The sequence below is a fragment of the Pseudomonas sp. DWP2-2 genome, from assembly GCF_049897065.1.
In the GTDB taxonomy this organism is placed as follows: domain Bacteria; phylum Pseudomonadota; class Gammaproteobacteria; order Pseudomonadales; family Pseudomonadaceae; genus Aquipseudomonas; species Aquipseudomonas paracarnis.
Genome location: NZ_JAFCVN010000001.1, coordinates 708,552 through 762,808, shown reverse-complemented (window position 1 = coordinate 762,808; position 54,257 = coordinate 708,552). Strand labels below are relative to the sequence as shown.

The window sequence follows — 54,257 nt, the reverse complement described above, 5'->3', positions numbered from 1 at the left end:
GATGCCCCAGGTGAACATGATGCGGGTCAGCCAGATGCGGGCGCCGACTTTTTGCAGCAGCATATTGGAGGGCACTTCGAACAGTGCATAGCCAATGAAGAACAGCCCGGCGCCGAAGCCGTAGGCCGCTGCGCCGATTCCCAGGTCATGCTCCATGTGCGTGCGCACGAAGCCGATATTGACCCGGTCGATGTAGTTGAGGATGAACATGACCACGAACAGTGGGAGCACATGGCCCTTCACTTTGCTCACGGCGCGGGCGAGCGCTGAATCACTTTCGGGTACGGCAGATGCTGGGCTTGAATGCTTCACGAATGAAAACTCCCCCTGATTATTTTTATGCGGGTTTGGTGTTTTGTTGACAGACATCATACAAGTTGTTTTTTAAAGGCCGCAATCCTGTCAGGGCTGTTTTTGTTCTTATAAGCCGGTATTGAGGTTGGCTATTTTGGTTATTTGCCAGATTTTATTGGGTTTTGCCCCGCTAGTGACGGCTCGGGGTGTGCGCTTCTCTCGAAGCGAAGACAGGGTCGGGTGAGGTGGGATGAGTATGTTGTCATACAAGTTGGGTGTTTTTCGCCGCCACCCGTCGCCCCGTGCGTTCAGGGTGATAAGCTCCCCCCAGCCCAACCCCGTGGACCCGTCTCGATGCCGATTAAAAGCACACCGCCTGTGCGCAAACGTTCCGCCAACCTGGCCCAAGGTGTGGTCGAGGCACTGACCCAGCGCATCCAGTTGGGGCAACTCAAGCCGGGTGAAAAACTGCCGTCCGAATCCACCATCGTGCTTGAGCATGGGGTGAGCCGTACCGTGGTGCGTGAAGCCTTGTCCAAGCTGCAGGCGTCGGGGCTGGTGGAGACGCGTCACGGCATCGGCACCTTTGTGCTGGAGCAGCACACGCAGCCGGGCCTGCGCCTGCATGTGGACACGGTCGCCAGCGTGCGCAACATGCTCGAATTACGCCTGGGCCTGGAAGTGCAAGCGGTGGCCCTGGCCGCGCTGCGCAGAAGTGACGCGCAATTGGCCCACATGCGCCAGGCACTGGACGACTACCAAGCCTCCCTGGCCAACAACGACAGCTGTGTGGAGGAGGACAAGCGCTTTCACCAACTGATCGCCGAAGCCACCGGCAATACGTTTTTCACCGACATCATGCAGCACCTGGGCACGGCGATGATTCCGCGCACCCAGGTGAATGCCGTCGAGCGCGGCGGCGCGGACTTTGCCCAACTGGGGCAGTTGGCGAACCTGGAACACGAGGCCATCTACAACGCTATCAAGCGCCAGGACCCGGACGCCGCACGGGCGGCCATGGTGCTGCACTTGACCAACAGCCGGGATCGATTTTCCGGGCACTCTTAAGGAATCACCGTTGAACGAACACACTTTGTCGCAGCGCCTGGAGCGCGTGGCCGCGCACATACCCGCGGGTGCCCGCCTGGCCGATATCGGCTCAGACCACGCCTACCTGCCGGTGGCGTTGATGCGCCGTGGCGCTATTGCGGCGGCCGTGGCGGGGGAAGTGGCCGCTACGCCGTTTCAGGCGGCCAACCGTACCGTGGCCGACAATGGCCTGACGCAGCACATCACCGTGCGCCTGGCCGATGGTTTGGCGGCGATTGAAGCGGGCGATGACATTACCGCTGTCAGCCTGTGCGGCATGGGTGGCGAGACGATCCGCGACATTCTCGACAGCGGCAGGGCGCGGTTGAACGGGCGGGAACGCCTGATCCTGCAACCCAATGGCGGTGAGCAGCCGCTGCGTCAATGGTTGATGGAGAACGGCTACCAGATCCTCCATGAAGAGTTGCTGCGGGAAAACCGCTTCTACTACGAAATCATTGTCGCCGAACGCGCCGAGGCGATGACCTATACCGCCGAGCAGCTGTACTTCGGTCCGTTGCAAATGCAGGCGCGTAGCCCGGAATTCCTGGCGAAGTGGCAACGTATATTGCGCGAGAAACGCAAGACATTGGCCAGCCTCGAACATGCGCGGCAGGCGGTGCCCAAGCAGAAAGTGCAGGAGATCGTGCAGCAGGTGAAGTGGATCGATCAGTTGCTCGCCTGAACCACATTCACGGCACTTCACCGCTACGCTGTAGTCTTCTCTTAAATCCCCCCAAGGTGTTGCCTCGATGATCACTGTTCACCACCTCAACAACTCCCGCTCGCAACGTATCCTGTGGGCGCTTGAAGAACTGGGCCTGCCCTACGACATCAAGCGCTACCAGCGCGACGCCAAGACCAACCTGGCTCCGCCTGAACTCAAGGCCATTCACCCGCTGGGCAAATCCCCGGTGATCGAAGACGGTTCCCGCGTGCTGATCGAATCTGCTGCGATCATCGACTACCTCATCCGCCGCCACGGCAACGGCCAACTGCAACCCGACCCGGCCACCGACGCCTACGACAGCTATGTGCAATGGCTGCATTTTGCCGAAGGCTCGGCGATGTTGCCGTTGATGCTCAACCTTTATGTGGGACGGCTGGGTGAAGCAGGCGCACCGCTGCATCCGCGGATTGAATCGGAGCTGGCCAACTACCTGGGCTACCTGAATGACGTGCTGGGCCACACGCCGTACCTGGTGGGCGACGCACTCAGCGGCGCGGATATTCAGATGAGCTTTATCGGCGAAGTCGCCCAGGCCCAGGGCAAATTGCAGGCCTACCCGAACTTGGCCGCGTGGCTGCAAAAGCTCCAGGCGCGCCCGGCATACCGCAAGGCGGTGGAGCGGGGCGGGGAATACGCGTTCGCCAAATAGCGGGCCCACCGACACCGCCTCCTGTAGGAGCGAGCGTGCTCGCGAAAAACGTCAACGATAACGCGTGTTTCCTGGATAAACGCGGCGCCTTTGGGTTTTTCGCGAGCAAGCTCGCTCCTACAGAACCCGTTTCGGCAGGTGAACCTTCGAGTCTCCCAGCGCTCACTTAAAGGTGGCACTGGCTTTTCTCGAAAGGAATCTGCATGCACTCCACCTCGTCAATCGCGCCCGTAGAGCGCGAACTGAGCCTGCGGGCAGTCATCACCGGGATCGTGCTGGGCATCCTGCTGACCCCTTCCAATGTCTACGCAGGCTTGAAGATCGGCTGGTCGTTCAATATGTCGATCATCGCCTTGCTGATCGGTTATGGCCTCTGGCAAGGCCTGGCCCGGCGTTCCGCTGAACACCTGCCGTGGACCCTGCACGAGAGTAATATCAACCAGACCGTGGCCTCTGCCGCGGCGTCGATCATTTCCGGCGGGCTGGTCGCGCCCATCCCGGCTTATACCTTGCTCACCGGCAACCAACTGGCAGCGCTGCCGATGATCGCCTGGGTGTTCTCGGTAAGTTTCCTGGGGATCTGGATCGCGTGGTACCTGCGGCCTTCATTGCTCAATGACAAGGCACTGAAGTTTCCCGAAGGCATGGCCACCCTGGAGACCCTGCTGCACATCTACAACCATGGTCGCGAAGCCGCCACGCGCTTGAAAGTGCTGCTCGGCGCAGCGTTGTTGTCCGGGTTGGTCAAGTGGGTGGATACCTTTATGTGGGCCTTCCCGCGCTGGTCGCCGAACGCCCAGTTGGAGCGCCTGACCTTCACCGCCGACCCCTCTCTGCTGTTGCTGGGGTTCGGCGGCATCATCGGCATTCGCGTGGGCCTGACCCTGCTGCTCGGCGCCTTGCTGGCATGGGGCGGGCTGGGGCCGTGGCTGTTGGCCAACGGCCTGGTGAGCCTGCCCGCCGACAGCAGCGGCCCGCAATTTGCCGCGCTGGTGGAGTGGCTGCTGTGGCCCGGCGTGAGCCTGATGGTGTGTTCCACCCTGGCGTCCCTGGCGATTCGCCTGTGGGCGTTGCATCGCTCAACCCGAGCGGCTGGCGGCACGCCTTGGGCGGTTCCCAAGCCTGGGCCTGCCGTGGGGTTTGCCTTGGCGATTGCGTTGGTGGTGAGCCTGCAAGCGCTGTTGTTCGGTATCAACCTTGGGATGGCGCTGCTAACCATTCCCCTGGCGATCTGCCTGGCCGCCGTGGCGGCGCGGGTGGTGGGGGCGACCGGTATTCCGCCGATTGGCGCCATCGGGCAACTGTCTCAGCTGAGTTTTGGCATCGTTGCGCCGGGCCAGGTGCCGATCAACCTGATGAGCGCCAACACCGCCGGCGGTTCGGCGGGGCAGTGCACAGACCTGATGAATGACTTCAAGGTGGGCAAAGCGATTGGCGCGACGCCGCACAAACAGGTTATCGCCCAGATTCTCGGGATTTTTGTCGGCAGCGTCGTCGGCGTATTCGCGTACCTGGCGTTGATCCCCGACCCGCAAACCATGCTGCTCACCGAACAATGGCCAGCCCCGGCCGTCGCCACTTGGAAAGCCGTGGCCCAAACCCTGACCCACGGGCTGGATTCGTTGTCACCCAGCATCCGCTGGGCCATTGCTATTGCAAGCCTGTGCGGCATACTGCTGGGCATACTCGACAGCACATTACCCACCCATCGCGCCCGCTACTTGCCCAGTGCGGCAGCCTTGGGACTGGCGTTTGTCTTGCCTGCGTCGGTGTCGCTGATGATGGCCCTTGGCGCGATCATGACCTGGGCCGTGAGCTGTCGCTGGCCAAGTGTGACGCAGCGCTTTGCGATCACGGCAGCGGCGGGGCTGATCGCCGGTGAGAGCATTACCGGCGTAGGCGCGTCGTTATGGCAAATGCTGGCAAGTGGATAAATGGCCGACCTGGATTTACAACTCTTCACGAATTCAAAAGGCTCACCGTTATAGGCTTGGCGCTGCGACCACTGGATCAAACCCATTCAACTGACCGTTGAGCCGAGCCCATGAAACTGCCTGCCCTCGCTGCCACGTTTCTCGCCGTTGCTACGCTGCATCCTTTACCCGTACACGGCGCAGGCCCCATCACCCATGTCGCCATCTACCGTGGCCCGGCAGGTTGCCCTGATTGCTCGGAAAACGTGAAAACCGCCCTGCAGCGCCTGAACCCCACTTACCAGATCGACTTCGTCGGTGCCGACGAACCCATCGACATCACTCCACAAAACCTGGCGCGCTATGACCTCTACGTGCAGCCCGGTGGCGGCCAGGACATCCCGGCCGCCCTCGACAGCCTGGGCGATGCGCGTGCCGAAGCCATCCGCGATTACGTCGCCAAAGGCGGCCGCTACCTGGGCCTGTGCATGGGCGCCTACCTGGCCGACGACAACAACCTCGGCCTGATCCCCCAGGCGCTTGATACCGAAGCTGGCCGTCCCGGTTTTGAAGTGTCCGGTATTGAGGACGCCGCCGTGCGGGTGACGTGGGACGGGCAACCCGACTCTGTGTTCTATCAGGACGGTCCGTATTTTCCCAAAGCCAATGCCACTGCGCCCTACAAGGTCATCGCCACCTACCACAATGGTGACGTGGCGGCGGCGCGCTATACCTACGAACGTGGCGTGGTGGTGCTGAGCGGGCCGCACCCGGAAGCCGGGCGGGAATGGTTTGAAAATGCCGATATCGAGCTGAGCAAGATGCCGCGTGGCGAGCTGTTCGGGTCGTTGATACGCAGCGCGCAAGAGTAGAGCACACCGCGCGTTGCCTCACGGTACCACTATCCCCATGTCGATATCAGGCACGATGGTGGCGTAACCAGGCTACTTGTGCCTGGCCTCGGGCACTTAAGGTGAAGGTCATTGGCCGCCCGAGAACAACAAAAACAATGACTAGCCTCAACTGCAACGATTCCAACGGTCAGCTTGCGCAGGGCTTCAAGCCGCGCCATGTGACCATGTTGTCCATCGCCGGCATCATCGGCGCGGGGTTGTTTGTCGGCTCCGGACACGCGATCGCCGCCGCCGGGCCAGCGGTGTTGCTGGCTTATCTGTTTTCCGGCCTGTTGGTGGTGCTGGTCATGCGCATGCTGGGGGAAATGGCGGTGGCACGCCCGGACACTGGCTCGTTTTCCACCTACGCCGACCAGGCCATCGGCCCTTGGGCGGGGTTCACCATCGGCTGGTTGTATTGGTGGTTCTGGGTGCTGGTCATTCCCATCGAAGCCTTGGCCGCCGGGCACGTGCTCAACCAGTGGTTCCCTCAGGTTGATGCGTGGCTGTTTGCGTTGATCTCAATCGTTTTGCTGGTGATCACCAATCTGTTCAGCGTGGCCAAATACGGCGAATTCGAATTCTGGTTCGCCATGGCCAAGGTGATTGCCATCGTCGGCTTTATCGGCCTGGGCTTCAGCGTCCTCATGGGCTGGATCCCGGATCGCGAAGCCAGCGGCTTGAGCCGCTTGATGGAGGAACACGGCGGGTTTGCTCCCAACGGCCTGTCGGCGGTGGTGGGCGCGTTCATTACCATCATGTTCAGCTTCATCGGCACTGAGGCGGTGACCATCGCCGCAGCCGAGTCGAGCAACCCGGCGCAGAACATCGCCAAGGCCACCCGTTCGGTGATCTGGCGCATTGGCGTGTTCTACCTGTTGTCGATCTCCGTCGTGATTTCCGTGGTGCCCTGGAACGATCCGCTGTTGGCCTCCGTGGGTTCCTATCAGCGCGCACTGGAAATTATGAACATCCCCAACGCCAAATTCATGGTCGATGTGGTGGTGTTGATCGCGGTAGCCAGTTGCATGAACTCCTCGATCTACATTTCTTCGCGCATGCTGTTTTCCCTGGGCAAACGCGGCGATGCGCCGCCGGCGCTTAAAATCACCTCGAAGGCGGGCGTGCCCAGGGCGGCGGTGATCGCCAGCACCATCATCGGTGCGGGCGTTACGTTGCTGAGCTACTTCATGCCGGCCGGTCTGTTCCAGTTCCTGCTCGCCAGCTCCGGGGCCATCGCGTTGTTGGTGTACCTGGTCATCGCTATCTCGCAACTGCGTATGCGTCGCTTGCTGCTTCGGCAGAACGTCGAACTGACCTTTCGCATGTGGCTGTTTCCGTGGCTGACTTACCTGGTGATCGTATTCATCTGCCTGGCCCTGGGGGTGATGATGGTGACGCCGGAACACCGCACCGAAGTGTCCTCGACCATTGGCCTGGCGTTGGTAATTTCCTTCATCGGCCTGGTCACGTCGCGCCAGCACAACCGGGCACCCAAGCCGGTGGCGCTGGAACATTCCTGATCACGCCTGTGGGGTAGCGGTGATGGAAACCGAGGCACCTGTTTGCCAGACCATCGGCTTTTTGCTGCTGGACCAATTCACCCTGATCTCGCTGTCGTGTGCGGTCGAGCCGCTGCGCATGGCCAACCAATTGGCGGGCGAAGAACTCTACCGTTGGCAAACCCTAAGTCTGGACGGCCAGCCGGTGTGGGCCAGCGATGGCGTGTCGGTGACCCCGGACGCGTGCGCGCAGGACCAGCGCGGCTTCGATGCGGTGATCGTGTGCGGCGGCGTGGGCATTCAACAGGCTATCAGCCCTGCGCTCATCGCCTGGTTGCGCAGCCAGGCGCGCCTGTACTGTAAACGTCTCGGCGCGGTGTGCACCGGCAGTTGGGCACTGGCCCAGGCGGGGTTGCTCGATGGCTTCCAGTGCAGCGTGCATTGGGAGCTGATGGCGTCGATGCAGGAGGCGTTTACCCGCGTCAAAGTCAGCTCCAGCGTATTCACGCTCGATGGCAACCGCTTTACCAGCTCTGGCGGCACTGCGCCGCTGGACATGATGCTGCACCTGATCGGCCGCGATCACGGGCACACGCTGTCGGCGGCGATTTCCCAGATGTTCGTGTACGAGCGCATTCGCAACGAGCGCGACCACCAACGCGTGCCGCTCAAACACCTGCTCGGCACGCAACAGCCCAAGCTGCAAGAAGTGGTCGCCCTGATGGAGTCCAACCTGGAAGAACCCATCGACCTCGACGAACTGGCCGCCTACGTGCACGTGTCCCGCCGCCAGTTGGAGCGCATGTTCCAGAAGCACCTGTACTGCACGCCATCGCGCTATTACCTCAAGCTGCGCCTGACCCGTGCGCGCCAGTTGCTGATGCAGACGCCCATTTCGATTGTCGAGCTGGCGGTGATTTGCGGCTTTGTGTCCACGCCGCATTTTTCCAAGTGCTACCGGGATTTCTTCGGCGTTGCGCCCAGCGATGAGCGCTCGGACATGCGCCTGCATCCGCCGCCTGCGTTACGGCCAGAGGGGCAATCCCGGGCCCCGCAACAGCCCAGGAATACACTGGAGCAGGCGCGCGACGAGCCGACGTTTGCTACGGTGCAGATTCAAAGGCGATAGGGCTTGGGGTTTTCCCGAATGCCAGTAGGAGCGAGCTCGCTCGCGAAAAACTCACAGGCGCCGCGCTCATTCAGGAAGCACGCGTTATCGTTGGCGTTTTTCGCGAGCAAGCTCGCTCCTACAGAAGGCAATAAGCCTCGGCGCTCAAATCCACTGGTCATTCAACGCGGTGCGCTCACCGCCTTCATGCCCGGTATTCAGAATGCCCCTAGGCTCGATCATCATCAGCCTGGCTTCACCTTCGGCCGCCGTCCTGTGCTCAATGCCACGCGGCACCACATACAACTCACCCGGCTTCACATACACCGGGCCCTCCGGCAGGTCGATACGCAGCGTGCCTTCAAGCACCAGGAACGCTTCATCGGTTTCGGGGTGCGAATGCCAAATGAATTCACCCTCGATACGCACCACCTTGAACTGGTAGTCGTTCATTTCGGCAACCACTCTTGGGCTCCATTGTTGGTCGATGAGCGAGGCTTTTTGCGCGAGGTTTATCGGTTGGGCGGGTTGCTGTAGGTGAGTCATGCTGAGCCTTCCTGTCGGTGAGAAGGCCAGATTATCCGGGCCGACAGGTCATAGGCTTGTACGATCCTGCAACCCCCTCCACTCCTACGCCCCCGCATTCCCCACGGGAATGCAGGGCATAAAATTAATGCATTTTTCTTACTGCCACGGTTAACGTAATTTCCTTCAAGGCCACGGAGAACCGCATTGAACTCATCCTCATCCAACCCTGCTGACAAATTCGATACCTCAAGAGCCAACGAGTACACGCGACAAAGCCGTATCGCGTTGGCGGGCTATGACGCGTGCCAGGATCTGGCAGCCTGCATGCTCGCGGCGAGCCTTGGCGATGCCCCTTCGGCCAAGATACTGGTGGTCGGCGCCGGCGGTACGGCGCAGGAGATCATCGCCATGGCCAACCTTGAACCGGGCTGGTGCTTCATGGCGGTTGATCCCTCGCAGCCGATGCTGGACGCGGCAAGGCAGCAGTTGGAAGCCAACCACCTGCTTGATAGAACAACCCTGCATCTCGGGACGCTTGAAGACCTGGCAGCAGACGCGTCATACGACGCCGCCACCTTGATCGGTGTGCTCCACCATCTGGGGGGGGATGACGCCAAGGACCGGATGCTGCGATCGATTCGGGCGCACCTGAAACCGGGGGCACCGCTGATCGTCGCGGGCAATCATTACGCGTATGCCAGCCAGCCGTTGCTGCTGGCGGCATGGGGCCAACGCTGGCGTCAGCATGGCGCCACCCCGGACGAAGTGAAGGCCAAGCTCGGCAAAATCCTTCAAGGCGCTGACCCGCCCCATTCCGAGGCCGCGGTTCAGAAGCTGTTGCATGACGCTGGCTTCGGCGACGCGACGCGTTTCTTCAGCAGCCTTTTCTGGGGGGCTTGGTTGACGTGCAAGGTGGGGTAGCGAGGTCTCCCGTTGCTCAGTGAGCCGTGGCGCGATTCAGATCCCCCGGAGAGTAGCCAGCCGCCGACGCCAATCGCCGCCATGCCGAAGGTGGCATTCCTCTTCGGAGTCGAAACTGACGCAGCGGGCGATGTTCGGGACGTGCACGTCGGCGTCATCCAGCGCGGCGGTAGTCAGCTCGCGCATACGGGCGTCCCCGCCGGTCGCAAGGGCGCGAGCCTTGCTCGCAACGCTGTCGAACACCCAGATCACCCGCAGGCTTTGGGGAAACGCGTGGTAGTCGACGGTGTGGGTCAACCAGTCGAAGCCCGGAATTTCGACCTTTGCGATCTCGCAGGCGTCGGTCAGCGCCGCGATGAGACGGCGTTCGATACGGGCGTGGTCGCGTGAGGCAGGCGGCATAAAGGAAATCCGTGAATCCTGGGAGTGGGTTGGGGCATCAGGCGATAGGCTGATCAGAGCGGGCGTTATTGAAGCGCGGGGCGCAAGCGTTGCCACTCATTCAAGCAATCCTCGGCAACGATATCCGGGTATCCCCGTTTGTGTTCCATCGCCAACGCGGTGGAGAGGGTACCGCAATGCAAGTGGCCTGGTCATTGCAGCGAAGTGTCATCGACCATCGGCCTGGTCACGGCGCGCCAGCATGGGCGGGCGATCAAGCCGGTGGTGTTGGAGCAATCCTGACAGCGCGGCCCTACCTGTGGGCCGCGTCACTTCAGTGCTGGCGCACCCCTCTTGTCATACGCCGCAGTACCTGCTTATCGCCCTGCCTATAGTGCATGACCACCGCCCCGACATGCCCGAGGATAAGCACCAGCATTGTCCAACCCAGCAAGCTATGAAAGTTGCTGCCCAGATCAACCATCCACTGGATTTTTTCCCCCTCGAACCCCTCCATGACCTGCACGCCAAACGCAGAAAAAGCCCGGCCGGAGCCGTACTGGCGGATCATCCCGATCAGCGGGATCAGGAACATCAGTGCATACAGCATGCCGTGCCCGGCGGCGGCGAAACGGCTGATGCTGAGTGGGCGCCGGTGTTGGTTCAGCAGACTCCAGCTGGCACGTAGGATCAGCAACACCAGTAATAACAACCCTACGGGTTTGTGAAAGGGCCACAGCCATTTATCCAGCGCTGAGTCTGACGCCAGGTAATGGGTTATGGCTGAGCAATAGATCCACGCAAACAACAGGAACATCAGCCAATGCACTGCTCGGCTTACCGAGTCGTAGTGTTCACGTGACCCAGCAGGGGGTGCGCAAGTCGTCATTGTCGTATCCTTCTGGCGAGTCGCCTTGCGTTCTTTTTCAAGCGCATTGAGGCGACAGATGATAAGCGGCCAGAATGAATCTGGCGGTGACCAGATCATATACAAGGAGACACAGGCAGCGGTCGTGTCGAAACATCAAGAAAACATGCATCCCTCAGGGTGTGATCTGGATGCCTAACGGCATGGGCGTAGCCTGTTCAAATCCACCGAGCATTTTCAGCCGTACGCTCCCCACCTTCATGCCCGGTATTCAAAATGCCCCGTGGCGAGCCTTCGAGCATCAGGAATGCTTCGGGCGCGTGTTCGTTCTTGCGCAGGGCGTGGAACGATCAAAAGCTGTGGCGAGGGAGCTTGCTCCCGTGACGGTCTAAAGCTGACGCGTTTATGGTCGATAACCCGTATGAACCCGCTAATCAAGGACCGATTAAATGGCACTTTCCGTTAGCCCTGCCTATATTCCACCGGCCAATCTCAACCTCACGCCTTCTGAGCAGAAGCTCGTACCCCAGGCGTCGACGGACCCCGCCAAGCAAGCCCTGGCAAACGCCGGCCCCGCGGCCATTTACCATCCCAGTGAAGCGGCGACAACCACGGCACAAGCCCCGGAGGCCGTTGATACCTGGGTCGGTCGCTCCGAATCGCCGCACTTTCCTCGTTTCGTCGACCTGTTCAATGGCGCGCAAAGTGCGCTGAAAGCTTCCTTCCAGACATTCGAAGCGAACCTGGCAGCCACTGCGCCCGACCTGGCCAGCACCGGGTACGGTTTTACCGTTGAGGCTGACGGCCGGCTGAAAGTGCTCGATACGGCTGGCCAACTCAGCCGTGAGGCGACCGAGAGGCTGACGGTTCTGCTCAATCAATCCGTTGAGCTGAAAGCCACAGCCGTGGCCTACCGCAACGCCGCCATCGACATGGTAGACGCAGGTTCACCCTGGTCTGGAAGCACCCTGGGCTACTACAGCCTGACCAATGAAAACTTCGCCAGCACTATTGATCTGGCGCCCTTGTTCAGAACGCATGACCCGTCGGATATTAAAGCGGGCAGAAACCAGTTTTTCATAAACCAATTGTCTTCCAACGGCGAGCGCGCGACGCAAGAGACTGAGCGGGCGATGTTGGAGCGGCGTGCCGCCCAGGGGTTCAGCACCCAGGCTTGATCGGCGCAGCCTGCGGCTGTCGTCGAGGACCGGTCGGCGGCAGTGGCCGCGCTTATTGTTCAGGGTTGATCAACGATCTCAACGTATGGTCCTCCCAGATGCCAGCGATTTTCAGATAGGCTCGCGCATGTCCTTCATTCTCAAACCCCAGCGACTCCAGAAGGCGTTCACTTCGCACATTGCGGGGTAAATGATTGGCCATGATCCGATGAAGACCCAACTGCTCAAAGCAGTGTTGGTTAGTGATCTGAAGCGTTCTTTTCATCAGGCCACGGCCTTGGGCTGATTCCGCCAGCGAGAAGCCAAGATGACAGGCCTGAAAAACGTCTCTCACAATGTTCGTGTAGTTACACCGCGCTAGGACCTCTCCGCTCTCGGGTTCAAGCAAGAGGAAACACAGAGCGTTGCCAGCGTGCATATTGTTGACCTGCTGCTCGACCCTGGCCTTTGCGTTGCCCGTGGTGAAATATTCCTCGTCCCTGAGCGGCTCCCAGGGTTGCAGATGCCTGCGGTTGATGCGCTCGTAACGGCTGACCCTCTCGAAATCGTCACATGCCAATGGCCGAAGGCAGTAGCCCTCAACGCAATACTCCATAAGCCCCTCCAGATTGATCAATGGCCCCATCTGACTGCGTAACCGCAAAGAATAGCGCCGCTGCGCGTAAAGCGACCCCTTTCATGGCAAACAGGTCTACCATGCCAGCCCCGGCAGTGGTTCCACTCGCTCCCGAACTCAATTTTTCAAGGTAGCGATAATGTCCATCGACCAGATCTCCCTCCCCAAAGGCGTCGGCCCCCACGCCGCCAAGCTGCTTGACGCTATTACTGGCGCCTCCACCCATGAAGAACTCAACCGTGCTGGCGGTAAAGCCGAGGGTTTTGTGCTGGGTTTGGAGGCCACCAAGGCGATCAAAAGCCAAATTGCAGAGTCGCTGTATGTGGCGTATGACGACGCGGCGAGCAATCGGGCGGGTGAACTGAAGGGCTAGTGCTCGTCAGCCCATGGTTCCGGAATGAGCGCCAATCGCCGGAATAGGCTGACGAACATAATAATTGTCGAATTCACTGCTTTCGATGAACTGGAAGCCATGGCGGGTATAAAAGCGATTCGAAGCGCTTTCTTTGAGAGCCCCCACTTTGATAGGCAGCGCAGCCGCATCCGCCTCTTTGAAAATCTGAGAGAGAACAGCAGACCCTACCCCTGAACCTTGCGCGCCCGGCCTGACATACAAGTGGTCGAGCAAGAGTTCATTGGGGTGATGTTTGACCACTACGAAACCCACCCTCTCTCCAGACGCCTCGATATAGCGTGTGTCGCGAGCTTCAAAGCCGCCAAGAAACCGCTCCCGCGCACGCACTGGGTCAAATCGCCCAACACGCTCCAGGCTTTCGCGCATGGCCTCGATTCGAATGGCTACCAGATTATCCAAGTCGCTTTGTTGAACCGGGACCAAAATGATGGGGGAATTTTGATTGGGTGCGACGGGCATATTGGGTGCTCTAGCTACCATCCTGGGGGCTCAGTATAGAGAGCCTGATACTGATGAAGCGACCCGCATGGTATGTTCACGGCATACATGGAGTAACGGCCCCAGGAAGGAAAGTGCAATGCCAGTGGACACCCACCCAATCCGCATTCTCTCGCAACGCCTGAGCATCGAGCCCTTCTGCGAGCAGGACGCTGTTGAGTCTTTCTCTTGTATCTCACTGTCTCTGACTCGCTACATGTCCTGGGAACCGCCTGCCTCGCTGGAAGAGTACGCGCAAGTCTGGGGACGGTGGCTGCCTGCGATAGCGGATGGCAGCGACATCGTGTTCACGGTCAGGGAGCGGGTAGGTGCTCGTTTTACCGGCTTGGTCGGGCTGCACCATACTGGCAGTGAAACACCGGAGTTGGGTATCTGGATCCGTGAAGATAAACATGGGCTGGGGTTTGGTGGTGAAGCGGTGCGGGCGGTTGTTCAGTGGGCTAGCCAGTGGGTGGTGGCGAAGCACTTTATCTATCCTGTTGCGACGCAGAATGGTGCGAGTCGGCGTATTGCCGAAGCTTTGGGGGGAGTGGTCATTGAGAGGCGGATGGCGGAGAAATATGATTCGGTTGTGTACCGGATACCGGTGGTTTAACTCTGGCTTAGGTTGGCCGATTGCTGTCCTTCACGAACGGCAGAAATCGGCCATTAGAGGGCGTTCAATCATAGTTCTTCTACCCCCCTTCGATCCTACTAGCTATCAGCCATTAATTTGCTACTATGAACCCACTTCGTCTGCTTGCTGGTCGAGCCGCCACGCGGCGTTGAACCAAGTTTGCCAGACGGCAGCGTTATCTCTTCGGAGGGCGCTGTGCGGGTCGCGACCAAGATAGCCGTTCAGGTATCTGGGTCTCCCGAAGGTAGTGAGTGTTGCCCGACTGCTGCGTCAACAACCGTAACTCTGTCCTTTTATTGGGCACGCCAGACGGTTGGCAGCTTTATTTTCAGTGCGGCGCTCGACGTCAAATTGCGTGAGGCGCAGTTGACCGAGAGGACGAAAAAGGTACGATTCTTCGTACCCCATGCGCCCAGGAGGCCAATATGTGTCCATGCAAAAACGTGCCAATGTGGCGCGTGCGGCAGTTAGGCTCTTTGTAGCTGCCCTCTGCTTCGTCTGCTTGCTGGTCGAGCCGCCACGCGGCGTTGAACCAAGTTTGCCAGACGGCAGCGTTATCTCTTCGGAGGGCGCTGTGCGGGTCGCGACCAAGATAGCCGTTCAGGTATCTGGGTCTCCCGAAGGTAGTTAGTCCCTGTAGCAGTTGGGTGAGAGCGAACTGGTGATGCCCAACAACACAAGGATCGTCTGAGTGAGCAGACTGTATAAGGACATCTATAGTCAACGAACCCTTTACGGTGCGTGGAGGAAGGTGCGCAGTAGCGCGTTTTTTTCTTCCTCCGACGAAATAAGGCGAGACGCTGAAGAATTTGAGAGTCGACTGCCTGACTCATTGATTGAAATTCAGCGGTCCCTGTCAAAGCAGACATTTGCTTTTCTCCAACAGACCGGAGTTGCACAAAAAAAAACGGGCGGGAAATCTCGTCCGTTGGTGCTATCTCCTATCCCCAATCGCGTTGTTCAGCGTGCCTTGCTCGACGTTCTACAACGTCGTGTGCCGTTTGTTAGGAAAGTGCTCGACACTGCAACGAGCTATGGGGGAATACCCACGAAACGCGTTGCTATGGCCATATCTGACGCTAGGGATGCTATGCGAAATGGTGCCCGTTTCCATATTCGCTCGGACATTCCGGCCTTTTTTACCAAGATAAATAAAGACCGTATCCAGAATCTATTACGTTCCCACATAAAATGTGACGCAACGCTCAAGCTCCTAGACTTGGCGATCACGACCGACCTCGTTAACATCGACGACTTGAGAAGGCAGGGTCTCGACGAGATATTTCCGATAGGAATCGAAGGTGTAGCGCAAGGCTCACCCTTATCCCCGTTGTTAGCCAATATCTACCTAGCCGATTTCGACGTGACCATGAACGCCGATGGCATCACGTGCCTTCGCTACATCGATGACTTCCTGCTGCTTGGAGAGAGTCTTAGCGATGTGGATCGAGCCTTCAACAGGGCTTTAAAGGAGCTAGGCAAAATAGGCTTGAGCGCCTATGACCCACGTGTAGACAAAGTAAAAGCGTCTCGGGGATCCGTAGATAAAGGCTTCGACTTCCTAGGCTGCAACGTATCTCCAGGGCTAGTCCAGCCCAGCGAAGCAACTCGTAAGCGCTTCAAAGTGAAGCTAAGGGCCGAATTTGACACAGCAGCTCATGCCCTTCGCTACAATGCGGAATATAAAGACGGTAACGGTAAATACTCGTATTCATCAGCCCTCTACCGAATCGACAAGATCATCTTGGGGTGGGGAAAGGCATTTACGTTTTGCAATGGCTCTCAGTCCATGAAAACCCTAGACGATTTCGTCTCAGAACGGCTCATGTCTCTTGAAGCAACAAAAACAATGGTACTAGCGATGGCGGATGACGGGGCGCGAAGAAGAGTGTTAGGGATCCGATTACTGAGCAGTACCCAGGTCGCAATTGATCAATAATATTTTGGATGCGCAAAGCGTTCTTGCCACTGCATTTTTAGACATCACAGTGCATATCCACCGTGATGGCGACATTCCGAGTTCAAACTAACCACGGCTTCATTTGCTATGAAGATGCGATGTACGCGGTAGTGTAAAAAACTTGGAAATCGACGGCCCTGAGTTTGAGTTGCAGCAATTGATTTCTGATTTGAGTTTCGTCGCTGATTAGGCCTTGTGAGCACACTGACTTGATGAAATCTCGAACACTTTTTTTGAGAGCTTCCAGTTTTTCACTAGTCATGATTCTTGTAGTTGCTTTTGGAGATGCTGCATGCTCGAACTTTTTCGCTGGATGAATCATTATGGGAAAGTATGACATCCCTGCCCCATACTTATTTTCAAACCACTCTCCCGATCCGTTTAATTGGTTGCAATCATGTTTATTGATAGTATCGGTTGTCGCACCATTTTTACATTCTATGACGATATATTGGTTGGGGCCGGTACGCCACAAGACATCGGGACCTCTGCCAGAGTCTGTTTCTGGGCGTTGCGAAGTAAAGCCTATAAATCTTGCCAACTGAGCAAGCGCAAGTTCAAAGCGAGCCGCTGTCTCCGGCTCAAATTTTAGGTCCTCTAAAACGCCGTCAAGCTCAATTATTGGGATATTTGGATTAGCAAAGCTCTGAAGGTAATTTTTACATTCTCTTGCCTGCTCAAGAAGTTCGCCCTCCAACTTGTGATAGCCAATGCCATCAATAGGCTTCAAAGTTCTCGGGTTATCATTCGCCGCAGAAAGCACCAGCTTTTGACTTTCGACTTGATCATACAAATTTACGTATTCCGCGGCTCTCAGCTTTAAATAGGATCTCATCACCTTGGTAGCTGACGGCATAGAATTTATTATCCCATCCCCAATATTCTTTGAATTATTGGCTAATGCTTGATCGTAGGCTTTACGGAGTGCCATTGTTACAGGGTCGGCATTGCTAGTAGGGGTTGCCGTGAGACTAGTTAGTGCACCTTTGCTTGCGGAAACCCAATTGGGATCTTGGTTTAAACAATAGATCAGTGTATCCCAAATGGCTTGCAAATCAGCTTTGGCAATCTGGCTGGCGACTTTTTCTGATAGGTCGAGCTGAGCCTTGGTTCCAACCGAGAATTTTTGAACGCCGGAACTCGCATATAGTTTTCGAGTTAGCGTTTTTCCTATTAAGAGTACAGCACAATAATCATCGTTAGAACGTACTCCTCGGCCCATACCTTGCTCCACTCGTTGAGTGATTTGAGTGGCAGAACGGTCAGTGCCTAGCAGAATTCCTTCTTCGATTTTGTCGATCATGCGCCTTACGTCTGGAAGGCCATCAATAACCAGTAACCGACAAGCATCATTGGGCAAGTCTATGCCGTCGTAGCGATTGACTAGCACCGTTAGACCCGCTGTCGTTTTTTTAAGCGCTTTAATTCCATCGTGGATATTTCCTTTCTTCAATACCGAGTCTGCAATATCTTTCCAGTAGTTGGCGCGATGATCTGACGGTACAATAATTACTACATTTATATGTTGTTTTGCATGAATGCAAAGCTGTTTTATGTCGTCATCTGACAACTCCGGATTGATAACTTGCGGCATTAAAATCAATCGATCACCAATGTCGCCAAAGGAATCAGGACATATCGCTTGATACGCCCGCTCATCAGTAATTCCGAAGTGACTTGCCAGCACGCTATCATCAGCAAGAGTTGCAGTCATGAATATTTTTCGTTCTGCATATTCAATGCTTGGGATTGAGTTGATAGGTATGCAGTGAGGGGATATTTCAATTTTTGAGCTACTAACGACACAGCGCGATAGCTTAAGGCTATCTTTTATTAGTGGCCACTTAAACCTAAGGTAATCTTCGTTCCTTTCTTGGATAAGAAGCTTACTTAACTCGCTTATATTACTCTGCCAAGCCCAGAATGGCGCAAGCATCTGAATTGAAGGGTCATAATTCTCCAGCTCTAAAACGCGGGGCTCACTCTGTTGCAGTAGAGAGTTTCTCAGCAGCTTATAAATTCCCTTGTATGATGCACTAGAGTTTGGCAGGGATATTGTGTACTGCTCTTCAATTGTATCTAGACATGCATGCGCATCGTCTATAATTAAAGATCCAATACGAATTTTTATTCCTTGATCACCAACCCCGAATGCTGATAGCCCATTGACAAGAGTATGAATATTCGCCACAAGGATCTCTTTCCCCTGCAGGAAGCCGTGGGAGTTGTAATCGGTAGTGGCCGACAACCCTAACGATCTGGCCTCTTGGATAACTTGTTCAGCTAGGTAGTTGTCTGGAACGATGTAAACTGCTGGCCCCTTCCCTTCGTTCAGGCAGCTTTTTAATATCAACAGTCCAACTACTGTTTTACCGCTACCGGTATTCATTTTTATTACGAGATTGCTCTCAGCCTTTCGACTGTGCCACTGCTCCCAAACTTTAGATTGCACATCCCTTGGATATTGATACCTTCCTTTCTCTTTTCCTGGGAGAGAATTAAATATATCCCTGGGCTGTAAAGCAGTATCGCTATTCTGGCCGGTTTGAAGTTTTGAAAAATCGATCATCGGACGTACTCCCTGTCTGTCACTACTATAGTTATTTTAAAAACCGAGAGAGTAGTAATGACGTTAACTCGCCAGTCGTTCTAGCGCTATACCTCATCCGAATATAAATTGCAATTTTAACCTGTGCGATGAACTGTCGCGGGGAGGCTTCACAGGGAAGAAGTGCCAAGTCAGCCAGGCGGCCCTTTCGGTGCCATCAACGAGTGCTGCCTCCATAGAAAGGTAAAGGAGAGTCGGCTTTTGTTGATTTATACATTATGACCAGCGGCAGCTTTTGGCCGGTTAGCGACCGTTGCTCCGATTAGCCATCCTTGTCCTTCCACACGTGGAGGATTTCTCATGACCATCATCGCTACCTGCAGACGTCAGCCCTGGAACAAAGGAAAACTGGTCGGGCAGAAAACCCCACTCCAACTGAGAGATATCTGGGCCATCCGAGTAAGGCTTCAAATTGCGGAAAAAAACCGAGATCTAGCTCTCTTCGATCTGGCCATCGACAGCAAGCTTCGAGCCTGCGACTTAACCAAGTTCCGCGTGCGCGATGTTGCTCATTGCGAGCACTTATCATCACGAGCCATGGTGATGCAGCAGAAAACGCAGCGGCCTGTGCAGTTTGAGATCACTGATCAAACACGATCTGCTCTCGAGGCCTGGATACACCGGGCCCAGCCACGCAGCGAGGACTACCTTTTTCCTAGCCAGCTGGATACTTCAGACCATCTATCTACTCTTCAATACGCTCGTATCGTCAAAGGCTCGGTGAAAGCCGTGGGCCTTGATCCAGCCATGTATGGCACACACAATGAGACGTACGAAGGCAACACTGAACTATCGCAGGACGAAGAACCTGCGGGGGGGGGCAGTTGTTGCTCGGCCATACGAAGCTGGAGAGCACTGTTCGATACCTGGGGATTGAGGTCGATGACGCCCTGGAGATGGCGGAACAGACTGAGGTTTGGCCATGTATAGCGACGGCCGACGACAGACCGTCGCGAACAGCGGCTTCCGACTCAAAGCGGACGGCGAGGGCGAGCTTCTGAGAATGCTCGCTAAGACGATTTACGCGGCAAAAGTAAGCACTCTTGTCTCTTGAGTATCCGCTATGAATGCGTTGACTTGCTCTTGCGGATGCGGGGAAAGTTCTGGGTATTCATCTGCAAGGTAATCGATGATCGTATCTTCTTCCCAAGGGCCGAGCGAAGTCATGTAGTCAGGGTACTGATTTTGAATTTCTCTCCATGATTGGTAAGGATGCTTGGAGAGGAACGTGATTGTTCGGGTGTAGATAATATGAATCTGCACGAATCTATTTCCGTATGTTGACGTCTGGGACACCGCCAAGCGAGTTTATATCCTTTTCAAGATTGCCTTCCTGTTGGCAGCTTCTCCCTGAGGAAAGTGGTGGGCTGGACGTCCGCTTCTGGCCGAAAGCAGTCGTCGCCCTCGTCATCGTAAAGGGCATGTGCCGAGTCTGAATCCACCAAAGCCATCAAGCGCCAACTCGCCGAGTCGTTGTACGTGGCTTACAACGACGCGACGAGTTATCGAGCTATTGAATTAAAGGGCTAATCATCACCCAGGGCAGGGCGCTTCGCGGTCCAGGAGTCTCGCAGTGAGAAGTACACCCAGTTCGCTCAGTTGGTGGATGGCCAGGGCGATGTCGCGGTGTTTGCCGTTGAGGTCTTCGGACAGGTCGAGCAGCAGCGTGCTGACGCTGGTGAAGGTTTCGTAGCTGTTGGTGATGAGGGTTTCGTTGCTGGCGTTTGGGGCGACGGTGAAGAGGGTGGTTGAATTGTTAACCATGGTTAAGTTCCTTGCTTGGGCCACTTCCCCATCGCTACTAAACAATAAGGGCGGTAGCTGTACGCAGGTTAGTAGACCGGTGGAACCTAACAAAACCGGCGCGTCCGAGGACGCCCTACGCACAGCCACCATCAAGCACAGACGCGAACGTCTGATGGATGAAGCGTGTGCACTTGTTAGGTCTAAGGTGGGCTACTAAACCCGATCACTGAACAATTCAGCGACCGAGCCACCTTAGAGACGGCCACTCCAGCGCACAAGCCGGCGGATTCTGACGCAGGCGTAGGCAATGGAGCAAGGTGCGGCAGGTGAATCGGATTTTGCCTTCAGGCGCTGCGTGATCGTTTGGGGTTTTCGCGAGCAAGCTCGCTCCTACAGGAGTGGCCTTCAAACGAAATTGTTAGCATTGAACGCGTTTCATATTGGAGGCAGGGATGGATGAAACGATATGAGATTCGACGGATCACCCACCTTCCGCGCCAGATACAGGCGCTGGAAAAGGAGGCCGTTGGCGAGGGTTTCAGGTTCCTCACTCGTCTGATTAACGAATGGCACTCTGGAGCAAACCGCTTTGATGCACCCGGCGAGTGTCTGATGGCGGCCTATTTGAATCAGCAAGTGATAGGCATCGGCGGTCTTTCAGTTGATCCCTATGCTGAAGATAATGTGGCCAGACTGCGACGGGTGTACGTCGCAGCTTCGTCAAGGGGGCAACACGTCGGGCAGGCGCTGGTAAAGGCGCTTGTTGAACGTGCCGCTCTCAGGTTTCAGGTCGTGCGTCTTTTCACGGATACGGCTGAAGGAAGCGCCTTTTATGAGCGCTGTGGCTTCAAGCGAACAGATGAGGCCCAGGCGACTCATATCATGCAGCTTGGCGGTTTCTGAGGCGGGTAGCTGCACCAGTGGACTGCGGAGTCGACATGAACGTGTTTTTGCTTTTCAGCTATGAAGGGTGTGTCGAGCGTGCCCAGCGCTATTGACACCCAGTCGGCGAATTCCCCTTGAGACCGCGACCAGAACAATGCCGAGCCGCAGTGCGTGCAAAATTCGCGCAACACTGCCTCTGAGGATGCATAGGTTTTGATGCTGTTGGCGCCGGAAAGTAGGCGTAGTGCGTTACGGGGAACACTGCCGTAAGAAGCGAATGCGGCCCCGTGACTTTTGCGGCACTGGCGGCAATGGCAGTGGCTCACTGACTTTGGCGTGGCGGATAGCTCGTAAGTGACGGCTGCGCATAAGCAGCTTCCCTGATACACCGTTGTCATTCGCTTTTCCCGTCATGCGAAAAACGTCAGCGTAACCGTCCCGCTCTAGCCAGTCGACCTACCCATCAAACCAAACCGCCGAGTCGCTGTAGGTGGCTCACGACGACGCGGCGGTTATCGGGCTAGCAAGTTGAAGGGCTAATCATCAGCCAGGGCACGGCACTTCGCGGTCGAGGAGTCTGGCGGTAAGCAGTACGCCCAGTTCGCTCAGTTGGTGTATGGCGAGGGCGATGTCGCGGTGTTTGCCGTTGAGGTCTTCGGACAGGTCGAGCAGCAGGGTGCTGACGTTGGTGAAGGTTTCGTAGCTGTTGGTGATGAGGGTTTCGTTGCTGGCGTTGGGGGCAACGTTGAAGAGAGCACTTGAATCTGATTTGAGCATGTTTGAATTCCTGTTTAGGGCCATCATCCTTTAGCTACTAAACATAAGGGTGGCGGCTGTGCGCAGGTTAGTAGACCGGGGAATCCAAACAAAGCCGGCGCACCCGAAGGTGCCCTGCGCACAGCCACCATCAAACACAGACGCAATGTCTGATCGATGAAGCTTGTGCACGTTGTCTGGATTAACCTTCAGGCTACTAAACCCGATCACTGAACAATTCAGCGACCGAGCCACCTTAGAGACGGCCACCTCAGCGCACAAGCCGGCGGATTCTGACGCAGGCGTAGGCAATGGAGCAAGGTGCAGCAGGGGAATCGGATTTTACCTTCAGGCGCTGCGTGATCGTTTGGGGTTTTCGCGAGCAAGCTCGCTCCTACAGGAGTGGGTCAAGCGTGGGTTGTTATCAAGGTGCGGGTAGCTGGACAATAGAGGCCGACGAGCCAGCAACGAAGCATCAGATGTGCGAACGTTTGGTTCGCTCGGCTGGGCTCTACGAACTGCAAGATTACTGATCGGAAAAAAACCAATGCTAGGGAAAGTCAGCAGTAAACATCTTGTCTGGGCCGCAGTCGCACTTTGCGCGACGCTTCTATCCGGGTGCGCGACGTCACGCTACGACGGCAAGCACGCACCGGACCCGAGTAAGGCGATCATCGTGGGTTCGGTTGGTGAGAGCTTTCCGATGATGCAGCCCCATGGGCTGGTGGTTGAGATCAAGCAACAGGGAGCCCCCGGCACCGCAATACGGCTGACAACGCTGGGCAATGAAGATGATCAGCCATCTCCCTCTGTGCTGGGCCATTACTTCATGTATGAAGTGCCGCCGGGTGAGTATGAGTACACGCAGTGGCATTACGTGTATTACGCGGGTAAGTCGATGCCGCGCCCGGTGCCTGCGGTTTTCTCGGTGAAGGCCGGGGAAACTCTCTATATCGGTGATCTGCGCGTCGATGCCCTGCGCTTTTGCCTGTCCAACGTGAATAATGCCGATGACACGGTGCAGGCGCTCAAGCGCAAGTACCCGATGCTCAAGGACCGGAACATCGTGAATCTGACGCCGAAGAGTGGTTTTGCGCCTTGGCCGAGTTCTGATGCCACTGACTTCGGTAAAGGGCTGTGCACGATTTGAAGCCGGTACCGGTGACAGTCATCGACCCCGACGCCCATTGATCCACGTTCAAGGAATTCATGCATGAAGCGCTCTACGCTACTCTGGGCCAGCCTGTTCGCAGGCCTGGTCTCACTGACCGGTTGCATCAGCGGTCCGGACCTCAAAGGCCAACCGTTCTTCACGTCACCGGCTGAACCTCGTGCGGATGAGGCGACGGTTTACTTTTATCGCACGGCGGCGAGCATCGGTGGCGGGGTCGCCCCGGCTATTCAGGTCGATGGCCGCACTATCGGCAGCTTGCCTTCCGGTAGTTTTTTCAAGGCCGGCATTCCCGCCGGCAAGCACAGCGTTGCCTCCACCTCGCCACCGATCATCAGCGGTATGGTTAACCAGCGTTTCGATATCACCGTCGAGAATGGCAAGGTGTATTACATCGCCGATCAACTCAGCACTTCTGACTACAAGGATGGGCAGACCTTGGGTGAAGTCGACGGCCGTCGTTTCAGCGGAACAATGTTTTACTCGCGCTACGCGCTTGTGCCTGCCGAGGAAGCGCTGCGTTCTATCAAGTGGTGCCAGGAGCTGCCGGCAACCGCACGGTAACCACCCGCCCAACATCATCCAAAGCCAACTTGCCAACAGAGAAGAACCCCACACTACCGCGGCATTGTGGGGTTGTTAGCCGTCGCGCTTGAACCCCTAGAAAAAGCTAGGGGTAAGCAGGAACGCTCAGTGGGTGGATGGTCCGGGGCGATGTCGAGGAGAAGAGGGCGGGCCTTCATCAAGCGCCAGGTTGGCCTCCGGCGGCATCAGTAAGCGCGTGCCTCTTCTCGGCTGGATGGGGCACCGCTGCGCTCGAATAATCTATGCGAAAACTCCAGCACCGCCAGCAACAATTGAACGGCACCCAGCACCAGCAGGAAAGGTGAAGCGCCACTGCTGACGGCCACTCCCTGCACTACCACTACGATCACGCGTAGCAGGGCGCTGAGACGGGCATGTTCGCGTGTAGGGGCTCGCCAACGTACAACGCCCCACACAAGGTATGCCCAGGCGCCGATGTTGAGCAGGAACATGGCGGTGGGGTCGAGCGCCGAGAAGTGGCTGTCGAAGCCCAGTTGCAAATCAACCCATTGGATCAGTGCATAGGCCCAGACGGACACGATCGGCAAGGCGAAGGGAGCCATCGCGAGAATGTCGTATGCAGCGCCGACACGTACGATTTTTTCATGGGTGGATTGGGTCATTGCGGGTCTCCTCCTGGAGTGGCTGGTTCAACAAGTCGCGGATTTCCTGAAACTCACCCGATTTCAGCCCAAGATGATGGCGCTCGGCCAAGACCTGAACGATATGCGCAGCGCGGGATTCTGCGTCGACGATGTAGCCGGGCACTGCCGCCCGTTGGCGGAGTGCGACAAGATCACTGAAGCGTTCATCCGCCGCCATGATGGTCTTCGCCACCGTCGTCTGGACGTTGCAGAGCCCCAGCACGGCAAAGAATGTGTGTGGGTTTTCCAGGTGATAGATCTTTGCCAGAGCGTTCAGCGCCGCCTTGGAGACCGAATATGAGAGCATCCCGGCCCGTTGGCGCACGGCCGAAATCGATGATGAAAACACCACGGTGCTGGGAGGCTGCGTCGCACTCAACAGGATATCCAGGACCATTTTCACCGCGCCCAGGTTAAGTGCCAGGACGCTGTTGAACTCCTGCATCGAGGTTTGCGTGGCCAGTTGTGGAGGGCTGCCGAACCGACCCGCATTCAGGTAGACGGTGTCTACCGGGGCGGAGGAGCGCGACAGCAACGCCTGCAAGATTGCCGGGGCGCGGTCAATATCGGTCAAATCGCACCTGAGGAAGTGAAAGCGCTCCTGTGACGGGATATTGGCCGCAGGATTGCGTGATACCGCGAGCACCTCGTCGCCCCTGGCCAAGTGATAACGCGCCAGAGCGTTGCCGATACCGGTGCTCACACCGGTGATCAATATGCTAGCCATGATTGCCCCTAGAATTTGCCGATGTGATAGCCGCCATCGGCACTGAGCACCGAGCCGGTGATGTAGCTGGATCTGCGGCTCAACAAAAACACGATCGCGTCGGCGATTTCCTCTGGATGGGCAAAGCGTTTCATGGCGGTCACGTCACGCTTGCGCTGGGTGTTTTCCGGGTGGGCCGCCAGCCGTTCCGCAGAGTTCATACCGCCCAGTGTCGGCCCGGGCGCTACGGCGTTGACGCGTACGGCAAAACCGGATTCGCTGTCGCAGGCATTCTCCATCGCGGCGACCTGCGTCAAGGCATTGAGCGCGGTCTTGCTGGCGACGTAGGCGGCCTGATTGGCCATAGGCATCACGCCCGCGCACGAAGACACATTGACGATCGCTCCATCGGGGTACCGGCTGATCAGTTCCAGTTCTTTTTGCAGGCAGTAAAAGGGGCCGTTCAGGTTGGTGTGGATGACCCTGTCCCAATCCTGCGGTGCGCTGGTCGCGATCGGTGCGTAGGGGGCGGTAATGCCGGCGTTGTTAATTGCAAAGTGCAACTGATCCACCTCGCCATCCACCGTCGCGAATGCCTCGGCTACCGACGTGTGCGACGCCACATCGCAAAAGATGAACTGCGCCGAAGCCCCCAGTATCTCTAGAGCGGCGTCGGCCTTTTGCTGGTTCCTGCTCATCAGGAACAGGCGTGCGCCCGCTTTGGCCAGTTGTTTTGCCACCGCCAGGCCGATGCCGCTGGCACCGCCGGTAATGACGATGTTCTTGTCTTGAAATTCCATGTTATTGATTCCCGTAGTGGATGTGAGCGGGACGCTTGTAGTGCTCATTCACGCAGCAATACACCCGGTCGAGTTGCGGGTTGCTCTTGTCCCGAAAGCAGTTACCGTCGAACCGGCATTGCTGAACCTTGTCTTCATGGCCGGCGAGCGATTTGTTGATCAGGTCGTTGTCGGCAAAAAGGGCTCGACTCATACCGATCAGGTCACAGTGACCCAGCCGCAGTTGATTTTCTGCTTCCTGCAGGGAGCCAATGAAACCGGCATAGCCGACCGGCAGCGAGGTGAATGACTTGATCAGGCGTACCCCTTCGACGAACTGTTGCTGAATCGTCGGATGGGCAGACAGCATGTAGCGGAAGGTTTCCTTGATGGTGATCGAGCACATGATTGCCGAGGTCCCGGCGTTTTCCAGGGCAGCCACCACATCCTGGAGCAGTTCCGGTTGCTGCCCGTTGGCGCCTACGCAATCATCAATGCCCAGGCGCACGGAAACATCCAGCTCTCCTGCGGTAACCCTGTGAATGCGGTCGATGACTTCCAACAGAAACCGCGCTCGCTTGAGCGGGCTGCCGCCGTAAGCGTCATTGCGATGGTTGGTCCAGGGCGATAGAAAACTGCTCAGCAGGTAGCCATTGGAGGCCTGAAGCTGGACCATCCTGGCGCCGGCCTGTCTGGCTCGCAGAGCCGCTTGAGCAAACTGATCGCAAACGGCGTCGATGTCCTCGACACTCATCTCCAATGCCTCGGCGCCGCGGGATAACGCACTGCGGCTCGGGCAAAGCAGCGGTTGGCCGCTGATCTGTGTGCCACCTTGGGCGCCGTAATGCTGAAGTTGCACCACCACTGGACAGTCCCGCTGGCGACCGTACTCCACCAGCGGCGCGAGCTTTTCCACGTTGGCATGGCTATGCAGGCACAGGCCTCGCGCATGCAGGCGCGTGGAGGGCGCTATGGAGGAGTTGCCCAGCACCACCATGGCGCAGCCTCCGTCGATTACATGTTGATAGAACCTGAGCATTTCCTCGGACAGCGAACCGTCCGAGGTAGCCAGGTCGATGCCCATCGGCGCGAAATACATGCGGTTTTTCAGCGAAACGCCCTGACCGATCATCAGTGGGCGTTGTGATAACTCATAGCTCATGGGCGCAGGATCCTCATGCCACGATTTGCTCGGGCGCCAGAGGGTCAGGTGAAGAGCCAGCGTTCCATTGCATCTGCCCGGCAAAGAAGCAGTGGCACTTGATCGTTTCACGCAGTTCGCTGGCCTGGCTCTTGGACAGTTTGTCGAACACCAGCACGCGCTGGTCGGGTTCGCCGGTGGAGCAAGTCGAAGCAACGGGCAGGCTGAGGAAGCCGCCCCCTTCGATATACAGCGATACGGTCGTGACCGTGCTCCAATTGATGCCCTCGGCCCGGTGAGTCACCAGCACGCCCAGTACCGAGAGCAGGCTCAGCCTGGCTTGCAGCGCACTGTCGGCGTGATGCACGAGGATGTTCTTGGGCAAGCGATCGGAAGGGGTGAACCAGTGATCCTGAGGGTAGTTCAACGAACGCATGCGTTTGAACAGCGGTAACTTGATCACTGCGCCTTGCAGCCAGAGACGCGATACCAGCCGGCCGTTCTGATAGAAGTTTGCGCACTTGTCGATGGACTTGGGTTGCGATCGCTTCAAGCCGTGGGTCTGTTGCACCACGACTTCGACCTCGTAAGCCGATTCGGTGTAGGCGTTGAAGGAAATGCGCAAGTCTTCGATGGAAATGGAAACCGCACCGCGCTGATGGCCCAAGTAGTTGTAGACGTAGTGGTACATGGCTTGCCTGGCCACTTCGATCAACATCAGGCCCGGCACATGTTCGTGCTGCTTGTTGTAGAAGTAGTAATTCTTGGTGTCGTTGATCAACAGGTAAGAGCCCTGCCTGGCCTTGTCCCACTGCGCGAGCGCCTCAAGGCATTCGATCATGCGCATTACCTGGTCGGGCGGTATGTGGGCATCACCGCCTTGAAAATGCTGGGCCAGGTAGCGTTGGGCCTGGTGGGGGATGAATTCAGCCGTGAGGATGAAGTGGTCGTCGCACTCGGTATAGAAGTCAGCCAGGCGGATCTCGAAGGTGGAGAGTGTGCCGGCCTGTTCCGCACTGAGGGTCAGGGGCAGATGGCGCAGCACATACCGGCCGTCTTGGGCACGGTACAGCTGTTTGAACAGGTCCTGATCCTGGGGGTTGCCAGCCAGTATGTCGGCACCGATCGAAGCACTGAGAAAGCTGGGCAGAATCAGCCTGGGTCGTCCGATCAATACATCCCTGGGTGTGTCTTTGTGCAACAGATGAGGGTCAATTGAGTCTGCGCTGTTCATGAGTTGCGATCTCCAAGTGAGCGAGTTGGGGAATGTAGGGGGAGACGGGACAGCAAACGCTTGATGATGAGCCCGTGCACCGGCGCCACCGGCAGCATGTACAGGCGGCCGAACGTGTTGTAGGTCTTGACGGAGGTGGTGATATGCAGGCAGCGCGGTTGCGTGAGAGGTGTATCGATCGAGACCATGACCGCCAGGTGGGTATCGCGGGAAGTCAGTACCAGCTTCTGTGCGCTGATGGCTTCGATGGTGAAGAAATCGAGCTTTTCGCCGACCACCGGGGCGCACTGGGGTGTGACACCCGAGAACCCGCCGATCCGCTCGACGTGAAAGTGCTGTGAGATGCTGTCGCGCAACCTGAACGCGCCTTTGAGCCAGGCGGGCGTCGCGGCGGTCATCTGGCAGTACAGTTCCAGTGACGTGGCTTGGGTGTCGATGAGTGCGCTGGCAGAGTGCAGAAAACCCAGCTCGTTGCGCGCGGCCACCAGGCTGGCGCACGGGGGGATCTGGTTATTTGACGTCTTCATGCGTGAGGGCACCTTATTGCAGCAGCGCGATTTGTGCCTGCTCGGCCTGCAACAGCATGTTCTCGTAGAGTTGGTCGGCGCTGGCCTGGTCCTCAATCACTTGTGCGGCGACATTCCGAGCGGTGACGTCGATTGATTCGTCATCGATGAACACCGATTCGTAAATCCCGACCACAGGCAGGTAGATGCCTTTGACGTACGCCACCGTCTGCTGCAACGGCCTGAGCAATTCATCCAGGGTGTAACGGTTGAACCCGCCAGCGCGGTAGCCGGAGGAGGGCGCACCCACCGTGGTGATGATCATGAATTCCTTGTCTTTGAGCTTGTCGCCGCCGCGTGCGTAGGCATAGCCGGGGGTGAAGACTTCATCGATCCACTGTTTCATGATTGCCGGGCAGGAATACCAGTACAACGGGAACAGCAACACGATGCGGTCATGGGCATTGAGCAATGCCTGCTCTGCACCCATATCGAACCCGGTGGGCGTCACCGCGCTGGCCAGACTATGGACCTTGACGCCACGCTGGCTGATCTTGCCCATGATCGCGGTATTGACGCGGGAAACCGAAAGATCAGGATGGCCAGAAATGACAATGACTTTTTTCATGTAGATCGTGTGTCCCATTTATAGTCGGTTGGAATGCCGATGCAGCGTTATTTAAGAGCAGGCGCCTGAGGTTGTAACCTAACCTTTTGGGGAGTCGGCTCGGCCGACTTGCCCGCAGCGGCAGGCCATTTGCGCTGCTTCAGGCCACTTCTCGATCAGCCAGGCAGGGCGGCACACTGATCCAGTTGGCCATGATCTTGTGCCCGTCGATCACGGTGAGCTTGCCCTCGCAATGAGCGTCGAAACCCGCGTTGCGCAACAAGCGGGTAATTCCCGGCGGCGATACCGTGATCAATTGGCGAACCTTGTGGCAAGCGGCGACCGTGAGCACTTCGTGCAGCAGCGCCACGGCGTTGGGCGATGACAGGGAGTGGCCCGTGAAGGTCTGTTGTTGCAGGTCGACGGCGGCAAACCGGGAGATTTCCCAGATGTGCGCAGAATGAGGGAGTACCTGGCCACCCAGCACCTGGGGGAACACTTCCTTGAGCAGATAGGGCTTGTGCGTGGGCAGCAGCCGCGCCACACCGACGATGTGTGGGCCTTGACGGGCGATTACGTACACCGTGTCGTCGCGGTCAAATTGGTCCAGTTCCTCACCGACCGCACAGTCCAGATGCCACCCAAGTTTTTCGACAAATACGCGATAGCGATACAGCAACAGGGCCTGCCACAGTTCGGTCGGTAATGTCAGGCGCGTACCCGTGGTTATATACATGAGGAACCCTCGGCAAAAAAACGAGGGGCCATTCGGCAGAATAATCGAACACTTAGGTACTGCTCTTTTGGGCAGGTGTGTCGTGAGGGTGCGCGTATTATTGTTGTTGTTCACACTGAGCGGCATTAACGCATCAGGGGTGCGCCAATCAGGTATGTGTCAGACGAGCAAGCCCAGTGAAGTGGCGCGCACGACGGTAGCGGTGCAGTTATGCACGCCCAGTTTCGAGCCTGCATTGCGCAGGTGAAACTTGATGGTTTCCCGCGATAGCGAGAGGATCAAACCGATCTCGTGGGCGGTCTTGCCGTCGGCTGCCCACTTGAGCACTTCACATTCACGCTGCGACAGGGTTTTTTCCTGCGGTAACTGCCAGTGCGGCGTCAGCACGCGCAAGAACCCCTGATGAGCGACATGCACCAAAAACCGCATGTATTTTTGATTGGCGGCAAGCTCTTGGGCCGTAATAGGGTCATTGGAGCGCGCCAGTGTCAGCATGCCGCCGCTGCCGCGGCCGTCCAGGCAGGATTGCGCCCAACCATGGGCCAGCCCGGCGCCACGGGCTTCTTCCCACATCTGCGGGTTTTGCCGGGTCATTTGCTCGTCCCAGACAATCGGTATCGTCGATTTCGTGCAGTGCTGTACCGTCGGGTCCACGGCGATGTATTTGCAGTGGGCGTAGCGTTGTCGCCATGAAGGCAAAAAATTATTGCTCATCACGATTTTGGGGCGGGTGACGGGGATAGGGATTCGGATTCCATAGGCGCAATAGTCGAACCCCAGGTGTTTTGCCGTGCTGACGATCCGAGCCAACAATTCAGCTTCGGTTCGGGCATTGTCGATCGTGTCCAGCACATCATCCATCCACTTCACTGTCATTCTCCTTGAATTGACCTTTACGCTCTATCTGCGCCGAAAACGATGACGGCACTACGCCGGTGTCATCAACGACGTGGGTTTAGATGCTCGGCGTTAAAGTTAGACACATTTATGCAGCGCTCTCGGCCTTCATACTTTTGGCGTGAGAAGGCGTTGCAGGTATCGCGATACGCACCTTTGGGAGCGTGCAAGGGGCGAACTCCATTTAGCCGGTGTCCTGATCAATTTCAGTGGGGGCAGCTGAGGTAAGGCCTGTAAGGGTAGTGCTGCGTAAAGTTGCTTTACAAGCAAGTGGGGGCATTCTTCATGTTGGTTTCATTTGTTCGGCTTCGCGCCGAGTTGTGCGCAGGGCGCGAGGTGATTTCGTCAAACTTCTGATTCGTTTCGGTGTTAAAAGCCCGCGCCTACAGAAGTGACATGTTGGGGTGGTATTGTTGCGCCAGATTATGGAGGACTGAACATGACATTGACGGTCGACACCCTGCTCGAATTGGCCATGGCCAACCCTATCAATGCGCAACTCACCGCGCGCTTGCCGGATCTGGGTGTGCAGCAGTGCATGCTCACGGCGGGCTGTTTGTTCCAGGCGGTGTGGAACCATCAGGCGAATCTGCCGGCGGCTCAGGGCGTGAAGGATTACGACGTTTTTTACTTTGACGAGGACCTGTCCTACGAGGCGGAAGACGCGGTAATTCGTGCGGCGCAGGGGCTGTTCCAAGACCTGGGGGTGAATGTGGAGGTCAGGAATCAGGCGCGGGTGCACCTTTGGTATGGTCAGCGGTTTGGCCGGCCTTACCCGCAGTTGCATTCGGCTCGGCAGGGGGTTGACCGTTACCTGGTGGCGGGCACGTGCATTGCGCTGGATATCGCTTGCGGTGAGGTGTATGCGCCTTATGGATTGGAAGATGTGGAGCAGGGGGTGTTGCGTATCAACCCTTTGCATCCGGAGCCGGAGCTGTTTTTGCACAAGGCCAGGAGTTATCAGGCGCGTTGGCCGTGGCTCAAGATAGTCGAGCCGGGCTGAGCCCCAATGCTGTAGGAGCGAGCTTGCTCGCGAAAATCGTTAACGATAACGCGTGCCTTCAGATTAAACGCGGCGCCCGTGAGTTTTTCGCGAGCAAGCTCGCTCCTACAGTAACGTGCCGAGTAGGCCGCAACTTATCACTACCAGCCATGGCGGCAGTTTCCACACCATCAACGCGACCAGTGCCAGCAACGCCAGGGCGAGGTCGTAGCCGTTGAAAATCGCGCTGGTCCACACCGGCTGGTACAGCGCCGCCAACAACAGGCCAACCACCGCCGCGTTCACCCCGGCGAGTGCGGCCTGGGTACGTGGGCTTCTGCGCAGGTTGGCCCAGAAGGGCAAAGCGCCGAAGATCAGCAGGAACGACGGGGCGAAGATCGCCAGCAGCGCGATTACTCCGCCAAGCCAACCGCTCGGGGCGTGGGTCATCGAGGCGCCGAGGAAGGCGGCGAAGGTGAACAGCGGGCCGGGCACGGCCTGGGTGGCGCCGTAACCGGCGAGGAACACATCGTTGTTGACCCATTGGCTGGGCACCACTTCGGCTTGCAGTAGCGGCAACACTACGTGGCCGCCGCCGAATACCAGTGCGCCGGTGCGGTAGAAGGCGTCCACCAGCGCCAGTGTGGGGTTGAGCGCCCATGCGGCGAGGATCGGCAAACCCACCAGCAACAGCAAAAACAGCATCAACCACAGGGCTCCGGCACGGCGGCTGATGGCGATGGGCAGGGCGTCGGGCTCGGCACTGCTCTCGGGCTTGAACAACAGCAGGCCAGCCACGCCTGCGACCACCATGACCCCGACCTGAGCCCAGGCGGAGGGTTGCAGCACCACCACGCAGGCGGCGATCAACATCAACGCCACCCGTAAAACACCTCGGCACAGGTTACGCGCCATGCCCCACACGGCCTGGGCCACCACGGCTACGGCGACCACCTTAAGGCCGTGCAGCGCGCCAGGGGGCAGGGCGCTGCCGTAGTGGGCCAGCCCCAGGGCAAACAGGATCAGGGCGATGGCCGACGGCAAGGTGAACCCGGCCCAGGCTGCCGCCGCGCCCCGGTAACCTGCGCGGGACAGGCCCAACGCGATACCGACCTGGCTGCTGGCCGGGCCTGGGAGGAACTGGCACAGCGCGACCAGTTCGGCATAGCTGCGCTCGCTGAGCCAGCGGCGGCGGGTGACGAACTCTTGGCGAAAATAACCCAGGTGTGCAATCGGCCCGCCGAAGGAGGTAAGGCCCAGGCGCAGGAAAATCAGGAACACTGACCAGGGGCGGCTGCGGTGATCGGCAAGCTGGGGCAAGGGGATGTCTCGGGCAACGGTGCTGGATGTTGCCGACCATAACCAATTTTCATGACGCGTAGAAGCGCGGGTATTTTGCCGCCCCATTGAATTTATCCGCGGTTGTTCGAGTCACTTAAAAGCAGTGTACTGTTTTCCATCCACTGGACCTCAAGGACCGACCATGACCTTTTTCATCTTCCTGCTCGCCTGCGCCGCTGCCGCCAGCACTGGCGTGATCTTCAAACCCGGCGCCTGGTACGAATCCCTGGTCAAGCCCAGCTTCACCCCGCCTAATTGGCTGTTCCCGGTGGCATGGACGATCATCTACCTGCTGTTGGCCTGGGCTGGTTACCGCTTGACCCTGATCCCCGGCAGCGAAATGGTGTTGGCCCTGTGGGCGGCGCAGATTGCGTTGAATACCCTGTGGACGCCGGTGTTCTTTGGTGCCCATCGGTTGTTCGCCGGGATGGTGATTATCGTGCTCTTGTGGCTCACCGTGGCAGCGATGGTGGTGCTGGCCGTTCGCCTGGATTTGATCACCGGCCTGATCCTGTTCCCGTACCTGGCGTGGCTGTGCGTGGCCGCGGCGTTGAACTTCTCGATCCTGCGTAATAATCGCTGATGGCCTACCAGCATTGGCCCGCCAGCGAGCCCGAACTGGCCCAGATGCGCCGCTTCAATCGCAAACTGGCGTGGATGCCGCGCTTCAAGGTCCGCAACCGCGTGATGCCGCGTCTGATCCAGGCGCTGCTGCGTGCCAGCCAGACCTTCAAGAAGGCGCCGCTGGCGGAACGCAAAATGCTCGGGGCGATCCCTTTGCGCATCCTGCGCCCCGCTGGCCCGCCAAGAGGCGTGGTGCTGGATATCCACGGCGGTGGCTGGGTGATCGGTAATGCGCAAATGGATGACGACCTTAACCTTGGCATGGTCAACGCGTGCGACGTGGCGGTGGTGTCGGTGGATTATCGGCTGGCGGTGGATACGCCGATCGAAGGGCTGCTGGATGACTGCCTGACGGCTGCGCGCTGGCTGTTGGCGGACTGCCCGGAGTTTGCCGGCCTGCCGGTGTTTTTTGTCGGTGAGTCGGCCGGCGGGCACCTGGCGGCGGCCACTTTGTTGGCGCTCAAGCAATGGCCCGAGTTGCTCCAGCGGGTAAGCGGCGCGGTGTTGTATTACGGCGTCTACGATTTGACCAGCACCCCCAGTGTGCGCACTGCTGGGCCGGACACCTTGTTACTGGACGGGCCGGGCATGGTTCAGGCGCTGAGCCTGTTGACGCCGGGGATCAGCGACGAGACGCGTCGACAGCCACCGTTGTCGCCCTTGTATGGGGACTTTGAAGGGCTGCCGCCAGCGTTGATGTTCGTGGGCGAACTGGACCCGCTCAAGGATGACACCCTGCTGATTGCCGAGCGATGGGCGAAGGTTGAGGCCCATCTGTTGCCGGAAGCGGCCCACGGGTTTATTCACTTTCCGGTGGCGATGGCCGATCGCGTGTTGGCTTACGCTCGCCAATGGATAACGAGCCGCATCCTTGGCGATGAGCGTTAGTATCGAGGCGGTGCAGGCCGCTGACATTCCCCAGGTGCTGAGCTTCGCTTTGCAGGCGCGTGAGGAACTGTTTCCCACGCTCAGTGCCACCGGTGTTCCCCACGATCTGGCGCAGTTTGAAGCCATCTACCTTGAGGGCGGCGGGCGATTTTTGATTGCCCGTGCCGAAGGCCGGATCGTTGCCTCGGTGGCTTATCGGCCCTACGACGGCCGCTTCCCGCAGTTGAACTTTCAGGGGCGCAAGACGGTGGAAGTGGTGCGCCTGTATGTGCTCCCGGCAGCGCGACGCTCGGGCCTGGCGGGCCGGTTATACCGCTCGCTGCAAGCGCTGGCGCGGGCGGATGGCGTGGAGATGATGTACCTGCATACCCATCCGTTTCTGCCCGGTGCGATTGATTTCTGGCAGCGGCAGGGGTTCGAGGTGGTGGATGTCGAGGCCGACCCGATCTGGCAGACAACCCATATGCACCAACTTCTGTAGGAGCGAGCTTGCTCGCGAAAAACGTCAACGATAACGCGTGTTTTCTGGATGAACGCGGCGCCTGGAAGTTTTTCGCGAGCAAGCTCGCTCCTACAGGTTCAGTTGGAGCGCAGGCGCAGGATTTGCGCGCCGTCGAACGGGTCCGTCAGGTAATGCCCCTGCACGCCGAAGGTCTCTTGCAAGCGCTGTGGCGTCAGCACTTGCAGCGGCGCGCCCAGGGCCACCAGTTGCCCGCGATCCAGCACGGCCAGGCGATCACAGGTCAACGCCTGATTCAGATCATGCAGGGCAATCAAGGTGGTCACCGGCAAGCCTTGCACACCTTTGAGGATCGCCAGTTGATGCTGGATATCCAGGTGATTGGTCGGCTCATCCAACAATAAAATCTGCGGGCGTTGCGCCAGGGCGCGAGCGATGTGCACGCGCTGGCGTTCGCCACCCGAGAGGCTGCGCCAGGCGCGTTGGCTCAGGTGGGTGGCGTCTACGTCATGCAGGGCCTGGTGCACGATGGCATCGTCTTCACGCGACCAGGGGCTCAATGCCGACAGCCACGGCGTGCGACCCAGGGCCACGGCGTCGAACACGCGGATGGCGTCGTCGGTGTCGGCCTGTTGCTCCACAACCGCCAATTGCTGCGCGATGGTGCGGCGCGACAACTCACCGAGCCGCTTGCCACCCAGGCGAACTTCGCCGCTGGCTGGCACACGCAAACCGGCCAGCAATTTGAGCAGGGTGGATTTGCCCGAGCCATTGGGCCCGACGATACCGAGGGTTTCACCCAACCGCACGTCCAGGTCAATGTCACGCAGCAACTGCGCCTCACGCACTTTGAAGCCCAGGCCGCGGCAACTGAGTACGCTCATCGCGCATTCCTCCGGCCAATCAGGATCAGCGCAAACACTGGCGCGCCCACCAATGCGGTGACCACACCCACCGGAATCACCTGGCCCTTGATCAAGGTGCGCGACAGCACGTCCGCAGCGATCAAAAACAGCGCGCCACCCAAGGCACTGGCCGGCAGCAAACGCGAATGCCCGGTGCCAAGCAACAGGCGCACCGCATGGGGAATCACCAAGCCGACAAACCCGATGGAGCCGACGATGGATACCATCACCGCCGTCACCAGCGCGGCGCAGGCCACCAGCACAAATTGCACGCGGCGCACCGGGATGCCGAGGGAGGCTGCCGAGTCGCTGCCGAAGGTGAACGCATCCAGTGCACGCCGGTGCCACAGGCACACCGCGAGCCCCACGACCGCCACCGGCACCGCCAACCACACCGACGGCCAGCGCACGCCGCTGAGGTTGCCCAGCAGCCAGAACATAATGCCGCGGGCTTGTTCGGAGCTGGCCGACTTGGTGATCAGGAACGCGGTCAGGGCATTGAACAACTGTGAACCGGCGATGCCCGCGAGGATAATCTGCCCGGTGCCGCTGGACGATCCACTGGCTCGTGCGAGCAGAGTCACCAGCGCAAAGGCCGCCATCGCCCCCACAAACGCGCCCGCCGACAACGACACCAGGCCACCGCCCACGCCTATCAAGGCCACGAGTACCGCACCGGTTGACGCGCCGGCGCTGATGCCCAGCAGGTACGGGTCGGCCAGCGGGTTACGCAGCAGCGATTGCAGGATCACGCCGCACGTCGCCAACCCTGCGCCGCAAGCTGCGGCCACCAGGGCACGGGTGAGGCGGTAGTTCCACACCACGCCTTCGTCGATGGGGTCCAGTACGTAGCCGGCGCCCCAGAGTTTATTGGCGAGCACCTGCAGCACCACCTGCGGTTCGATGGCGGTTTCACCGATGGCGACGCCAGCGAGCAGGGCGAGCAGCAGCAACGCCAGGGCGAGTAGGGTGCGCATCATTGGCCCAGGTGGTAGCCGTCAATGGCGGCCGCCAGTTGTTCAAGGCCCTCGAAGGTGCGCAGGCTCGCCTGCAAGGCCAGAGCGTCGAGGATGATGATGCTGTTGTTCTTCACTGCGTCCATGTTGCGGGTCACGGGGTCGCTGCGCAGGAAGGCGAGTTTCTTTTCATGGTCGTCGGCCGGGTAGCGACGGCGATCCATGCGTGCGATCACCAGGAAGGTGGGATTGGCCTTGGCGATGGTTTCCCAGCCGACGGCAGGCCACTCCTCATCGGACTGCACCACGTTACGCAAGCCAAGGGTTTGCAGCATGAATTGCGGCACGCCTTTGTGGCCGGCTACGTAAGGGTCGCTGGCCATTTCGGCGCTGGAAAACCACACCAGTGCGCTGGCTTGCTGCAAGCCCTTGCCCTGGGCCGTGGCGACGGACTTGGCCAGGCGCGCCTTGAGTTCGTCGGTCAGTTGTTGGCCGCGATCCTGCACGTCGAAAATCTGCGCCAGTTGCTGGAGGCTCTGGTAGATCGTCTCGATGCGAAAGGGCTCCAATCGCGTGCCGTCGGCGCCGACCAGGTTGTCCTTGCCTTCGCAATCGGACGGCAACAGGTAGGTGGGGATCTTCAGTTCATGAAACTGCTCACGGGTACCGACCACGCCTTGGGGGCCCACCACCCATTCCAGCTCGGCGGCCACCAGTTGCGGGCGCTTGGCGAGTACGGCTTCGAAGCTGGGCTCGTTGTTGGCCAGGCGCTCGATGTGATCGTCCTGGGCCTTGTACTGCGCCGCCACGTTGTTGAACCACAGCGAAGTGCCGACCACCTTGTCGCCCACGCCCAGGGCATACAGCATCTCGGTGGCGGCCTGGCCGATGGTGACGCTGCGGGCGGGGGCGTGCTGGAAGGTCAGGGTGCTGCCGCAGTTTTGCAGGGTCAGCGGGTACTGAGTGGGCGCGGCTTGCGCCAGGGCACACATACCCAAGCCTGCGATCAGGGCGGTAACGCGTGGCAGCATGAGGCGATCTCCTTGTGAACCGTAGGTGCAGCAGGGGAGGTACGGCTCGGAAATACGCCCATGGAGGCTGCTGATGCGCAGGGCCAGGATGTCCTTCCCGGACACCCCGCCGGTTAGTGAGTTAGCTGGGCCGGCAGGTCTCCTGACTGATGCGTCGTCGCCATGCCCCGCCTTCCCGGACGTGGTCCAGTGGCATTCAAGGGCAGGCTCGGCATCTACAGTTGCGGGGGCAGTTTCGTTTCACGTCGCGTGCGGCGTTTCGAATTCCCTGTTAGTCCCATACGGGAACCGGCGGCGGTATGGTAAGCGATCACCCCCTGTAGGAGCGAGCTTGCTCGCGAAGGTCGTCAACGATAACGCGGGGAGCCTGATGCGCCGCGGCGTTCTCAGGTGCTTCGCGAGCAAGCTCGCTCCTACAAAAGAAGCGTCAGAGCCGAATATCCTGGGGGCCGCGGATCAGCGCTTCGATCCGGGTGCCTGTGGCGCGCTCTTCGTTGCTGAAGCCGTCGTAGTCGGCCAGGTTGGCGAAGCGGATACCGGTCAATTGTTCGATCGCAATCACACTGCGCTGGTAGGTTCGAAGCGGGCCGAATACCAGGTCGAGTTGGCCCAGTTCGCGGCTCTGGTCAATCATGTAGGCGCTGGCGGACGGCTTGCCATCGTCGCTGAGGTAGGCCACTACTTTCCAGAACGCCTTGGGGATTTTCACGCCACGGTACAGTCGGTCGTCATCGGCGAACACTGGCCCGGTAAACACCGTGGCTCGGGCTTTCCAGCGCTGGGTGTTGTCGAGAATGTAGTCTTCGAGCTCCAGCCAGGTCTTCTGGTTGAAGCCGCTCATCTGTGGCGAGCAGTTGGTGAAGTGAAAGGTGTCGAAGTTGGCGGTGTTGGCCTCATCGCCCCAGTTGGGGTCCTGGCGCCGCACCAGGTGGCCACGGTCCAGGCCATTGCCGGCATAAAGGTCTTCACCTACCTGCGCCTCCAGGGGCAGGCGACCATCGTAGGCCCAGGTGTCGTTGCTGCGCGTGATGTCCACATGCTTGGCGCCATCGATATTCACCCCCACGTACAGCGCCAGTCGTCGAGCGTGCGACATGGTGATGGAGAAATGCGTGTAGTCCAGGCGCTTGGGTTGCACATCGCCCGCCAGTGGCTGGTCAACCGTGGGCCATGGCACCACGAAGTCGCTGAGGAAGTCGTCGGCATAGCCAGCGCGGTTTTTGAGGTCCTTGGCCGCGGTGACGCGCGGCGTCGCGGCTCTGGCTTCCAGCAGGGTGGGGCTGGCCGCGACCAATGGGCGCAGGTCGGCAAGCCTTGGGCGGTGGGAAAGGTCGATGTTGGCTGCGCGGGCGGGCATGGGCATGTTCCTTATGGGCCTGGGATAAACACCACTGAAACACAAAACCATGACAATTTGGCCCAGGTGGCTAACTCAGGACTATCCTGAAAACCGTTACCCGGACGTTCATCACACGCCAAAAAGGAGCCAGCTCATGTGTGTTCGCCAACCGCGCAACCCGATTTTTTGCCTGATCCCGCCGTACATGCTCGACCAGATCGCCCGCCACGGCGACAAAGCCCAACGGGAAGTCGCATTACGCACGCGTGCCAAGGACAGCACGTTCCGCTCGTTGCGCATGGTCGCGGTACCCGCCAAGGGCCCGGCCCGCATGGCACTGGCCGTGGGCGCCGAGAAGCAACGCTCGATCTACAGCGCCGAAAACACCGACAGCCTGCCCGGCAAGCTGATTCGCGGTGAAGGGCAGCCCGCCAGTGGCGATGCCGCAGTAGACGAAGCCTATGACGGCCTGGGCGCAACCTTCGATTTTTTTGACCAGGTATTCGATCGCAATTCCATCGACGATGCGGGCATGGCGCTGGACGCCACGGTGCACTTCGGCCAGGACTACAACAATGCCTTCTGGAACTCAACCCAGATGGTGTTCGGCGATGGCGACCAGCAGTTGTTCAACCGCTTTACCGTGGCACTCGACGTCATTGGCCATGAGTTGGCCCATGGCGTGACCGAGGATGAAGCCAAGCTGATGTATTTCAATCAATCCGGTGCGCTGAACGAGTCGTTGTCGGATGTGTTTGGCTCGTTGATCAAGCAGTACGCGCTGAAGCAAACGGCCGAGGACGCCGACTGGTTGATCGGCAAGGGGCTGTTTACCAAAAAGATCAAGGGCACGGCGCTGCGCTCGATGAAGGCGCCAGGCACTGCGTTTGATGACAAGCTGCTGGGCAAAGACCCACAGCCTGGGCACATGGATGATTTTGTGCAAACTTACGAGGACAATGGCGGGGTGCATATCAATTCCGGCATTCCCAACCACGCGTTCTATCAGGTGGCCACCCGGATTGGCGGGTTCGCCTGGGAGCGTGCCGGGTGTATCTGGTATGACGCACTGCGCGATTCGCGGCTGCGGCCCAATTCCGGGTTTTTGCGTTTTGCGCGCATTACCCACGATATTGCCGGTCAGCTTTATGGTGTGAACAAAGCTGAGCACAAGGCAGTCAAGGAAGGCTGGAAAGCGGTAGGTATAAACGTTTGACGAAGCCGCCTGCGCGGCGAGGAACAGCCATGCGAATTTCAATCAAGGAAAGCGGCGGACCGGCGTTTTTTCCGGGGTTGGCCAAGCCGCGCACGGTAGAGTTGGACGCGTTGCCCGAGCCCGACCAGCAGGAGTTGCGGCAACTGATTGAAGCGTGCGATTTTTTCCAGTTGCCGCAAAGCACCGATCCCGAGCCTGGCAACCCAGGCCGAGTGCATTACACCCTGACAGTAGCGGAGGGCGAGCGCGAGCACACAGTCTGTGTACTCGCGCCGGTGAATCCCCCGGCACTGGACGGGTTGGTTCAGTGCGTGCGACGGCATATTAATTGTTGAAGCGCCAATGCTGGCAGGCTACTTACGATCCAGCCATACCGTCTGCGCATTGCAGAACTCGCGTACGCCGAAGTGCGACAGCTCGCGGCCGAACCCGCTTTTCTTCACGCCGCCAAATGCCACCCGCGGGTCCGACACGCTGAACGCGTTGACAAAGACCCCGCCGGTTTCCAACTGATCGGCAATCGCCCGCGCCTTTGCGGAATCGGCCGTGAAGATGCTCGCGGTCAGGCCAAACTCGCTGTCATTGGCCAGCGCCACGGCGTGCTCGGCGTCGCGGGCGGTGATGATCGATGCCACGGGGCCGAACAGTTCCTGTTTGAACGACGTCATGTGGTCGGTGACGTCGGCCAGGATGGTCGGTTCATAGTAATTGCCCGCGCCCGCGACTTTATGGCCGCCCAGCAGCAGCGTGGCGCCTTCTTCCAGGGTCGCCTGGACCTGGCCGTGCAGTTCGTCACGCAGATCAAAGCGCGCCATGGGGCCGATATAGGTGGCGTCCGCGGTGGGCTCGCCCATCACCAGGGCGCGGCTGGCTTCAAGGAATTTGGCGGTGAAGGCTTCAACCACGCCCGCTTCGATGATCAAGCGCTTGGCGGCGGCGCAGACCTGGCCGCTGTTCTGGAAGCGGCCGATGACCGCGGCTTGCACGGCGGCGTCGAGGTCGGCGTCGTTGAGCACGATAAACGGGTCGGAGCCACCCAGTTCCAGCACGCATTTCTTCAATGCGGCCCCGGCCTGTGAGCCGATGGCGATGCCTGCGCGCACGCTGCCGGTGAGGGTCACAGCGGCGATGCGTGGGTCGGCGATGGCAGCGGACACGCCCTCCTGGGTGACGTTGATCACTTCGAACACGCCTTCAGCGAAACCGGCTTTACGCAGCGCTTGCTGGATCAGATAGGCGCTGCCCATCACGTTTGGCGCGTGTTTGAGCACATAGGTGTTGCCGGCGAGCAGGGTCGGCACCGCGCCGCGCAGCACTTGCCACACCGGGAAATTCCACGGCATTACCGCGAGGATCGGGCCCAGTGGGCGGTATTCGATCCGGGCGCTGCCGTTGTCCACCAGGGTGGGCTCCGGGGCGAGCATGGCCGGCCCGTGGGCGGCGTACCATTCGCTCAGTTGCGCGCATTTTTCGATTTCGGCGCGGGCCTGGGCGATGGGTTTGCCCATTTCCAGGGTGATCATTTGCGCCATCTCTTCAGCTTGCTCACGCAGGGCGGCAGCCAGGGCCAGCAGGTATTCGGCGCGCTGGCTCACAGGCGTGCGGCGCCAGGTGCGGAAGGCAGTGGTCGAGCGGGCGAGGGCGGCGTTCAGTTGTTCTGCGCTTTCGTAGGGGTAGCTGCCGACTGTTTCGCCGTTGGCGGGGTTGATCGACAGGGCGTGGGTCTGGTGGGAGATAACATTGTTCATGGCACCGTCCGGCTGAATGAGTGGAATAGGGCCAGCGTACGGTGTTGTATGTTTTCTGGAAACTGAATAATAATAAGTAATATGTTCTCAATTCGAGAATGTTAGATCGTCCCCACGCTCTGCGTGGGAATGCATTCCATGACGCTCCGCGTCAAAGACCTATGCGCCAACGATCGGACGCGGAGCGTCCGAGGCAGCGTTCCCACGCAGAGCGTGGGAACGATCATGTACATGATTGGAGAATGATTTGGATCTGGTGCAGCTGGAAATCTTCAAGGCCGTTGCCGAGCAAGGCAGCATCAGCGCCGCCGCGCAGTTGATTCATCGGGTGCCGTCGAACCTCACCACGCGCATCAAACAACTGGAGCAGGACCTGGGCGTGGAGTTGTTTATCCGCGAGAAAAGCCGCCTGCGCCTGTCGCCGGCCGGGTGGAATTTCCTTGGCTATACGCGGCGCATTCTCGACCTTGTGCAAGAAGCCCGTGCGACGGTGGCGGGGGAGGAGCCCCAAGGCGCCTTTGCCCTGGGCTCGCTGGAGAGCACGGCGGCCGTCCGTATACCTGCGTTACTGGCAGCGTATAACCAGCAATACACCAAGGTCGAGCTAGACCTGAGCACGGGCCCCTCGGGCACCATGATCGAAGGCGTGCTGTCGGGCCGGCTGACGGCGGCCTTTGTCGATGGGCCGGTGCTGCATTCCACGCTGGAGGGTGTGGCGGTGTTCGAGGAAGAGATGGTGGTGATTGCGCCACTGCATCACGCGCCGATCACCCGCGGCCAGGATGTGAATGGCGAGAACATCTATACGTTTCGCTCCAACTGCTCTTACCGGCATCACTTCGAACGCTGGTTCTCACAGGATGGCGCGGTGCCGGGCAGGATCTTCGAGATCGAGTCGTACCACGGCATGTTGGCCTGTGTCAGCGCCGGGGCCGGGCTGGCGCTGATGCCGCGCAGTATGCTGGAGAGTATGCCGGGGTGTGCGGCGGTGAGCGTGTGGCCGCTGCCCGACACGTTCCGTATCTTGAATACCTGGCTGATCTGGCGGCGGGGCACGGTGTCGCAGAGTTTGAACAGTTTCGTAAAACTGCTGGAAGAACGCGGGTTTTGTAGGAGCGAGCTTGCTCGCGAAGACCGTTAACGATAACGCGGGCATTCTGGATGAACGCGGTGTCTTTGGGTTTTTCGCGAGCAAGCTCGCTCCTACAGGAGAGCGGGTCAGCCGCCAAATTGCAGGGTGCCCATGGCCAGTTTGGCCATGATTGCCGTCGCGCCCAGTTGTACCAGCCATAACGCCAACCCACCGAGGAATACTCCCAGCGCTACCTGCAGCACCAAGCTCTTCTGCCGCTTGGCTTGCGGTGCGCGTGGGGCGTAGTCGTGCAGTTCGTCGCGGTCGGCGCGCAGATCCAGGTCGTCGTTTCTCATAAAGCTCTCACAGCAAGGGGGCAGTCGATGTTCAGTCTAGTGTGTTCGCCAATAAAAAGGGGGAAGCCATTGGCTTCCCCCTTCGTATAACGTGTGCTCTCTTACAGCACCTGCACAATCGCCTTGGTCACTGCACCAATGTTCGACTGGTTCAGCGCCGCCACGCAGATGCGACCGGTATCCAGCGCATAGATCCCGAATTCGGTGCGCAGGCGGGTGACTTGCTCAACGCTCAAACCGGAGTAGGAGAACATCCCACGCTGGCGGCCGACGAAGCTGAAGTCATGGCCTGGAGCAGCCTTGGCCAGTTCGGCCACCATCTGCTCGCGCATGCCACGGATGCGCAGGCGCATCTCGGCCAGTTCGGCTTCCCACTGGGCGCGCAGTTCCGGGTTGTTGAGTACGGCGGCGACGATGGCTGCGCCGTGGGTCGGCGGGTTGGAGTAGTTGGTGCGGATCACACGCTTGACCTGAGACAGGATGCGCGCGCTTTCTTCCTTGGACTCGCTGACGATCGACAGCGCGCCTACGCGTTCGCCATACAGCGAGAACGACTTGGAGAACGAGCTGGATACAAAGAAGGTCAGGCCCGACTCAGCGAACAGGCGCACCGCGGCGGCGTCTTCGTGGATGCCATCGCCGAAGCCCTGGTAGGCCATGTCGAGGAACGGCACCAAGTTCTTGGCCTTGACCACGTCCAGCACGTTTTGCCAGTCGGCCGGGCTGAGGTCGACGCCGGTCGGGTTATGGCAGCAAGCGTGCAGCACCACGATGGACTGTGGCGGCAGGGCGTTGAGGTCTTCGAGCAGGCCGGCACGGTTCACGTCGTGGGTGGCGGCGTCGTAGTAGCGGTAGGTCTGCACCGGGAAACCGGCTTTTTCAAACAGCGCCTGGTGGTTTTCCCAGCTTGGGTCGCTGATGGCGACGACGGCGTTGGGCAGCAGTTGCTTGAGGAAGTCGGCGCCGATTTTCAGCGCGCCAGTGCCGCCCACGGCCTGGGCGGTAATCACACGGCCTGCGCTCAACAGTGGCGACTCAGCGCCAAACAGCAGCTTTTGCACGGCCTGGTCGTACGCCACGATGCCGTCGATTGGCAAGTAGCCTCGGGCGGCATGTTGCGCCACACGAATGGCTTCCGCTTCGGCAACGGCACGCAAGAGTGGAATCTTCCCCTCCTCGTTGCAGTAAACGCCCACGCCAAGGTTCACCTTGGTGGTTCGTGTGTCGGCGTTGAATGCTTCGTTGAGGCCCAGGATTGGATCGCGTGGTGCCATTTCGACAGCGGAGAACAGGCTCATTTTTGCGGCAGCTCTATGGGGGGTAGGAGGGACGTGTCGCGCTCCAGCCGAATGCACTAGAGCGGTGCACAAACGGGGAGCTAGTATAGAGGCCATCACGGCTGAGAGCGACAACGGAAACGGCTTTTCGGCCAAGTTTTTCGGTTTATTTGCTGACCGTTAGTCTTATTGCAACATTGACGATAAAGGTCGTGTAGGAAGACGGCCTTGAAACCCGTCACATTCGACACCACTTCTACAGCTATCATGGTTTTTTCCTGCAACCTGCGATGACTAATCGCGGGTTGCTGAGCTATTTCGTCCCTGGCGGTGTCGAGTCTGGGGTGACTTCACGAGGTACGTTATGTCGGATTTCCAGCTCGTTACCCGTTTTGAACCCGCCGGCGATCAACCGGAAGCCATTCGTCAGATGGTCGAAGGCATCGAGGCCGGCCTGGCGCACCAGACGCTGCTTGGGGTGACCGGTTCCGGCAAGACCTTCAGCATCGCCAATGTGATCGCCCAGACCAACCGCCCGACCCTGGTGCTGGCGCCAAACAAAACCCTGGCGGCGCAGCTCTACGGTGAGTTCAAGGCGTTCTTCCCCAACAACGCGGTGGAGTACTTCGTTTCCTACTACGACTACTACCAGCCCGAAGCCTATGTGCCGTCGTCCGATACTTTTATCGAGAAGGATGCGTCGATCAACGACCACATCGAGCAGATGCGGCTGTCGGCCACCAAGGCACTGCTGGAGCGCAAAGACGCGATCATCGTCACCACGGTGTCGTGCATCTATGGTCTGGGTAGCCCGGAAACCTATTTGAAGATGGTGCTGCACGTCGATCGCGGCGATAAACTCGATCAGCGCGAACTGCTGCGCCGTCTGGCGAGCCTGCAGTACACCCGTAACGACATGGACTTCGCCCGCGCCACCTTCCGGGTGCGCGGCGATGTGATCGACATCTACCCGGCCGAATCCGACCTGGAAGCCATCCGCATCGAACTGTTCGATGATGAGGTCGAAAGCCTGTCAGCCTTCGACCCATTGACCGGCGAGGTGATCCGCAAGCTGCCACGCTTCACCTTCTACCCGAAAAGCCACTACGTGACCCCGCGCGAAACCCTGATGAGCGCCATCGAGGGCATCAAGGTCGAGCTGGCCGAGCGCCTGGAATACCTGCGTTCCAACAATAAGCTGGTGGAAGCCCAGCGCCTGGAGCAGCGCACTCGCTTCGACCTGGAGATGATCCTGGAACTGGGTTACTGCAACGGCATCGAAAACTACTCGCGTTACCTGTCGGGCCGTGACTCCGGGGCGCCGCCACCGACGCTCTATGACTACCTGCCGCCGGACGCCTTGCTGGTGATCGACGAATCCCACGTCAGCGTGCCGCAGGTGGGGGCCATGTATAAGGGTGACCGCTCACGTAAGGAAACCCTGGTGGAGTACGGCTTCCGCCTGCCGTCGGCGCTGGACAACCGGCCAATGCGCTTTGACGAGTGGGAAGCCATCAGCCCGCAGACCATCTTCGTGTCGGCGACGCCCGGCAACTATGAAGCCGAACATGCGGGCCGCGTCATCGAGCAACTGGTACGTCCCACAGGCCTGGTGGACCCGGAAATCGAAATTCGCCCGGCGCTGACCCAGGTCGACGACTTGCTCTCTGAAATCAACAAGCGCGTGGCCCTGGAAGAGCGGGTGCTGGTCACCACCCTGACCAAGCGCATGTCCGAAGACTTGACTGATTACCTGGCCGACCACGGCGTGCGCGTGCGTTACCTGCACTCGGACATCGACACCGTAGAACGCGTGGAAATCATCCGCGATCTACGCCTGGGCACCTTCGATGTGCTGGTGGGGATCAACCTGCTGCGTGAAGGCCTGGACATGCCGGAAGTGTCGCTGGTGGCGATCCTGGATGCGGACAAGGAGGGCTTCCTGCGCTCCGAACGCTCGCTGATCCAGACCATCGGCCGAGCGGCGCGTAACCTCAATGGGCGGGCGATCTTGTATGCGGACCGCATCACCGGTTCCATGGAGCGTGCGATTGGCGAGACCCAGCGTCGTCGCGACAAGCAGATCGCGTTCAACCTGGAACACGGTATTACCCCCAAAGGTGTGTTCAAGGACGTTGCCGACATCATGGAAGGCGCCACCGTGCCGGGCTCGCGCAGCAAGAAGCGCAAGGGCATGGCCAAGGCCGCCGAGGAGAGCGCCAAGTACGAGAACGAACTGCGCTCACCGAGTGAGATCACCAAGCGGATTCGACAGCTGGAAGAGAAGATGTACCAGTTGGCGCGGGATCTGGAGTTTGAAGCGGCGGCGCAGACGCGGGATGAGATTGGCAAGTTGCGTGAGCGCCTGCTGGCTGTTTGATTTGCGTTGATTGGGCTGGCCCCATCGCGTGTAAGCCCGGCTCCCACATTGATCTGTGAATGCGGTCAAAATGTGGGAGCTGGCTTGCCTGCGATGGCCGCGCCTCGGTTTTCCAGATATCCCCCAGGCTGTTACCATTCGCCCCTTGTTTCAATTTTCAGTTTTATCGCCCATTCGAGACCTGCCATGACCACCGTCCGCACGCGCATTGCGCCATCGCCTACTGGGGATCCCCACGTCGGTACTGCTTACATCGCCCTGTTCAACTACTGCTTTGCCAAGCAGCATGGTGGTGAATTCATCCTGCGGATCGAAGATACCGATCAACTGCGTTCCACCCGTGAGTCGGAACAGCAGATTTTCGATGCCTTGCGCTGGTTGGGCATTACCTGGGCTGAAGGCCCGGATGTCGGCGGCCCGCATGGCCCGTATCGCCAGAGCGAGCGCAGCGACATCTACAAGCAATACACCCAGCAACTGGTTGACATGGGCCATGCCTTCCCGTGCTTCTGCACCGCCGAAGAACTGGACCAGATGCGCGCCGAGCAGCAGGCCCGTGGCGAGACCCCGCGTTACGATGGTCGTGCGTTGCTGTTGTCCAAGGAAGAAGTGGCTGCGCGCCTGGCCGCCGGTGAGCCTCACGTCATTCGTATGAAAGTGCCAAGCGAAGGCGTTTGCGTGGTGCCGGACATGCTGCGCGGTGACGTCGAGATCCCGTGGGACCGCATGGACATGCAGGTGCTGATGAAGACCGACGGCTTGCCGACGTACTTCCTGGCGAACGTGGTCGATGACCACCTGATGGGCATCACCCATGTGCTGCGCGGCGAAGAGTGGCTGCCATCGGCGCCGAAACTGATCCTGCTGTACGAATACTTCGGCTGGGAGCAACCGCAGCTGTGCTACATGCCGCTGCTGCGTAACCCGGACAAGAGCAAGCTGTCCAAGCGCAAGAACCCCACGTCGGTGACCTTCTACGAGCGCATGGGCTTCATGCCCGAGGCGATGCTCAACTACCTGGGCCGCATGGGCTGGTCGATGCCGGACGAGCGCGAGAAGTTCTCGTTGCAGGAAATGGTCGACAACTTCGACCTGTCCCGCGTCTCCCTCGGCGGCCCGATCTTCGATGTCGAGAAGCTTTCGTGGCTCAACGGCCAGTGGCTGCGTGACCTGCCGGTGCAAGAGTTCGCCAGCCGTGTGCAGCAGTGGGCGTTGAACCCCGAGTACATGATGAAGATAGCGCCACTGGTGCAGGGCAGGGTAGAGACGTTCAGCCAGGTCGCACCCTTGGCCAATTTCTTCTTTGCTGGCGGCGTGAATCCCGATCCCAAGCTGTTCGAGTCGAAGAAGCTCTCCGGTGACCAGGTTCGCCAGCTGATGCAGTTGATCCTGTGGAAGCTTGAAAGCCTGCGTCAGTGGGAGAAGGATGCGATTACCGCGACCATCCAGGCGGTGGTGGAATCCCTTGAGCTGAAACTGCGCGATGCCATGCCGCTGATGTTTGCCGCCATCACCGGGCAGGCCAGTTCGGTGTCGGTGCTCGATGCGATGGAAATTCTCGGCCCGGACCTGACCCGTTTCCGTCTGCGCCAAGCCCTTGATTTGCTTGGTGGTGTGTCGAAGAAAGAAAACAAGGAATGGGAAAAGCTGCTGGGCGCTATCGCCTAAGCAGGCCGCTTAGGGCACGAAACCCTGGTTTTCCGGGGTTTCGTCGGTAAGTGATTGTTATCCCGGCAAAAAATTTTGGAAATTGTTGAAAATAAATTTGACACGTTTCCAAACCACCATTAAGATTCGCCCCGTCCTCACCGATGAGGGGCTATAGCTCAGCTGGGAGAGCGCTTGCATGGCATGCAAGAGGTCAACGGTTCGATCCCGTTTAGCTCCACCAATTTACAGGTTCAAGGTTCCGGCCACACCGTCCTTGAATTGATCAGGTCTCAGCTCTGATCAGATGTACAGAAGGTTTTGTCCCCTTCGTCTAGTGGCCTAGGACACCGCCCTTTCACGGCGGTAACAGGGGTTCGAGTCCCCTAGGGGACGCCAGTTTCAACAAGCAGCTCGAAAGGTCTGCTGCGTCGCGAGACGAAAAATCCGGGGCTATAGCTCAGCTGGGAGAGCGCTTGCATGGCATGCAAGAGGTCAACGGTTCGATCCCGTTTAGCTCCACCAATTTTACAGGTTCAAGGTTCCGGCCACACCGTCCTTGGATCGATCAGTTCTCAGCGCTGATCTGTTGTATAGAAGGTTTGTGTCCCCTTCGTCTAGTGGCCTAGGACACCGCCCTTTCACGGCGGTAACAGGGGTTCGAGTCCCCTAGGGGACGCCACGATTACCCGCTCTGCGGGATTTTTAAGGGTCATTCAATTATTGAATGGCCCTTTTGTTTGTCTGGCGTTTAGCCAGTTCCCTCCTTTATTACCCATTTTTCTGTTCTGACCGGCGGTCGTGCTTATCGCTTGCCAAATATTATTATGGTAATAATATTCAACCCATGAAAGACGGAGGCTTCGATGAGCGATAAAAAAGCGCAAACCCGCGAACGTATTTTGCAGGCTGCCAGCGCGGCGTTGATCCAGCGTGGCCCGGCTGAGCCCAGTGTGGGCGAAGTGATGGGGGCGGCGGGGCTGACGGTCGGCGGCTTCTATGCGCACTTTGAAAGCAAGGATGCGCTGATGCTGGAAGCGTTCAGCCAGTTGCTGGCGCAGCGTCGCGCCTCCATCGATGACTTGGACGAACAACTGACCGGCGAAGAGCGCCGCACGTTGGTCGCCGCGTTTTATCTGTCGCGCAAGCACCGCGACTCCACGACCCAGGCCTGCCCGTTGCCCGCGACGGTGGGGGAGATGGGCCGCTTGCCGGACGCTTTTCGCGAGGTTTTGAACGAGCACGTCGAGTTGATGGCCGCGCAATTGGCCGGCAGCCCCGAAGACATCGACAAGGCCCTGGCGGACATGGCCTTGATGGTAGGGGGGCTGACCCTGGCGCGGGCACTCGGGCCCGGCGAGTTATCAGATCGGGTTATACGTGCGGCCAAGTCGGCGGTACGCTGAAAAAGGGGATGCAAGATGGGCGCATTGACCTGGGTTCGTGGTTTCAATGGCACGGTGGGGCGCCTTGCGCCGCATGCGGTCGCCAGCAAGATGCGTCGCACCTTCATGACCCCGCGCGATCTGCCGCCGCGTGACTGGGAGTTGCCGCTGTTGGGCCATTCGGAGCGCATCACTCTGCGTTTCGGCCTGTCGGCATTGCGTTGGGGGCATGGCCCGGCGGTGCTGCTGATGCATGGCTGGGAAGGCCGCCCGACTCAATTCGCCAGTTTGATTACGGCGTTGGTCGACAACGGCTATTCGGTGATAGCCCTGGACGGTCCCGCCCACGGTCGTTCGCCAGGGCGTGAAGCCCATGTGCTGCTGTTTGCCCGCGCCATGCTTGAGGCGGCGGCCGAGCTGCCACCGCTGTATGCGGTGGTCGGCCATTCCATGGGCGGCGCCAGTGCGATGTTGGCGGTGCAGTTGGGGTTGTGTACGCAGGCATTGGTCAGCATTGCCGCACCGTCGCGCTTTCTGGATGTGCTACGCGGGTTCACCCGCATGGTCGGCTTGCCGCCACGGGCGCGCTCAGCCTTTATCCAAGAGGTGGAGTTGAGCATGGGCATGCCGCTCAAGCATCTGGACGTGGCCCACTACCAACTGAACATTCCCGGCCTGATCGTGCACGCCGAAGACGACACCTTCGTTCCGGTCAGGGCGGCTCAAGCCATTTACGAAGCCTGGTTCGACAGCCGCCTGCTGCGCCTGGAGCAGGGTGGCCACCAGAAAGTGCTGGCCGACCCGCAGGTCATCGACGCTGTACTCGCCCTATTGGCCGGCTGCCGTCTACAGGAGCGCCAAAGCGCCTGATACACTGCCCCGCCGACATCAATCGACTGGAGCAAGGCATGGGCTGGGATTTGGCAACGCCGTTCATCATTGATCTGCAGGTTACGGCTGAGGACATCGACGGCCTGGGGCACGCCAATAATGCGGTGTACGTCTCATGGCTGGAGCGTTGCGCCTGGCGCCATTCGCAGCGCCTGGGGCTGGACCTCACCGAATACCGCCGCCTGGACCGCGCCATGGCCGTGGTGCGCCATGAGATCGACTACCTGGCGGCAGGCTATGAGGGCGATGAGTTACAACTGGCCACCTGGATCGTCGATTGGGACCAACGCCTGAAAATGACCCGTCGTTTCCAGCTTGTGCGCCCCCGTGACGGCGCGACCCTGCTGCGTGCGCAAACAACCTTCGTATGTATTGAGTTGTCCAGCGGCAAGCCCAAGCGTATGCCCGCCGAGTTTATTGAAGGTTACGGCCCCGCCCTGACAGGGGGTTAACGGTTGCCGCAGGAAACCCAGTAAACTGCGCCACGATTTTTGTTGAGTGTTTTCCATGCAAATTGCTTTGGCGCCCATGGAGGGGTTGGTCGACAACATCCTGCGGGACGTGTTGACCCACGTGGGCGGTATCGACTGGTGCGTGACCGAGTTCATCCGGGTCAACGACCGCCTGCTCACACCTGCCTATTTCCACAAGCTCGCCCCGGAACTACTGCACGGTGCGCACACCGCTGCGGGCGTGCCGTTGCGTGTGCAATTGCTGGGCTCCGACCCGGTTTGCCTGGCGGAGAACGCCGCCTTGGCCTGCGAGCTGGGTTCGCAAGTCATCGACCTGAACTTCGGCTGCCCAGCCAAGACCGTCAACAAGTCCCGCGGCGGTGCGGTGCTGCTCAAGGAGCCGGAGCTGCTCAACCAGATCGTCGAACATGTGCGCCGTGCCGTACCTGCCCATATCCCGGTGACCGCCAAGATGCGCCTGGGCTTCGACAGCCCGGATGGCGCGTTGGTGTGTGCAACGGCCCTGGCAGAAGGTGGTGCGGCGCATATCGTGGTACATGCGCGTACCAAAACCGATGGCTATAAGCCCCCCGCCCATTGGGAGTGGATCCCGCGTGTGCAAGACGTGGTGAAGGTGCCAGTGTTTGCCAATGGTGATATATGGAGTGTTGAAGATTGGCGGCGGTGCCGGGAAATCAGCGGCGTAGAAGACATCATGTTGGGACGCGGCTTGGTCGCGCGGCCTGACCTGGCCCGGCAAATCGCTGCTGCGCGCGCTGGCGAAGAAGTAGTGGAGATGACCTGGGCGCAGATGCAACCCATGCTCCACGAGTTCTGGCGTCAATCGGTAGCCCAGTTGACTGAAAAGCAGGCGCCGGGCCGTTTGAAGCAATGGCTGGCGATGTTGACGCGTAATTACCCGGAGGCGGTCGAACTGTTTACGGCCCTGCGTCGTGAAACCGCATTGGAGCAGGTTAGCCGCTTGCTTGGCATGCCTCACCCACAACCGGCAACGTTATGAGTTGTAACGCTTCAATGTCCGTTGATGGTGGGTGCAACATTATTTGAGTCGGCGTCCTGTTTCAAAAAATGCCCCATATTGAGAGATATGGGGCATTTTTTTGTTTGTTGGGATTATCTATGGCTGAACTTGACGCCCTTTATAGAGCGCTCGCAGTTTGTTCTCACATAGCTTGAATGTTGCTCGGTAATAAACAGGCACGTTATAGGTTTTTTAAATTCAAAAGTTTCTCTGTGTAAGTTTATTTATAAATATATGTCTTCGGTTGCGTGGTTCTGGTTGTGTCTTACATGTTCGCGCGAAATATCAAAGTGGGCGGTTACGCGGCGTTTTGAATTGTATCGACAAGTTGCGTTTCAGGTGAGTTATTAATCTGTATTTCTGCCACGCACACATTCGGGGGCGGCAAATCGAGGTGTTCTTTAAAAAGCACGAGGCAAAGTCTGAAAATTTGGTTTGGTTTCTTTATATGACGCGCGATTTTAGGAACTGGTCAGCGTTAACTCCCACAAATTAGCAGCTGTCAGGCAGTGTTGTTGCTTGCAGTTCATTAAGGCTATTGCTTCCCTGGCCATTTAACGGAGTCAGGTGGCGCCGATTAAGGAGTTTATGAATGTCTCTATCTGTCAATAATTCGCCCTTTGTCAAAGTTGATACATCACCTCTGAGCGGGCAGTTGCCGACCCCGTTGAAAGTCGACATGCAACCTAAACCTCCGACGACCCATTTCAACCTCAACCCCGCATCTGCACGCAATGAAAACAGTGAGGTCATGGTGAGTGCGACGGCGCTCACCAGAGTATTTGACATGCTCGAGCAGTTCTTCAAATCCATGCGGGAGATGCTTTTGGGGAAAAGTGTTACGCCTGATCTGGAGGCAAAAGACCAGCCCGTGAAGCCAGCTACAACTGATCAAGCGGTGAAGCTGAATGCAAAAGACCAGCCGGTGAAACCAGGTACGACTGATCAAGCGGTGAAACCGGATGCAAAAGACCAGCCGGTGAAGCCAGGTACGACGGATCAGTCGGTGAAGCCGAATGCAAAAGACCAGCCGGTGAAGCCAGGTACGACGGATCAGTCGGTGAAGCCGAATGCAAAAGACCAGCCGGTGAAGCCAGGTACGACT

The 54,257-nt window shown here is 58.7% G+C and carries 57 protein-coding genes, 4 tRNA genes, 2 pseudogenes and 1 riboswitch (1 of these 64 only partly in view); of the genes and pseudogenes, 35 read left to right on the top strand and 28 right to left on the bottom strand.

From position 1 onward, the window contains the following. Positions 1-312: the start of an MFS transporter gene (locus ACP7CZ_RS03305; protein WP_072448072.1), read on the bottom strand. Its footprint begins 1,038 nt before the window's first position; 312 of the gene's 1,350 nt are visible here — the first part of the coding sequence; it begins with the start codon at positions 310-312; its stop codon lies off the left edge, out of view. A gap of 336 nt (positions 313-648) precedes the next feature. On the opposite strand from ACP7CZ_RS03305, the gene ACP7CZ_RS03300 reads away from it, so the two are divergent. From ACP7CZ_RS03300 to ACP7CZ_RS03270, 7 genes are all read left to right on the top strand, one after another. Continuing rightward, a complete protein-coding gene (locus tag ACP7CZ_RS03300; RefSeq protein ID WP_034126185.1) occupies positions 649-1,362 on the top strand; it encodes a FadR/GntR family transcriptional regulator in 714 nt (237 codons plus the stop codon). A 10-nt stretch (positions 1,363-1,372) separates the two neighbouring features. Beyond that, on the top strand, positions 1,373-2,068 hold the full coding sequence (locus tag ACP7CZ_RS03295) for a tRNA (adenine(22)-N(1))-methyltransferase (protein WP_294164909.1): 696 nt from the start codon (positions 1,373-1,375) through the stop codon (positions 2,066-2,068). Positions 2,069-2,135: 67 nt separating this feature from the next. Further along, on the top strand, positions 2,136-2,762 hold the full coding sequence (locus tag ACP7CZ_RS03290) for a glutathione S-transferase family protein (RefSeq protein WP_034126187.1): 627 nt from the start codon (positions 2,136-2,138) through the stop codon (positions 2,760-2,762). A 203-nt stretch (positions 2,763-2,965) separates the two neighbouring features. Beyond that, positions 2,966-4,696: an OPT family oligopeptide transporter gene (locus tag ACP7CZ_RS03285; RefSeq protein WP_294164905.1), complete on the top strand. Its 1,731-nt coding sequence runs from the start codon at positions 2,966-2,968 to the stop codon at positions 4,694-4,696. A 110-nt stretch (positions 4,697-4,806) separates the two neighbouring features. Beyond that, positions 4,807-5,547: a BPL-N domain-containing protein gene (locus tag ACP7CZ_RS03280; RefSeq protein WP_294164902.1), complete on the top strand. Its 741-nt coding sequence runs from the start codon at positions 4,807-4,809 to the stop codon at positions 5,545-5,547. Between the two features lie 137 nt (positions 5,548-5,684). Further along, positions 5,685-7,091 (top strand): amino acid permease, encoded by a 1,407-nt coding sequence (locus ACP7CZ_RS03275; protein ID WP_034126190.1) that lies wholly within the window; start codon positions 5,685-5,687, stop codon positions 7,089-7,091. 22 nt (positions 7,092-7,113) lie between these two features. Then, a complete protein-coding gene (locus tag ACP7CZ_RS03270; RefSeq protein WP_054896289.1) occupies positions 7,114-8,199 on the top strand; it encodes a GlxA family transcriptional regulator in 1,086 nt (361 codons plus the stop codon). Positions 8,200-8,343: 144 nt separating this feature from the next. Here the strand turns inward: ACP7CZ_RS03270 and ACP7CZ_RS03265 are convergent, their stop codons facing one another. Beyond that, on the bottom strand, positions 8,344-8,724 hold the full coding sequence (locus ACP7CZ_RS03265; RefSeq protein ID WP_294164899.1) for a cupin domain-containing protein: 381 nt from the start codon (positions 8,722-8,724) through the stop codon (positions 8,344-8,346). 186 nt (positions 8,725-8,910) lie between these two features. On the opposite strand from ACP7CZ_RS03265, the gene ACP7CZ_RS03260 reads away from it, so the two are divergent. Beyond that, a complete protein-coding gene (locus tag ACP7CZ_RS03260; protein ID WP_294164897.1) occupies positions 8,911-9,627 on the top strand; it encodes a class I SAM-dependent methyltransferase in 717 nt (238 codons plus the stop codon). Positions 9,628-9,663: 36 nt separating this feature from the next. Here ACP7CZ_RS03260 and ACP7CZ_RS03255 read toward each other — a convergent pair whose 3' ends face one another. After that, on the bottom strand, positions 9,664-10,029 hold the full coding sequence (locus tag ACP7CZ_RS03255; protein WP_054896287.1) for a hypothetical protein: 366 nt from the start codon (positions 10,027-10,029) through the stop codon (positions 9,664-9,666). 138 nt (positions 10,030-10,167) lie between these two features. Here ACP7CZ_RS03255 and ACP7CZ_RS03250 point away from each other — a divergent pair, with 138 nt between their 5' ends. Next, the gene (locus ACP7CZ_RS03250) at positions 10,168-10,311 is read left to right on the top strand and encodes a hypothetical protein (RefSeq protein WP_157717990.1); all 144 of its coding nucleotides are present in this window, start codon (positions 10,168-10,170) and stop codon (positions 10,309-10,311) included. 31 nt (positions 10,312-10,342) lie between these two features. Here the strand turns inward: ACP7CZ_RS03250 and ACP7CZ_RS03245 are convergent, their stop codons facing one another. After that, on the bottom strand, positions 10,343-10,996 hold the full coding sequence (locus ACP7CZ_RS03245; protein ID WP_232458787.1) for a cytochrome b: 654 nt from the start codon (positions 10,994-10,996) through the stop codon (positions 10,343-10,345). Positions 10,997-11,325: 329 nt separating this feature from the next. Between ACP7CZ_RS03245 and ACP7CZ_RS03240 the strand changes: the two genes are divergently transcribed. Beyond that, a complete protein-coding gene (locus tag ACP7CZ_RS03240; RefSeq protein WP_089042004.1) occupies positions 11,326-12,054 on the top strand; it encodes a hypothetical protein in 729 nt (242 codons plus the stop codon). Between the two features lie 52 nt (positions 12,055-12,106). Here the strand turns inward: ACP7CZ_RS03240 and ACP7CZ_RS03235 are convergent, their stop codons facing one another. Further along, complete coding sequence (locus ACP7CZ_RS03235; RefSeq protein ID WP_294164891.1) at positions 12,107-12,649, bottom strand: GNAT family N-acetyltransferase; 543 nt, start codon at positions 12,647-12,649, stop codon at positions 12,107-12,109. A gap of 160 nt (positions 12,650-12,809) precedes the next feature. On the opposite strand from ACP7CZ_RS03235, the gene ACP7CZ_RS03230 reads away from it, so the two are divergent. Continuing rightward, positions 12,810-13,043: a hypothetical protein gene (locus tag ACP7CZ_RS03230; protein ID WP_003192651.1), complete on the top strand. Its 234-nt coding sequence runs from the start codon at positions 12,810-12,812 to the stop codon at positions 13,041-13,043. Positions 13,044-13,049: 6 nt separating this feature from the next. On the opposite strand, the gene ACP7CZ_RS03225 is transcribed toward ACP7CZ_RS03230, so the two are convergent. After that, positions 13,050-13,544 (bottom strand): GNAT family N-acetyltransferase, encoded by a 495-nt coding sequence (locus ACP7CZ_RS03225; protein WP_236453718.1) that lies wholly within the window; start codon positions 13,542-13,544, stop codon positions 13,050-13,052. Positions 13,545-13,662: 118 nt separating this feature from the next. On the opposite strand from ACP7CZ_RS03225, the gene ACP7CZ_RS03220 reads away from it, so the two are divergent. Together ACP7CZ_RS03220 and ACP7CZ_RS03215 are read left to right on the top strand one after the other, a co-directional pair. After that, entirely contained in the window at positions 13,663-14,178 is a 516-nt protein-coding gene (locus tag ACP7CZ_RS03220; protein WP_294164875.1) for a GNAT family N-acetyltransferase, read from the top strand. Positions 14,179-14,890: 712 nt separating this feature from the next. Beyond that, on the top strand, positions 14,891-16,138 hold the full coding sequence (locus ACP7CZ_RS03215) for a reverse transcriptase domain-containing protein (RefSeq protein ID WP_294164873.1): 1,248 nt from the start codon (positions 14,891-14,893) through the stop codon (positions 16,136-16,138). Positions 16,139-16,244: 106 nt separating this feature from the next. On the opposite strand, the gene ACP7CZ_RS03210 is transcribed toward ACP7CZ_RS03215, so the two are convergent. Beyond that, positions 16,245-18,728, bottom strand: coding sequence for a DEAD/DEAH box helicase (locus tag ACP7CZ_RS03210; protein WP_294164871.1), 2,484 nt, complete (start codon positions 18,726-18,728; stop codon positions 16,245-16,247). 339 nt (positions 18,729-19,067) lie between these two features. Here ACP7CZ_RS03210 and ACP7CZ_RS03205 point away from each other — a divergent pair. Continuing rightward, positions 19,068-19,684 (top strand): annotated as a pseudogene (locus ACP7CZ_RS03205) (tyrosine-type recombinase/integrase); the annotation flags it as partial. Positions 19,685-19,787: 103 nt separating this feature from the next. Here ACP7CZ_RS03205 and ACP7CZ_RS03200 read toward each other — a convergent pair. Continuing rightward, entirely contained in the window at positions 19,788-20,030 is a 243-nt protein-coding gene (locus ACP7CZ_RS03200) for a hypothetical protein (RefSeq protein ID WP_294164870.1), read from the bottom strand. Positions 20,031-20,300: 270 nt separating this feature from the next. Then, positions 20,301-20,531 carry a DUF6124 family protein gene (locus ACP7CZ_RS03195; protein ID WP_294164868.1) on the bottom strand — a complete coding sequence of 77 codons (231 nt, stop codon included), beginning with the start codon at positions 20,529-20,531 and terminating at the stop codon, positions 20,301-20,303. Positions 20,532-20,969: 438 nt separating this feature from the next. Here ACP7CZ_RS03195 and ACP7CZ_RS03190 point away from each other — a divergent pair, with 438 nt between their 5' ends. Further along, complete coding sequence (locus ACP7CZ_RS03190; protein ID WP_294164866.1) at positions 20,970-21,416, top strand: GNAT family N-acetyltransferase; 447 nt, start codon at positions 20,970-20,972, stop codon at positions 21,414-21,416. Here the strand turns inward: ACP7CZ_RS03190 and ACP7CZ_RS03185 are convergent. Together ACP7CZ_RS03185 and ACP7CZ_RS03180 are read right to left on the bottom strand one after the other, a co-directional pair. After that, on the bottom strand, positions 21,389-21,796 hold the full coding sequence (locus ACP7CZ_RS03185; RefSeq protein WP_105227388.1) for a GFA family protein: 408 nt from the start codon (positions 21,794-21,796) through the stop codon (positions 21,389-21,391). The genes ACP7CZ_RS03190 and ACP7CZ_RS03185 overlap by 28 nt on opposite strands. 145 nt (positions 21,797-21,941) lie before the next feature. Further along, complete coding sequence (locus ACP7CZ_RS03180) at positions 21,942-22,175, bottom strand: DUF6124 family protein (RefSeq protein ID WP_275622420.1); 234 nt, start codon at positions 22,173-22,175, stop codon at positions 21,942-21,944. A 526-nt stretch (positions 22,176-22,701) separates the two neighbouring features. Between ACP7CZ_RS03180 and ACP7CZ_RS03175 the strand changes: the two genes are divergently transcribed. After that, the gene (locus tag ACP7CZ_RS03175; protein WP_060773048.1) at positions 22,702-23,304 is read left to right on the top strand and encodes a hypothetical protein; all 603 of its coding nucleotides are present in this window, start codon (positions 22,702-22,704) and stop codon (positions 23,302-23,304) included. A gap of 63 nt (positions 23,305-23,367) precedes the next feature. Beyond that, positions 23,368-23,889 (top strand): DUF2846 domain-containing protein, encoded by a 522-nt coding sequence (locus ACP7CZ_RS03170; RefSeq protein WP_294164858.1) that lies wholly within the window; start codon positions 23,368-23,370, stop codon positions 23,887-23,889. 206 nt (positions 23,890-24,095) lie between these two features. Here the strand turns inward: ACP7CZ_RS03170 and ACP7CZ_RS03165 are convergent, their stop codons facing one another. The 9 genes from ACP7CZ_RS03165 to ACP7CZ_RS03125 form a co-directional block, all read right to left on the bottom strand. Then, on the bottom strand, positions 24,096-24,533 hold the full coding sequence (locus tag ACP7CZ_RS03165; RefSeq protein ID WP_054921632.1) for a hypothetical protein: 438 nt from the start codon (positions 24,531-24,533) through the stop codon (positions 24,096-24,098). Beyond that, positions 24,514-25,281 carry an SDR family NAD(P)-dependent oxidoreductase gene (locus ACP7CZ_RS03160; protein WP_252949881.1) on the bottom strand — a complete coding sequence of 256 codons (768 nt, stop codon included), beginning with the start codon at positions 25,279-25,281 and terminating at the stop codon, positions 24,514-24,516. The genes ACP7CZ_RS03165 and ACP7CZ_RS03160 overlap by 20 nt, the downstream gene beginning before the upstream one ends. 8 nt (positions 25,282-25,289) lie before the next feature. After that, positions 25,290-26,060 (bottom strand): SDR family NAD(P)-dependent oxidoreductase, encoded by a 771-nt coding sequence (locus ACP7CZ_RS03155; RefSeq protein ID WP_054898590.1) that lies wholly within the window; start codon positions 26,058-26,060, stop codon positions 25,290-25,292. A 1-nt stretch (position 26,061) separates the two neighbouring features. Further along, the gene (locus ACP7CZ_RS03150; RefSeq protein ID WP_294164855.1) at positions 26,062-27,201 is read right to left on the bottom strand and encodes an NADH:flavin oxidoreductase; all 1,140 of its coding nucleotides are present in this window, start codon (positions 27,199-27,201) and stop codon (positions 26,062-26,064) included. Positions 27,202-27,214: 13 nt separating this feature from the next. Next, positions 27,215-28,414 (bottom strand): AfsA-related hotdog domain-containing protein, encoded by a 1,200-nt coding sequence (locus ACP7CZ_RS03145; RefSeq protein WP_294164852.1) that lies wholly within the window; start codon positions 28,412-28,414, stop codon positions 27,215-27,217. Further along, a complete protein-coding gene (locus ACP7CZ_RS03140) occupies positions 28,411-28,941 on the bottom strand; it encodes a DUF2867 domain-containing protein (RefSeq protein ID WP_294164851.1) in 531 nt (176 codons plus the stop codon). Before ACP7CZ_RS03140 ends, ACP7CZ_RS03145 begins: the two co-directional genes overlap by 4 nt. Positions 28,942-28,954: 13 nt before the next feature. Beyond that, the gene (locus ACP7CZ_RS03135) at positions 28,955-29,548 is read right to left on the bottom strand and encodes an NAD(P)H-dependent oxidoreductase (protein ID WP_057977592.1); all 594 of its coding nucleotides are present in this window, start codon (positions 29,546-29,548) and stop codon (positions 28,955-28,957) included. A gap of 139 nt (positions 29,549-29,687) precedes the next feature. Further along, positions 29,688-30,263, bottom strand: coding sequence for an acyl-homoserine-lactone synthase (locus tag ACP7CZ_RS03130; protein ID WP_294164848.1), 576 nt, complete (start codon positions 30,261-30,263; stop codon positions 29,688-29,690). Positions 30,264-30,422: 159 nt separating this feature from the next. Beyond that, positions 30,423-31,124: a LuxR family transcriptional regulator gene (locus ACP7CZ_RS03125; protein WP_230960017.1), complete on the bottom strand. Its 702-nt coding sequence runs from the start codon at positions 31,122-31,124 to the stop codon at positions 30,423-30,425. 475 nt (positions 31,125-31,599) lie between these two features. Between ACP7CZ_RS03125 and ACP7CZ_RS03120 the strand changes: the two genes are divergently transcribed. Continuing rightward, positions 31,600-32,163 carry a nucleotidyltransferase family protein gene (locus ACP7CZ_RS03120; protein ID WP_034126216.1) on the top strand — a complete coding sequence of 188 codons (564 nt, stop codon included), beginning with the start codon at positions 31,600-31,602 and terminating at the stop codon, positions 32,161-32,163. Positions 32,164-32,268: 105 nt separating this feature from the next. On the opposite strand, the gene chrA is transcribed toward ACP7CZ_RS03120, so the two are convergent. Further along, entirely contained in the window at positions 32,269-33,462 is a 1,194-nt protein-coding gene (gene chrA / locus ACP7CZ_RS03115) for a chromate efflux transporter (RefSeq protein ID WP_072447910.1), read from the bottom strand. A gap of 163 nt (positions 33,463-33,625) precedes the next feature. Here chrA and tspO point away from each other — a divergent pair, with 163 nt between their 5' ends. The 3 genes from tspO to ACP7CZ_RS03100 are packed head-to-tail and all read left to right on the top strand — an operon-like array spanning position 33,626 to position 35,476. Continuing rightward, positions 33,626-34,066 carry a tryptophan-rich sensory protein TspO gene (gene tspO / locus ACP7CZ_RS03110; RefSeq protein WP_003192600.1) on the top strand — a complete coding sequence of 147 codons (441 nt, stop codon included), beginning with the start codon at positions 33,626-33,628 and terminating at the stop codon, positions 34,064-34,066. Beyond that, entirely contained in the window at positions 34,066-34,995 is a 930-nt protein-coding gene (locus tag ACP7CZ_RS03105) for an alpha/beta hydrolase (RefSeq protein WP_294164842.1), read from the top strand. Before tspO ends, ACP7CZ_RS03105 begins: the two co-directional genes overlap by 1 nt. Continuing rightward, complete coding sequence (locus tag ACP7CZ_RS03100; protein ID WP_294164840.1) at positions 34,985-35,476, top strand: GNAT family N-acetyltransferase; 492 nt, start codon at positions 34,985-34,987, stop codon at positions 35,474-35,476. Before ACP7CZ_RS03105 ends, ACP7CZ_RS03100 begins: the two co-directional genes overlap by 11 nt. Before the next feature lie 98 nt (positions 35,477-35,574). On the opposite strand, the gene ACP7CZ_RS03095 is transcribed toward ACP7CZ_RS03100, so the two are convergent. The 4 genes from ACP7CZ_RS03095 to ACP7CZ_RS03080 form a co-directional block, all read right to left on the bottom strand. Then, on the bottom strand, positions 35,575-36,339 hold the full coding sequence (locus tag ACP7CZ_RS03095) for an ABC transporter ATP-binding protein (protein ID WP_294164838.1): 765 nt from the start codon (positions 36,337-36,339) through the stop codon (positions 35,575-35,577). Further along, the gene (locus ACP7CZ_RS03090) at positions 36,336-37,340 is read right to left on the bottom strand and encodes a FecCD family ABC transporter permease (RefSeq protein ID WP_014719175.1); all 1,005 of its coding nucleotides are present in this window, start codon (positions 37,338-37,340) and stop codon (positions 36,336-36,338) included. The genes ACP7CZ_RS03095 and ACP7CZ_RS03090 overlap by 4 nt, the downstream gene beginning before the upstream one ends. Further along, positions 37,337-38,347 carry an ABC transporter substrate-binding protein gene (locus tag ACP7CZ_RS03085; RefSeq protein ID WP_294164836.1) on the bottom strand — a complete coding sequence of 337 codons (1,011 nt, stop codon included), beginning with the start codon at positions 38,345-38,347 and terminating at the stop codon, positions 37,337-37,339. The genes ACP7CZ_RS03090 and ACP7CZ_RS03085 overlap by 4 nt, the downstream gene beginning before the upstream one ends. 115 nt (positions 38,348-38,462) lie before the next feature. Continuing rightward, a riboswitch (cobalamin riboswitch) is annotated at positions 38,463-38,655 on the bottom strand. Positions 38,656-38,774: 119 nt separating this feature from the next. After that, positions 38,775-39,704, bottom strand: coding sequence for a DNA/RNA non-specific endonuclease (locus ACP7CZ_RS03080; RefSeq protein WP_181125230.1), 930 nt, complete (start codon positions 39,702-39,704; stop codon positions 38,775-38,777). A gap of 136 nt (positions 39,705-39,840) precedes the next feature. On the opposite strand from ACP7CZ_RS03080, the gene ACP7CZ_RS03075 reads away from it, so the two are divergent. Next, entirely contained in the window at positions 39,841-40,902 is a 1,062-nt protein-coding gene (locus ACP7CZ_RS03075; RefSeq protein ID WP_294164833.1) for a M4 family metallopeptidase, read from the top strand. Between the two features lie 29 nt (positions 40,903-40,931). Further along, on the top strand, positions 40,932-41,237 hold the full coding sequence (locus ACP7CZ_RS03070; RefSeq protein WP_034126226.1) for a protealysin inhibitor emfourin: 306 nt from the start codon (positions 40,932-40,934) through the stop codon (positions 41,235-41,237). Between the two features lie 18 nt (positions 41,238-41,255). On the opposite strand, the gene ACP7CZ_RS03065 is transcribed toward ACP7CZ_RS03070, so the two are convergent. Beyond that, positions 41,256-42,650 (bottom strand): aldehyde dehydrogenase family protein, encoded by a 1,395-nt coding sequence (locus ACP7CZ_RS03065; RefSeq protein ID WP_054898577.1) that lies wholly within the window; start codon positions 42,648-42,650, stop codon positions 41,256-41,258. A 247-nt stretch (positions 42,651-42,897) separates the two neighbouring features. On the opposite strand from ACP7CZ_RS03065, the gene ptrR reads away from it, so the two are divergent. Next, on the top strand, positions 42,898-43,791 hold the full coding sequence (gene ptrR / locus ACP7CZ_RS03060) for a putrescine utilization regulator PtrR (RefSeq protein WP_054898576.1): 894 nt from the start codon (positions 42,898-42,900) through the stop codon (positions 43,789-43,791). A 77-nt stretch (positions 43,792-43,868) separates the two neighbouring features. Here ptrR and ACP7CZ_RS03055 read toward each other — a convergent pair whose 3' ends face one another. Beyond that, complete coding sequence (locus ACP7CZ_RS03055) at positions 43,869-44,078, bottom strand: hypothetical protein (protein ID WP_005789784.1); 210 nt, start codon at positions 44,076-44,078, stop codon at positions 43,869-43,871. A gap of 101 nt (positions 44,079-44,179) precedes the next feature. Beyond that, positions 44,180-45,376 carry an amino acid aminotransferase gene (locus ACP7CZ_RS03050; protein ID WP_116666536.1) on the bottom strand — a complete coding sequence of 399 codons (1,197 nt, stop codon included), beginning with the start codon at positions 45,374-45,376 and terminating at the stop codon, positions 44,180-44,182. A gap of 343 nt (positions 45,377-45,719) precedes the next feature. Here ACP7CZ_RS03050 and uvrB point away from each other — a divergent pair, with 343 nt between their 5' ends. From uvrB to ACP7CZ_RS02995, 11 genes and pseudogenes are all read left to right on the top strand, one after another. Beyond that, positions 45,720-47,735, top strand: a complete 2,016-nt coding sequence (gene uvrB, locus ACP7CZ_RS03045) for an excinuclease ABC subunit UvrB (protein WP_057977608.1) — start codon at positions 45,720-45,722, stop codon at positions 47,733-47,735. Positions 47,736-47,921: 186 nt separating this feature from the next. Next, positions 47,922-49,403 carry a glutamate--tRNA ligase gene (gltX, locus tag ACP7CZ_RS03040; protein ID WP_294164785.1) on the top strand — a complete coding sequence of 494 codons (1,482 nt, stop codon included), beginning with the start codon at positions 47,922-47,924 and terminating at the stop codon, positions 49,401-49,403. A gap of 147 nt (positions 49,404-49,550) precedes the next feature. Beyond that, positions 49,551-49,626: transfer RNA gene (locus tag ACP7CZ_RS03035), tRNA-Ala, on the top strand. 79 nt (positions 49,627-49,705) lie between these two features. Then, positions 49,706-49,781 (top strand) — tRNA-Glu (locus ACP7CZ_RS03030). A gap of 50 nt (positions 49,782-49,831) precedes the next feature. Beyond that, positions 49,832-49,907: transfer RNA gene (locus tag ACP7CZ_RS03025), tRNA-Ala, on the top strand. Positions 49,908-49,988: 81 nt separating this feature from the next. Further along, positions 49,989-50,064: transfer RNA gene (locus ACP7CZ_RS03020), tRNA-Glu, on the top strand. Positions 50,065-50,248: 184 nt separating this feature from the next. Then, positions 50,249-50,788, top strand: a complete 540-nt coding sequence (locus tag ACP7CZ_RS03015) for a TetR/AcrR family transcriptional regulator (protein ID WP_054898574.1) — start codon at positions 50,249-50,251, stop codon at positions 50,786-50,788. A gap of 15 nt (positions 50,789-50,803) precedes the next feature. Beyond that, positions 50,804-51,637, top strand: coding sequence for an alpha/beta hydrolase (locus ACP7CZ_RS03010; RefSeq protein ID WP_294172378.1), 834 nt, complete (start codon positions 50,804-50,806; stop codon positions 51,635-51,637). Positions 51,638-51,675: 38 nt separating this feature from the next. Next, a complete protein-coding gene (locus ACP7CZ_RS03005; RefSeq protein WP_054921656.1) occupies positions 51,676-52,110 on the top strand; it encodes an acyl-CoA thioesterase in 435 nt (144 codons plus the stop codon). Positions 52,111-52,165: 55 nt separating this feature from the next. Further along, entirely contained in the window at positions 52,166-53,131 is a 966-nt protein-coding gene (locus ACP7CZ_RS03000; protein WP_054898571.1) for a tRNA dihydrouridine synthase, read from the top strand. A 613-nt stretch (positions 53,132-53,744) separates the two neighbouring features. Beyond that, positions 53,745-54,257, top strand: a pseudogene (locus ACP7CZ_RS02995) (hypothetical protein); the annotation flags it as partial.

What these genes read in the sequence shown, in the direction of transcription:
- ACP7CZ_RS03175 (WP_060773048.1), top strand. Translation starts at nt 22,702, where the DNA reads ATGCTAGGGAAAGTCAGCAGTAAACATCTTGTCTGGGCCGCAGTCGCA.
- ACP7CZ_RS03000 (WP_054898571.1), top strand. Translation starts at nt 52,166, where the DNA reads ATGCAAATTGCTTTGGCGCCCATGGAGGGGTTGGTCGACAACATCCTG.
- ACP7CZ_RS03080 (WP_181125230.1), bottom strand. Translation starts at nt 39,704, where the DNA reads ATGCCCGCCCGCGCAGCCAACATCGACCTTTCCCACCGCCCAAGGCTT.
- ACP7CZ_RS03180 (WP_275622420.1), bottom strand. Translation starts at nt 22,175, where the DNA reads ATGCTCAAATCAGATTCAAGTGCTCTCTTCAACGTTGCCCCCAACGCC.
- ACP7CZ_RS03095 (WP_294164838.1), bottom strand. Translation starts at nt 36,339, where the DNA reads ATGAGCGTACTCAGTTGCCGCGGCCTGGGCTTCAAAGTGCGTGAGGCG.
- ACP7CZ_RS03275 (WP_034126190.1), top strand. Translation starts at nt 5,685, where the DNA reads ATGACTAGCCTCAACTGCAACGATTCCAACGGTCAGCTTGCGCAGGGC.
- gltX (WP_294164785.1), top strand. Translation starts at nt 47,922, where the DNA reads ATGACCACCGTCCGCACGCGCATTGCGCCATCGCCTACTGGGGATCCC.
- ACP7CZ_RS03125 (WP_230960017.1), bottom strand. Translation starts at nt 31,124, where the DNA reads ATGGATGATGTGCTGGACACGATCGACAATGCCCGAACCGAAGCTGAA.
- ACP7CZ_RS03280 (WP_294164902.1), top strand. Translation starts at nt 4,807, where the DNA reads ATGAAACTGCCTGCCCTCGCTGCCACGTTTCTCGCCGTTGCTACGCTG.
- ACP7CZ_RS03300 (WP_034126185.1), top strand. Translation starts at nt 649, where the DNA reads ATGCCGATTAAAAGCACACCGCCTGTGCGCAAACGTTCCGCCAACCTG.
- ACP7CZ_RS03195 (WP_294164868.1), bottom strand. Translation starts at nt 20,531, where the DNA reads ATGGTTAACAATTCAACCACCCTCTTCACCGTCGCCCCAAACGCCAGC.
- ACP7CZ_RS03005 (WP_054921656.1), top strand. Translation starts at nt 51,676, where the DNA reads ATGGGCTGGGATTTGGCAACGCCGTTCATCATTGATCTGCAGGTTACG.
- ACP7CZ_RS03255 (WP_054896287.1), bottom strand. Translation starts at nt 10,029, where the DNA reads ATGCCGCCTGCCTCACGCGACCACGCCCGTATCGAACGCCGTCTCATC.
- ACP7CZ_RS03165 (WP_054921632.1), bottom strand. Translation starts at nt 24,533, where the DNA reads ATGACCCAATCCACCCATGAAAAAATCGTACGTGTCGGCGCTGCATAC.
- ACP7CZ_RS03210 (WP_294164871.1), bottom strand. Translation starts at nt 18,728, where the DNA reads ATGATCGATTTTTCAAAACTTCAAACCGGCCAGAATAGCGATACTGCT.
- ACP7CZ_RS03230 (WP_003192651.1), top strand. Translation starts at nt 12,810, where the DNA reads ATGTCCATCGACCAGATCTCCCTCCCCAAAGGCGTCGGCCCCCACGCC.
- ACP7CZ_RS03190 (WP_294164866.1), top strand. Translation starts at nt 20,970, where the DNA reads ATGAAACGATATGAGATTCGACGGATCACCCACCTTCCGCGCCAGATA.
- ACP7CZ_RS03225 (WP_236453718.1), bottom strand. Translation starts at nt 13,544, where the DNA reads ATGCCCGTCGCACCCAATCAAAATTCCCCCATCATTTTGGTCCCGGTT.
- ACP7CZ_RS03235 (WP_294164891.1), bottom strand. Translation starts at nt 12,649, where the DNA reads ATGGAGTATTGCGTTGAGGGCTACTGCCTTCGGCCATTGGCATGTGAC.
- ACP7CZ_RS03050 (WP_116666536.1), bottom strand. Translation starts at nt 45,376, where the DNA reads ATGAGCCTGTTCTCCGCTGTCGAAATGGCACCACGCGATCCAATCCTG.
- tspO (WP_003192600.1), top strand. Translation starts at nt 33,626, where the DNA reads ATGACCTTTTTCATCTTCCTGCTCGCCTGCGCCGCTGCCGCCAGCACT.
- ACP7CZ_RS03065 (WP_054898577.1), bottom strand. Translation starts at nt 42,650, where the DNA reads ATGAACAATGTTATCTCCCACCAGACCCACGCCCTGTCGATCAACCCC.
- ACP7CZ_RS03265 (WP_294164899.1), bottom strand. Translation starts at nt 8,724, where the DNA reads ATGACTCACCTACAGCAACCCGCCCAACCGATAAACCTCGCGCAAAAA.
- ACP7CZ_RS03285 (WP_294164905.1), top strand. Translation starts at nt 2,966, where the DNA reads ATGCACTCCACCTCGTCAATCGCGCCCGTAGAGCGCGAACTGAGCCTG.
- ACP7CZ_RS03270 (WP_054896289.1), top strand. Translation starts at nt 7,114, where the DNA reads ATGGAAACCGAGGCACCTGTTTGCCAGACCATCGGCTTTTTGCTGCTG.
- ACP7CZ_RS03120 (WP_034126216.1), top strand. Translation starts at nt 31,600, where the DNA reads ATGACATTGACGGTCGACACCCTGCTCGAATTGGCCATGGCCAACCCT.
- ACP7CZ_RS03075 (WP_294164833.1), top strand. Translation starts at nt 39,841, where the DNA reads ATGTGTGTTCGCCAACCGCGCAACCCGATTTTTTGCCTGATCCCGCCG.
- ACP7CZ_RS03105 (WP_294164842.1), top strand. Translation starts at nt 34,066, where the DNA reads ATGGCCTACCAGCATTGGCCCGCCAGCGAGCCCGAACTGGCCCAGATG.
- uvrB (WP_057977608.1), top strand. Translation starts at nt 45,720, where the DNA reads ATGTCGGATTTCCAGCTCGTTACCCGTTTTGAACCCGCCGGCGATCAA.
- ACP7CZ_RS03220 (WP_294164875.1), top strand. Translation starts at nt 13,663, where the DNA reads ATGCCAGTGGACACCCACCCAATCCGCATTCTCTCGCAACGCCTGAGC.
- ACP7CZ_RS03085 (WP_294164836.1), bottom strand. Translation starts at nt 38,347, where the DNA reads ATGCTGCCACGCGTTACCGCCCTGATCGCAGGCTTGGGTATGTGTGCC.
- ACP7CZ_RS03170 (WP_294164858.1), top strand. Translation starts at nt 23,368, where the DNA reads ATGAAGCGCTCTACGCTACTCTGGGCCAGCCTGTTCGCAGGCCTGGTC.
- ACP7CZ_RS03155 (WP_054898590.1), bottom strand. Translation starts at nt 26,060, where the DNA reads ATGGAATTTCAAGACAAGAACATCGTCATTACCGGCGGTGCCAGCGGC.
- ACP7CZ_RS03240 (WP_089042004.1), top strand. Translation starts at nt 11,326, where the DNA reads ATGGCACTTTCCGTTAGCCCTGCCTATATTCCACCGGCCAATCTCAAC.
- ACP7CZ_RS03100 (WP_294164840.1), top strand. Translation starts at nt 34,985, where the DNA reads ATGAGCGTTAGTATCGAGGCGGTGCAGGCCGCTGACATTCCCCAGGTG.
- ACP7CZ_RS03160 (WP_252949881.1), bottom strand. Translation starts at nt 25,281, where the DNA reads ATGGCTAGCATATTGATCACCGGTGTGAGCACCGGTATCGGCAACGCT.
- ACP7CZ_RS03245 (WP_232458787.1), bottom strand. Translation starts at nt 10,996, where the DNA reads ATGATCTGGTCACCGCCAGATTCATTCTGGCCGCTTATCATCTGTCGC.
- ACP7CZ_RS03150 (WP_294164855.1), bottom strand. Translation starts at nt 27,201, where the DNA reads ATGAGCTATGAGTTATCACAACGCCCACTGATGATCGGTCAGGGCGTT.
- ACP7CZ_RS03290 (WP_034126187.1), top strand. Translation starts at nt 2,136, where the DNA reads ATGATCACTGTTCACCACCTCAACAACTCCCGCTCGCAACGTATCCTG.
- ACP7CZ_RS03130 (WP_294164848.1), bottom strand. Translation starts at nt 30,263, where the DNA reads ATGTATATAACCACGGGTACGCGCCTGACATTACCGACCGAACTGTGG.
- ACP7CZ_RS03055 (WP_005789784.1), bottom strand. Translation starts at nt 44,078, where the DNA reads ATGAGAAACGACGACCTGGATCTGCGCGCCGACCGCGACGAACTGCAC.
- ACP7CZ_RS03185 (WP_105227388.1), bottom strand. Translation starts at nt 21,796, where the DNA reads ATGACAACGGTGTATCAGGGAAGCTGCTTATGCGCAGCCGTCACTTAC.
- ACP7CZ_RS03140 (WP_294164851.1), bottom strand. Translation starts at nt 28,941, where the DNA reads ATGAAGACGTCAAATAACCAGATCCCCCCGTGCGCCAGCCTGGTGGCC.
- ACP7CZ_RS03090 (WP_014719175.1), bottom strand. Translation starts at nt 37,340, where the DNA reads ATGATGCGCACCCTACTCGCCCTGGCGTTGCTGCTGCTCGCCCTGCTC.
- ACP7CZ_RS03010 (WP_294172378.1), top strand. Translation starts at nt 50,804, where the DNA reads ATGGGCGCATTGACCTGGGTTCGTGGTTTCAATGGCACGGTGGGGCGC.
- ACP7CZ_RS03070 (WP_034126226.1), top strand. Translation starts at nt 40,932, where the DNA reads ATGCGAATTTCAATCAAGGAAAGCGGCGGACCGGCGTTTTTTCCGGGG.
- ACP7CZ_RS03135 (WP_057977592.1), bottom strand. Translation starts at nt 29,548, where the DNA reads ATGAAAAAAGTCATTGTCATTTCTGGCCATCCTGATCTTTCGGTTTCC.
- ACP7CZ_RS03145 (WP_294164852.1), bottom strand. Translation starts at nt 28,414, where the DNA reads ATGAACAGCGCAGACTCAATTGACCCTCATCTGTTGCACAAAGACACA.
- ACP7CZ_RS03015 (WP_054898574.1), top strand. Translation starts at nt 50,249, where the DNA reads ATGAGCGATAAAAAAGCGCAAACCCGCGAACGTATTTTGCAGGCTGCC.